Genomic DNA, 57,671 nt, shown 5'->3' with positions numbered 1-57,671 from the left:
GCGCAGAGCGCCCGGACGAATGCCCGGTGCATGATGTGCGGGTCCACCGGGCGGATGCCGGTGGCCAGCAGGGAGATGAGATCGTCTGTCTTCATGATGTGAACAGGCGGGCTTTGGCGGCCAATGCCTTGAGCCCGCGATGAATACCTACCTTGACCGCCGATTCGGACAGCCCCGTCAGCCGGGCGGTCTCCGCCACCGACAGGCCCTCCAGTTTCACGTGCAGGATCGGTAGCCGCTGCTTGTCCGGCAGTTGCTCGAGCAGGCCGCTCAGGTCGAGTCGTGCATCGTGCGCCGGCGCGTCGTCGCTATGGCAGAGGATGTCCGCGACATCGTCCAGCGACTCCGTCGCCCCGTGACGGGAACGGCTACGCAGGAAATCCAGCAGCTTGTAGCGGGCAATCGCGTAGACCCACGCCGTCAGCGGTTCCTCGGCGCGGTAGGTGTGCCGGGCGTTGTGCACCGCCAGAAGCGTTTCCTGGACGATGTCCTCGACTTCATCCTGCAACTGATAGAGCCGCCGCCGGACAAAGGCGCGCAGCCGGCCGGTCAGTTCGGTCAGGAATGCATGATAGGCGGCCTGATCGCCACCCAGGCCGGCCAGGAGCAGCGCACGCAGGCGCTGCTCCACCGCATCCATCGCCTCCATGCCGGCGCGCTCGGGAGCGGGCTTCATGCAGGCGACGACTGCGCGGAGATTTGATCGATCAACATCGTCACGAGGTTCAGGGGTGATCGCTTCGAAATGATATGTGAGTGCACCCATGGCGACAATCCGCGTGCATGTGCTTCTCCGTTATTCGTCGGCGGGCGCCATCCGGTTACAGCGGACCACAAAAAAATATTCTCCCGGGCGGCTGTAACCGGTGACGGATCCCCCGCGAATTGACAGTCAGATCATCCGACCACCGAGCCCAACAACCTTGCGTCGCAAGGCAGGCCGGGCGGGACCACGGATATCTGACTTCCCTTCACATTGATCCGCTCTCAAGGAGTATCGCCATGAACACCATCAAGCTCGCCGCCGCCGTGACCCTGGCCGCCCTGACTTCGGGCGTCGCCCTGGCGCAGAACAGCACCATGCAGCCGTCCAAGGACAAGCCCGCCATGGAGAAGTGCTACGGCGTGGCCATGGCCGGCCAGAACGATTGCAAGGCGGGGGCGGGCACGACGTGCGCCGGTACCCAGAAGACCGATTACGAGCGCGACCACTTCAAGTCCGTGCCCGTTGGTACCTGCGCGACGATCAAGACGCCGCACGGCATGGGCACGCTGAAGCCGATGTAAGCCGGATAGCAGCCCGTTGGAGACGTCTACCATGACAGCGACACCACGCGCGGGGCTTGGACTCAAGCCGCAACACTTCGAGCAGGCGCTGCAATGCGCCGAGCCGGGCCTGTGGTTCGAGGTCCACCCGGAGAACTACCTGATGGCCGGCGGTCCGCGCCTGGCGTGGCTGACGGCCATCAGGGAGCGCCATCCGGTGGCACTGCACGGCGTGTCGCTGTCATTGGCGGGCGATGCCCCGCCGGACGAGGCGCATCTCGATCGGCTTCACGCACTGTTGCGGCGGATCGAGCCGGTGCTGGTTTCCGAGCATCTGGCGTGGTCGACGCTGGACGGGCGCTACGTGCCGGATCTATTGCCGGTGGCGCGGACCACGGCAAGACTGGCGAAAGTGGCGGCCAATATCTCCCGCGTTCAGGACCGCCTTGGATGTGCCATCGCGCTGGAGAACCCGTCGCACTACCTGCGCATGGACGAGCACGACTGGAGCGAGACCGATTTTCTGGCCGAACTGGTGCGGCGCACCGGTTGCGGGCTGCTGCTGGACATTAACAACGTTTACGTCAGCGCCCGAAACATGGGTTACGACGCGTGGGACTACCTGACCCGCGTGCCGGCCGAAGCCGTGCGGGAGATTCATCTGGCCGGACACAGCTTCGACGACGAGTTCGGCGCGTCACTGCTGATCGACTCGCACGATGCGCCGGTGGCGGAGGCCGTCTGGTCGCTATATCGCCGCTTCGTGGCGCGGGTAGGTGAGCGTCCGACGCTGATCGAACGGGACGACAACATTCCCGAATTCGCCGACTTGCTTGACGAGCGGGATCGCGCACAGTCCATCCTGGACGCGGAGGTCGCCACATCATGAACGCCAACGGACATCACTTTCAGGACGATTTCCTGCGCGCCATTCTGGCGCCGCCGGGCATCGCGCCGCCGTGGACCCCAATCACGCCGCTGACGCAGCAGCCCGGCTTCAAGGTCTATCGCAACACCGTGCTCAAGGGCTGTGTGGATGCGCTGGCCGCGAATTTCCCGACGGTCCTGCGGCTGGTAGGAGAGGACTGGTTTCGCGCGGCGGCGCTGATCCACGTCTGCGCGGAGCCCCCGCGCAGCGTCTGCCTGATTGAGTATGGGCAGGAATTCGCGGATTTCCTGTCGGGATTCGAGCCTGCCGCGGCACTGCCATACCTGCCGGACGTGGCACGTCTGGATCGCCTCTGGACCGAGTCCCACCTGGCCGCCGATGACGAGGCGCTGGACGCGGCGGCACTGGCCACGCTGAACGGGGGCGATCTCCTTGGCGCGGCGCTACGGCCATGCGCCAGCGTGCGCTGGCGCTGGTTCGAAACGCCTGCCTTCACGATCTGGCGGGCAAATCGGGAGCAGCGTGACCTTGATGGCGAACTCGAATGGATCGGGGAGGGCGCCTTGCTGACGCGGCCAGAAGGTGCCGTGGTCTGGCAACACGCCACGCAGGGCATGTGCGCCTTTCTGGATGCCTGCGCCGCAGGCGCCAACCTTCAGATCGCCAGCCAGTCCGCCATGGTTGCCGAGCCCGGCATCGACATCGCCCGCCTGCTGGCCACGCTGCTTGGCGCGCGGGTTTTCGCAGACATTCACGGCGCAGACATTCACTGAGCCTATCCAGCTTGCCGAGGTAGCCATGTCAAACGTATCTCATACCGATTCCCCAGTGCGGGCCGATACCACGCTCTGGTCGAACCTTACAACGCGGGCCTCGCGGCTGATCAGCGACTCGTTTCTGGCATTGCTGGCACGGCTGGCAATTGCCTCGGTGTTCTTCCTGTCGGGCCGCACCAAGGTCACCGGGCTGCTGACGATCAAGGACAGCACCTATTCGCTGTTCGAGCAGGAGTACAACTTGCCGCTGATCCCGCCCGAACTCGCGGCCCATCTGGCCGCGTACGCCGAGCACCTGTTTCCGGTGCTGCTGGTGCTCGGCCTGTTCACGCGATTTTCGGCGTTCGCGCTGCTGGGGATGACGCTGGTCATCGAGATCTTTGTCTATCCCGATGCCTGGCCCACGCACCTGACCTGGGCCGCGTTGCAACTCTTCCTGATTGGCCGGGGTGCCGGCGCCTTTTCGCTCGACCGCCGATTCGGCATCAAGTAGCCCTCAAGTGGACCTCAACCTGGCCCGAGAAACCTCTCGCGTCTTCTCCTTCCGCCCCGGCACGCTCGTTGGCCGGGGCATTCTCCTTTCTGCATGGCGGTTCTGTGCGGATATCGGCCAGATCTAGGCCGTCCGTCCGCACGTCAATGCTGCACTGCGCAATCCGATTGCTGGCGTATTTACAAGGCCAGAAGCCCTGGGTCACGCAGAGCATGTCGCGCTGCAATGCAGCATCGGATAGTTGTGACTTTCGCACTAATTAAGCAATTCATTAACTTGACTTTGCGCATTCGGACTCTTACGCTCCCGATCTTCATACAAGACGTTCGCATGTAGAACGCTAGTTCGATATGCGTTCATTTCGGATTTCGTAGGAGACAGATCTTGAGTAAGGTCGCCGGGTTCTTTACTGAACTGATGCGCCGGTATTTGCCGGACCCCTTTGTATTCGCCATCGGCCTGACGTTGCTGACGATGGTCATGGCAATGCTGGTAGAAGGACAGGCCGCCCAGGCGGTCATCACGAACTGGGGCAAGGGGTTCTGGAACCTGCTCTCGTTCACCACCCAGATGGCGGTGATTCTGGCGATGGGCTACGTGCTGGCCACCGCGCCGCTGGTCGACCGCTTCCTCAATGCCATCGTCGCCCGCGTGCAGACGCCGCGCGGCGCCATCATCGTGGCCACACTGGTCGGCGGTATCGGCAGCTACCTGAACTGGGGCTTCGGCCTGGTGATCGGCGGCATCATCGCCCGCAAGCTGGCGCTGAAGGTCAAGGGCGTGCATTACCCCCTGATCATCGCCTCGGCCTACAGCGGCTTCACGATGTATGGCCTGGGCCTGTCTGCCAGCATCCCGGTACTGATCTCCACCCCGGGCCACCCGATGGAAAAGCTGATGGGCGTGATCGGTCTCAAGGAGACGATCTTCTCCACACCGATGCTGCTGACGAGCCTTGCCGTCATCGTCACGCTGCCGCTGCTCAACGCGATGCTGCACCCGCGTGACGCCAAGGAAGTGGTGGAAATCCGCGAGGAGAACAGCTCCGAGGACCGCGCCGCCGGGCACGGCCACAGCATGGGCATCGAGAACACGCTTGCCACGCGCATGAACAACAGCCGCCTGCTGAGCCTGATCATCGGCCTGTGCGGGCTGGCCTACGCGGGTCTGCATTTCTCGCAGGGTGGTTCGCTGGACCTGAACCTGATCAACTTCCTGATCCTGTTTATCGGCGTGCTGTTGCTGGGCACCCCGGCCAACTACGTGGCCAAGCTGAACGAAGGCATCAAGACGATCTCCGGCATCATCCTGCAGTATCCGTTCTACGCAGGCATCATGGCGGTCATGGCCGGCTCCGGGCTGGTGGACAGCATCTCGCGCGTGTTCGTCGATATCGCCACGCCGCAGACGCTGCCGTTCTGGGGTCTGGTCAGCTCGTTCGTGATCAACTTCTTCGCGCCGTCCGGCGGTGGCCACTGGGTGATCCAGGGTCCGTTCATGATCGACGCGGCCAAGGCCATCAACAGCTCGGTGGCGCAGACGTCGATGTCGGTCATGCTCGGCAACGCCTGGAATGACCTGGTGCAGCCGTTCTGGATTCTGCCGGCGCTGGCGCTGTCGAAGCTGAAGCTCAAGGACGTGATGGGCTACACCGTGATCATGATGTTCTGGGTCGGCGCGATCTATATCGTCGCCATGCTGGCCTGGGGCGCGCAGATCTGACAACCGATACAGGAGACATTCGATGCCGTACCTCATTGAGACCTTCGACAAGCCCGAACACCAGCACGTTCGCCAGGCCAACCGGCCCGCGCACCTGGAGTTCCTGGCGGAGAACAGCAAGCTGCTGCTGGCCTGCGGGGCCAAGCTCAATGATGACGGCAGCGATGGCGGCGGTGGCATCTACATCGTCGACGTGGACACACGCGAGGCCGCGCGGGCACTGATCGAGGCCGATCCGTTCTTCACGGCCGGCCTGTTCGCCGACATCCGGATCGTGCGCTGGCGCAAGGCGTATCTGGATGGCGTCTGCCGTCTCTGAACGCCAGTCCGGAGCGCCAGCGATGAAACGATGGAAGCAACGGCCCGAAGGCGCCAACTGGGGCGATTTCGGCGATGACGACCAACTCGGCCGCCTGAACCTGATTACCGCGGACCGCGTGCTTGCCGCCGCGCGCGAAATTCGCAGCGGCAAGACGTTCTGCCTGTCTCTGCCGCTCGATCTGCCGGGCGGCAATGTTCTCAATCCACGCCGGCATCCGCCGGTGCTGCGTCCCACGTTCCGTGACGACGTGGCGTACGTCAACTTTCCGCTGGCCAAGGTCGACCCAAACGCGCTTGATGTCCTGAGCGACGACCAGGTACTGCTGTCGATGCAGTACTCGACGCAGTGGGATTCCCTGGCGCACGTCGGCGCGCTGTTCGATGCCGACGGCGACGGCGTGGCCGAGCGGGTCTACTACAACGGCTTTCGCCCCAATACCGACATCGTCGGCCCGGTGGACTACGCGGAAGACGATCATTTCTCCGCGCACCCGTGCGGCCATGACCACAGCCACGCCGACGCGCTCGGCATCGAGACCTTCGCCGCGCACGGTATCCAGGCGCGTGGCGTGCTGGTCGACCTGGCCGCGCATTACGGGCGCGAGTGCCGCACGGTCGGATACGACGACCTGATGCGCGTGATCGAGGCCGATGGCATCGTGGTCGAACCCGGCGACATCCTTGTGCTGCGCACCGGGTTTGCCGAGATGGTGATGGAGATGGCCGGGCAACCCGACGCCGAGGTGCTGCACCATAGCTGCTGCGCGCTGGACGGCCGCGACGAACGCCTGCTGCAATGGATCACCGATTCCGGCATCGCCGCAATCGCCGCGGACAACTACGCCGTGGAGCGCTATCCGGCACGGCCGGCGCCGGAGGGAGCAGGGCCAGTGCCGATGCTGCCCCTGCATCATCATTGCCTGTTCAAGCTCGGCCTGCCGCTGGGCGAGCTGTGGTACCTGCGCGATCTCGCCGCATGGCTGCGTGCCGAGGGTCGTCATCACTTTTTCCTGTCGGCGCCGCCGCTGCGGCTGCCGGGTGCGATGGGGTCGCCGGTGACGCCCGTCGCCACCGTCTGATTTCGCCGGATTCACAAGGAGCCCCCACATGCTGTTCATGGTGGAAATGACCGTCCGTATCCCCCAATCGCTCGACCCGGAAGTGGCCGATGCGATCAAGGCCAAGGAAAAAGCCTATTCACAGCAACTGCAGCGCGACGGCAAGTGGCGCCATCTGTGGCGCGTGGCTGGCCTTTACGCCAACGTCAGCATCTTCGACGTGAAGGATGCCGACGAACTGCACACGCTGCTGACCGGCCTGCCGCTGTATCCGTACATGGAAATGAAGGTCACCGCACTGGCGCAGCACGGCTCGGCCATCGCGCAGAACTGAGCCACGGGAGCCGTCATGCCTTTTGCCGATCTCTCCGACGTCCGCATCCATTACCGCCTGGATGGCGCCGAGCACCTGCCGGTGCTGGTGCTGTCCAACTCGCTCGGCACCACCCTCGACATGTGGCAGCCGCAGATCGCCGCGCTGTCCCAACACTTCCGCGTGCTGCGCTATGACACGCGCGGCCATGGCGAGTCGGGCGTGACGCCCGGCCCGTACAGCATCGCGCAGCTTGGCGGCGATGTGATCGGGCTGCTCGACCATCTGGGTCTGCAGCGCGTGCATTTCTGCGGGTTGTCGATGGGCGGCATCACCGGCATGTGGCTGGCGCTGCATCACGCCGATCGCCTGAACCGCCTCGTACTGTGCAACACCGCGGCCTATATCGGCCCGCCCGAGAACTGGACCAATCGCGCCGCGCTGGTGGAACGCGAGGGCATGGCTGCGATCACGGCGGCCGTGGTCGACAAATGGCTGACGCCGGACTTCAGCGCGCAGCAGCCGGAACTGGTGCAGCGTCTGCAGACCATGCTTGGGGCCACCAGTCCGAGCGGCTATGCCGCCAACTGCCTGGCCGTGCGCGATTCCGATCTGCGCGCGGAGATCCAGCGCATCCAGACGCCGACGCTGGTGATCGCCGGCTCGGGCGATATCCCCACGCCGCCCGCCGACGGCCGCTATCTGGCCGACACGATCCCCGGCGCCCGCTACACGGAGTTGTATGCCGCCCACCTGTCGAATCTGCAGCAGGTGGAGGGCTTCACCCAGGCCGTGCTGACGTTTCTCGGCAGCTGATTCGAGCGGTCATTTGCCCGCCGCCACGCGGTGCGGGTAGCATTGCCCGCCTGACGACAACTTCTCGGGCGGGTGATGATCGACAAGCAGTACGGCGGCAAGCCTGCATGGCGACTGGCCATGGCTGTGGTGGGAGCCTTGCTGGCGGGCGACGGCATCGCCCTGATGCTGATGGGCGTGTTCAACTTCGGTATCGTGCTGCCGTTTTCGCTGGGTGTCGCCCTGATGGGCCTGGCCTGGCGCTGGGCCGCCATCGCCCGGTGGCGCGCGGCGGCGCCCTGGCGGCAATGGCTCTGGCGCGCCGGCTGGGCCGGGTTGATCGTGTGGCTGGTCAGCGTCGCCATGTTCTTCCAGCACATGCGTCACGGCATCGCCGACCTGGCGCCGAACGCTTCGGCGGCGGGCGCCCCCGTGGCGATCGTCATTCTGGGTTCCGGCTCACCCAACTGCGAGGTATCGCCCACGCTTGCGGCCCGGCTCGATGAAGGGCTGCAACAGGCCAGCCGTTTCCCGGCGGCATCGGTGGTCGTCAGCGGTGGGCAGGATTTTGGCCGGTTGCCCTGCACCGAGGCCGGCATCATGGGGGATTACCTGCTGGCCCATGGCCTGGTCCCGGAGCGCCTGATCCGCGAGGACCGCAGCACCAGCACCGCGGAAAACATGCAGTTCAGCCGCGAGGTACTGGCCCGACACGGCGTCCGCGCTACCGATCCCGTGCTGGTGGTGACCAGCGACTTCCATCTGCTGCGCGCCGAGCGGATCGCCCGCAAAGCGGGCTTTACGACACTTTCCGGCGCGGCTGCCGCCACGCCGCTCTATATCCGCTACAACGCCTGGCTGCGCGAGTATTTCGCCTATATCAGCGGCTGGGTGCTTGGAGAGTACTAAAAGACATTTTGGACGGCGTCCGCAAGTCCGATAAGCAGAGCCGCCGGCCGTGCATATCCCCAGAATTAGCGATGTGCAACGGCAGGCGATCCGGTCATCATGCCGCCACAGGCGTTTGCCGCGACTCGCCTGCTACCACTTCCAGCCCTCATTCCTCCCGGCCTGAGGGCTTTTTCTTTGCTTCTTCGCGATTGACGCGGGGTGTCGGAAAACGACCCATGGCGGTCATCCAAAGCTCATCACCCCGATGGCCGCTACTGTCCGCGCGCTGCCTAGGAAATGGCTCGCTGCTTAGGCAAACGCTCATGGCCGAGGTCAAGAATACCTAGGGCACGCGCAATCGTTGCACGCGTGGCTATGACGTCAGATGACTCCCCCATCGCGTACTTTGCCGTTTGAACTGGCAGAGCCCCGTAAAGGTGCTCCTTACCAAGTTCGATGATGGTATCCCGAGGATCGAGCAAGCTCATGCGAGAGCGAACCCATCTAAAAGGCATCGGATCAATCGACGTTCTTTTGAGAAGCAGCCCGAGAAACCTGACTTCTCGGAGGATCGATTTCGGGTCGCACGAAAAGATGTACTGCTTCTTTACGCACAGTCGAGCAGTTGGGATGGCTAGTAATAGCGCAAGCAACGCAACTGCCCATGGGGCTGCGACCGGGTTCAGCGTGTACAGCCTGAAACTAGCGGCGGAGGCCAGCGCGAAATAGGCCGCTGCTGGCCAAATCCGAGCACGTCTCCAGCAAGGAACCACCACCAAAGTCGGCATATCGTCCCCAGGTTGGACGCCTTCGTTTGAGGAGCAAGCAGGCTATTACCACATGGACATGCGCCGCAGAAATCGCTGGGCCGTCCAGGCATTCTAGCTTTGCCGGAGCTAGGTCATCTCAACTTCTCCTTGGCAGCCCAGGGTCAGGAATGTCGCCTCATGGCCGGCAAGAGCCTGATCGACCAGGATATCTTCCGCGCTTGCCGCCGTCGGCTGGAGTCGACCCATTTGCGCCCTTCGGCAGTTCCTTCACAAGTGACCGGCGCTGATGCCTCAGCAGTCGTTCGCGCCCTCCCGCAAGTTGAGAGCGCTGTCCAGAAGGTTTTGCCGCACTAGTTAAGCCGCCGAGTCCTTACAGGGAGCGGCTTTCCAGTCACGAGCACGATGAAAATATAGCCTCTACTACGCGGTTCATTGACAGGTGTGAATCGGCAAAATACTTGAGCCATGTTCTGGATGCATGCAAGCTCGTTATGTTCCCTAAAGCTCGGAGGGAAATAGGTCTGGATCTCTTTCGCTGTACTGTTCCTGTACTCACAGCCAGGATCGCAGGATACGGCTTTCCAGTCTTTGCCTGGCAGTTTGCCGAAAGCCACCCATTTGTTACCGGAACGGCTGAATCGGTATAGGACTCCCATCGGAGTTCGATCTTCCTTTAGCCACTCATAGGTACCTGCATCCGATTCCGACAACTCGGCCGCCCATGCGAGAGGGTGCAGCGCAGTGAATGTCAGTAGCAAAAGCAAACGAATCCGGTCCATTGCCGCATCCTTTTACATGAGAATCTGGGCTCGAAGCGCCCAGCGAAGGCTCCAGCGTATCGATAAACGGAGATGACTTTCGTGGGTATCCGCACTCAAAGGTTAGCCAACTTTCAATGCCGGCTCTCTCGACCCAAAGCCGTCATTGGCACAAGCGCTGGCGGATGGCCGCTCATGGCCGGTCTCGGCCTTCGGTCCACTTAGGAGGGGGCTCGGCGGCGCCAGAGGCGACTCCCGACCCACCTCAGCCGTTCCACTATTCCTGCCGTAACGGCGGCCCTCAAGTGTAAAGCGATCGATCAACAAAAGCCGTGGCTGCCACGCGTGGGAGTGAGGGCTCTGGCACGAAAGAAAGCTTTGACGAGCAGGTCGCCGGCCCGCTGCGCGAAAGCGTCTTGCTCTGCTCCTGCCCTCGATTGCCGACACGCCTTGGTATTTCAACGAACATGGCACTACTATGTGATGCATATGATCATGGCATTGCAATGCGAGGCTCCATGGAACTCAAGACGGCCCGGCTCACGATCCTGATCGACCCGAATAAAAAGGCCGCCTTCGAGGCCCTGTGCGCGCAGCAGGACCGGACTGCCTCACAGGTGATACGCCAACTCATTCGCGACTACCTGACTCAGCACGGCGTTGACTACGTACCCAGCGGCTTGAATCTGGACGAGACGGTTGAGGGCAAACCGGCCACCGCTAAAAAGCCTGCCAGGAAGAAGTCATCGCAGCGCGATACGACTTCGCCCGCCAGGCGGCGCACGGTTCGCCGCGGAGCCTGAGTCGTGGACGGCGTGCCTGCGGTCGGACAGTGGTTGTTGCTCGACTGGATGCTCGTTGTCACGGCCGCGTGGCTGATGATCGGGGCAACCGGTGTGCTCGCACTGCATCGTCTGGCACTGGTGTCGCGCCTGCTCTTCCCTCTGGGCGCTCTGCTCGGGCTGGTGCTCAGCGCGCTGGCTCTTGCGGCGGTGGGTAACAGCCCCGAAGTGGCAGTGCTTTCCATCGGGCTGCCGCGTCTGCCTTTCCATCTCCGGCTGGATAGCCTGTCCGCCTATTTCCTGATGGTAATCGGTGCCGCAGCGGCCGGAATCTCCGTGTTCGCGGCGGGTTACTTCCGCCAAGGCGAGGGCACGCCCCCCGGCTTGCTATGCCTGGAGTATCACCTGTTCCTGGCCAGCATGGCTGGCGTTGTGCTGGCCGACGACGCCTACGCGTTCATGGTGATGTGGGAGACCATGGCGTTGTCATCGTTCTTCCTGGCGACCGCCAACCACCGCATCGCGGAGGTTCGCAGCGCCGGCTACCTGTACATCACCATGGCACACATCGGGGCGATCGCGGTCCTGTTGTGCTTTGGCGTCCTGCAGGCCAATACCGGCGACTACACCTTCGCGAACATGCGCGCCCAAACGCTGACGCCGTTCTGGGCGTCGGTCGCGTTCCTGCTTGCAATGTTCGGCTTCGGCGCCAAGGCCGGTCTGCTTCCACTGCATGTGTGGCTGCCCGAAGCGCACCCGGCTGCGCCATCGCCGGTGTCGGCAATGATGAGTGGCGTCATGCTCAACACCGCCATTTATGGCCTCTTGCGTGTGGTTCTGGACCTGGCACAGATACATCTGTGGTGGTGGGGCGGGCTACTGTTGGCCTCCGGCCTGGCCACCGCGCTGTATGGCGTGGTGTTCGCCGCAGTGCAAACCGACATGAAGCGGTTGCTGGCCTACTCATCGATTGAGAACATGGGCCTGCTGTTCGTTGCTATTGGCCTCGCTTTGATCTTCTCGGCCTACGGCATGAAACCGTTGGCCGCTCTGGCACTGACCGCAGCGCTATATCACGTGGCCAGCCATGCCTTCTTCAAGAGCCTGCTTTTCCTTGGTACTGGCAGCGTGCTGCATGCTACTGCCGAGCGCAGCCTCGGCAAGCTGGGAGGTTTGATACGCCAGATGCCGTGGGTGGGCTGGCTCACGCTGGTGGGCGTGCTGACCAGCGCGGGTCTGCCACCGCTTGGTGGGTTCGTCTCGGAGTGGTTGCTCCTGCAGAGCTTTCTGTTTACGACCGGATTGCCGGTGCCGCTCCTGACCATGCTTATCCCCGTGGTGGCGGCGCTGATTGCGCTGGTAGCGGCCCTGGCCGGCTACACGATGGTGAAGTTCTTCGGTGTGATCTTTCTCGGCCTTCCGCGCGAGCCCAGACTCAACGACGCGCAGGACGCTGGCGGCTGGGAGCGCGCCGGCATGCTATGGCTGGCACTGGGAAGCATCGCGCTTGGACTATTGCCATCTCCTTTCATCGGCCTGATCGATGCAGTGACGCAGCAATTGGTCGGCAGCGGCCTCGGCGCACGTGTCGCGACCAGCGGCTGGCTGCTTGCGCCGATCAGTCCGGAGCAGGCCAGCTACGGGCCGGTCATCTTCCTGCTAGGTATCCTTGCCAGTTTCGCGCTTGCCTATCTTCTTGTGCGCGGTCTCTACCATGGCAGGCTGCGTCGCAGCGTGGCCTGGGCCTGCGGCTTTCCGTGGGGCACCCCGCGCATGCAAGATACCGCCGAGGGTTTCGGCCAGCCGATTCGGCAGATCTTCGAGCCCTTTTTTCAGATTAGGCGTGACCTGCCCACCCCGTTCGACGAACACCCGCAATATCGGGTGATAGTGTCAGATCCGTTCTGGCGCTGGCTGTACTTGCCCGTGGTCCGCCTGGTCGCGGTTATGGCACGCGCGGTCGGTGCAATTCAGCAGGGGCGCATTTCAGCGTATCTGCTGTTCAGCTTTCTGACGTTGATTGCCGTGCTGCTGGCGGTCATGCGGTGAGGCCATACCCATGAGCGCAACCGGCGTGCTGGCACAACTGCTCGAGATAGTGATCTCGATTGTCCTGGCGCCGTTGCTTTCCGGCTGGGTCAATGTGTGGCGTGCCTGGCTGCAGAACAAGTCCGCGCCGAGCTTCTGGCAGCCCTATCGCATGCTGCACAAGCTCCTCAACAAGGAATCGGTGGTGGCTGACAATGCCTCGCCGCTATTCCGCGTCACCCCCTATGTGGTGTTTGGCTGCATGACACTGGCGTGTTCCATCATCCCCACATTGTCTACCGACCTGCCGCTGGCGCCCGCCGCCGATGCCATCGCCCTGGTTAGCTTGTTCGCGCTGGCACGGGTGTTCATCTCGCTGGCTGCCATGGATGTTGGCACGGCCTTTGGCACGATGGGTGCGCGCCGAGAGATGCTGATCGGCTTCTTGGCGGAGCCGGCGTTGCTGATGGTGCTGTTCTCGGCCTCGCTTATCTCTCACTCGACCTCGCTCGCCACGATTGTCGAGACGCTGGCCCATCGTGAGCTGACCATCTATCCCGGCATGGCCTTCGCCGGTGTCGCATTCACCATGGTGTCACTGGCCGAAAACGCGCGCGTGCCGGTGGACAATCCCGCTACTCACCTGGAGCTGACCATGATCCATGAAGCGTTGATCCTGGAATACTCGGGGCGGCATCTGGCGCTGCTGGAGTGGGCGGCCAGTCTCAAATTGTTCGCATACTCCTGTATCGGGCTGGCGCTGTTTATTCCCTGGGGCGTGGGCGAGGCCAATGCACCGCTCTCGGTGTTGCTGGCATTGCCGGCACTGATGTTAAAACTGCTGTTGGGCGGGTTCCTGCTGGCGCTGCTGGAGACCGTCAACGCCAAGATGCGGATATTCCGTGTACCCGAGTTCCTCGCCACCGCTTTCCTGCTGGCGGTCATCGGCCTGCTTGTGCATCTGCTCCTGGTCCACTGATATGAGCATGCTACTCGCCCAGTTTGTCAACCTGCTCGGCGCGGTCCTGCTGATACTCGCGTTTGCGATGATTTCGCAGCGCCGCATCCTGTCACTGATTCATCTGTTTACGCTGCAGGGCATGACATTGGCGCTGGCGACAGCGGTGGTTGGCTATGTCACAACCCAGCCGCACCTGTACCTGTCGGCCGCGCTGACGCTGGTGCTCAAGGCCCTGTTGATTCCCTATCTGCTGCACCGGATCATCGATCGGTTGCAGATTCGTTGGGACATAGAAAGGCTGATCAATATTCCCACCACCATGCTGATCGGCATTCTCGTGGTGATATTCGCCTTCAACCTGGCCATGCCGATCTCGCAAATGTCGCTCAAGCTGGCCAGCGGCACGCTCGGCATTGCGCTGGCGTGCGTGCTGCTGTCCTTCCTGATGATGATCACACGCTCCAAGGCGGTGCCACAGGTGATCGGCTTTCTGTCGATGGAAAACGGGCTGTTCTTTGCAGCCACCGCAGCCACCTACGGCATGCCGATGGTGGTTGAGCTGGGCATTGCGCTGGATGTGCTGATCGGGGTGCTGATCCTGGGCGTGTTCATGTTCCAGATCCGGGCGCAGTTCGACAGTCTGGACATCCGGAATCTGGAGCAATTGAAGGAGGATTGACGTGGCGGCGCTCGCATTCCTGCTCGCAATTCCGCTCGCCGGCGGCCTGGTGCTGGCACTGGCAGGGCATCGCGAACATGCGCGCGACATCAATGTTGCGTTCAGCCTGGGCACCTTTGCTGCGGCCTGCGTGCTCGCGGCGATTGTTGTCTCCGATGGCCCCTTGCTCGCGTGGCAGTACGAGTTCTACGTCGACTCTCTGAACGTCTTCCTGGTCGCGCTGACCGCCCTCGTGGGGCTGACTACTTCGCTCTTTTCGCGGCCATATATGCGGATCGAACGTGACCACGGCAAGATGACACCGCCCCGTCTGCGGCTGTACCACAGCATGTATCAGTTGTTCATGTTCACCATGTTGCTGGCGCTGACCACAAACAATCTCGGCATCGTGTGGGTCGCAATGGAAGCCGCAACGCTGACAACAGTGCTATTGGTCAGCGTCTACCGCACCGCGGCCAGCCTGGAGGCAGCGTGGAAATATTTCATTCTGTGCGGTGTGGGTATCGCTCAGGCGCTGTTTGGCACGGTGCTGCTCTACATGGCGGCGGAGAAGGTGGTCGGTGCCGAGGGCGGCGCTCTGCTATGGACCAACCTCAACGCGGTAAAGGAACACCTGGACCCCAATATCATCACACTGGCCTTCGCCTTTCTCTTCATCGGCTATGGCACCAAGGTGGGGCTGGTGCCACTGCACAACTGGCTACCCGATGCGCACGCAGAGGGGCCGACGCCGGTGTCAGCCGTGCTGTCCGGCCTGCTGCTTAATGTGGCCCTCTACGCGGTGCTGCGTTGCAAGATGCTGACGGACGCGGCGGTGGGCAGCCATCTCACCGGCTATCTCATGATGGGCTTCGGTCTGCTCTCAGTGGTGGCGGCCGTGTTTTTCCTGATGCGTCAGCGCGACGTAAAGCGCATGTTTGCGTACTCGTCGATCGAGCATATGGGCCTGATCACCTTTGCCTTTGGCATGGGCGGTCCGATCGCCAGCTATGCCGGGCTGCTGCACATGACGATGCATTCGCTGGTCAAGTCAGCCATCTTTTTCGCCGTCGGCCATGCCGCGCAGAAAGCAGGCACGCAGATCATGGATGACATCCGCGGGCTGATCCGCGTCAGTCCCACGGTTGGTTGGGGCTTGATGCTGGGCGCGCTGGCCATCCTCGGCATGCCACCGTTCGGCGTCTTTGCCAGCGAGTTCCTGATTGTCACGACCGCCATGCGCGAGCATGCATGGGCGACGCCGTTTCTGTTGATCGCGCTCGGCGTGGCCTTCGCATCGATCTTCAGCCGTGTTCAGCCGATGGTGTTCGGTGACACCGAACTCAAGCCGCTGGCGCATCCACCGGCCTTGGTCCCCGTGTTCCTGCATCTTGCGCTTGGGCTGGTTGCAGGACTTTACATTCCGCCATATCTCGATGTCTGGTACCGGCAGGCAGCCGCGATGCTGGGAGGCTAAGCGCATGACGCAACCCGACCTTGGTGTAGAGCTGGAGCGCCTGGTGGCGCCATTGCCGATGTGGCACGGGCGCCTTGGTCAAGATGCCTGGCAGGCGATTGCGTGTGTCGTTGCGAACGCGGGCGGACGCCTTGTTGCTGTGTGGGGCGCCGAGCGCGATCCAGATGCGATGGCGACGGCTTGCGTTGCCTATGCGATGCCGCATGGACTGGTCTGGCTCGAACTTCAGCTCGACGGCGCCCGGGCGATACCGGATCTGGCTGGCGTCTTTCCCTGTGCCAGCCGGATGCAACGAGCTATGACCGACCTCTCTGGAGTTTCCGTGGAAGGCGCCCACGATACTCGTCCGTGGCTTGATCATGGCCTGTGGCCGCCTGGCGCGCGTCCTCTGCAGTCAAGTGGGCCGGGGTTCGCCGTCGCAGCAGGGATGTTGCCGGCGGACTACGCCTTCTTGCGCGTTGAGGGTGATGGCGTACACGAGGTCGCGGTAGGGCCGGTACACGCCGGCATCATCGAGCCCGGACACTTCCGCTTCTCGGTGGTTGGCGAAAAAGTATTGCGGCTCGAGGAACGGCTGGGCTATACGCACAAGGGAATCGAGCGTCGGTTTACTGAGCTTGCGCCAGAGGAGGGCTATCGGTTGGCGGGCCGGGTCTCGGGCGATTCCACGGTGGCTTACGCCTGGGCCTACTGCATGGCGCTCGAATCCGCATGCCGCATGACGCTGCCTGCGCGCGCGGCCTGCTTACGTGCGCTGATGCTCGAGCGCGAACGGGTGGCCAATCACCTGGGCGATCTTGGCGCACTGGGCAATGATGCGGGGCTGGCATTCGGATTAGCGCAGTTCTCGCGCTTGCGCGAAGACTGGCAGCGACTGTCGGGGCAAGTGTTTGGCCATCGACTGATGATGGATGTGGTGGTGCCAGGCGGGGTGGCGATCGACACGTCTGCGCCCGCGCTGGAGCGGCTGGGGCGGCAGTGTGACGAAATTGAGCGCGAACTGCACGTGCTGCGTGCCATCTACGATGAGCATGCCGGTTTGCAGGACCGCTTTCGGGGTACCGGGCAGATAACCCCGCAGCTCGCGGCCCGGCTCGGACTCACCGGACTGGCAGGTCGTGCGAGCGGCCAGGCCGTGGATCTGCGCTGCGACGTCGCATGGCTGTCCTATGAAACCCTGGCGGTCAGAATGGCCACGCAGAACGTTGGCGATGTGGCGGCGCGCGTGGCGGTGCGCTTTGACGAGGTGATTGAATCGCTGCGACTTATTCGTGCCCTCTGCACCGGGCTGCCAGAGGGGGAAATTCGCGGCGAACTGCGGTTACCGAGCGTGAGGGCGATCGGAGCAGGGTGGGTGGAAGGGTGGCGCGGCGAGGTCCTCGTCGCGCTCGAACTCGGGGCCGACGACCGTGTTCTGCGTTGTCATTGTCATGACCCTTCATGGCAGAACTGGCCGGCGCTCGAGCATGCCATTATCGGCAACATCGTTCCGGACTTTCCGCTGATCAACAAGTCCTTCAACCTCAGCTATGCGGGGCACGACCTCTGATGTGGCAAATACTGAAGCAGATCGCGCGTACCGGCATTCTCACGGAGCCTGCGCCGCAAGGTAGTGCCGACGACACCGCGATCGAGCGTATCCACAAGGACCTGCTCGATATCCTCGGCCGCGCACTGACCATCCGGCAGGTCGACGCCGGCTCCTGCAACGGCTGTGAGCTTGAGATCCACGCGCTCGGCAACCCCTACTACAACATCGAAGGACTGGGCGTCAGGTTCGTGGCTAGCCCGCGGCATGCCGACATGCTGCTCGTCACCGGGCCGGTCTCACGCCATATGGAGGAAGCATTGCGGCGTACCTACGAGGCAACGCCCGAGCCAAAACTGGTGGTCGCCGTGGGAGATTGCGGGTGCACCAGTGGCATCTTCGGCGAAAGCTACGCGAGCTGCGGCCGTGTCTCCAATGTCATTCCAGTCGATGTGAGCGTCCCGGGTTGCCCACCGCCACCCATCGACATCCTGCGAGGCATCCTTGGCGCCGTTCTGCGCGATCGCGTTGGTTAGCGGGTACAAATTGTCCTGTTGCGTCAGGACGGGTCCCCGACCTTCGGGCGGGTCGCATAGTCAACGCCGTGTCGATTCAGGTACTCGCGGATGAGTTGGCGCACCACTTGCGACGGCGTCTGGTCTTGCGCCGCGCACAGTGATTCGAAGGCGTTTTTCTTCACCGGGTCGATCAAGACAGTGAGTCGGGCGGTCTTGGATTCCATGTGTGTTGGAGTTGTATTGTATGATAATGAAATTATCATAATACACAACTCGACTGTGGCGTGTGGATCTCACAAGGTGTTTGGGGGAATTTGACCCAGATGTCTCGGCTCAGGTTTGCCGCGCGACTGGTTCGGGGGCGGCTAGCTTGAGGGAGCGGTGGTAGAAAAATCGATTGTGGTGACCAGCAGTATTGGACTGCAAGGCCGGGGCTCGGCACGGCTCGCGCATGCGGCGAATCAGTTTGAGAGCGATTTGCTTCTAGTCAACGACGTCTGCATTGTGAATGCCAAAGACGTCATGCAGGTGCTGCGGTTTTCCGCGCGTGCGGGTAGCAGGGTACGGGTTCAGGCGAGTGGCTCGGATGAGGCCGCCGCCGTGAAGCGGTTGGTGGCGTTACTGACAGCCTGAACCACCCACAAGTACTGACCGAGTATCAGATGAATTCCCAACGCGCCTCTTTGAGAGAGTACCTACGGTTTCTAGCTACAGTCACCAACGATGGGAAGCCTGTAGTACTGGAGACGGAGCAGGCACTTTCGCTCCATTTCGACATACACGCGACGCAGAGCCTCATGTCTGTGCGCGACCCCAACAAGCTCGTGCTCGGCTATACACGCACGATGATGAGTTTTCTGCTGCTGCAGCCGACGCCGTCACGTATCTCCATGATCGGCCTAGGTGGGGGATCCCTTGCCAAATACTGCTACCACCATCTTCCCAGTGCGAAGGTGGTGGCAATTGAGATTGACCCGGCAGTGATTGCCTTGCGCGACAAGTTCCAGATTCCGCAGGATGACGACCGGTTCGAAGTCATCTGCGCGGATGGCGCGGAGTATGTCAAGGGACAGGATGCTCGACCCGATGTCATTCTGGTGGACGGGTTTCTGGCGCACGGCATGCCTGCACAACTCGGAACAATCGCCTTCTACTCGGCCTGCCATGCGCGGCTTGCCGACGATGGCGTCCTCGTCGCCAATTTCTTGGAGAACGACAGGGACATCCCCTTCTATCTCGAAGAGATTCGCTCCGTATTCGGTGATTCGTTTTCCGTGTCGCTGACCGAAGATAGCTGTAATTACACGTTGATCGCGTGGAAGGGAACATGGGAGCTCCCTTCGCTGGATACGCTGGTCACGCGTGCGCGCCAGCTCGAGACCTCGCACCCCTTGAACCTGCGCTCGGCCGCCAGCCGTCTGAAGCGTGGCAGACACCTCGCGTCTGACCATACGTACTGGCAGAGGCTGACAAGATAGGCGGCGCCAGCCCACGATGCCCCCACATTTGCCCAAGCGCCTTTCCAAGTAAGGGGAGCATGCTGATCCCATACCTGCGCCGACTGACGGGGAAGGACCGCAGTCCCGAAGCGAACCTCCAATTGGCTCGGTATCTTGCGTTCGTTGCTGGAGCAACCAACGCGGGTGGATTCCTAGCCGTGCAGCAGTACACGTCACACATGTCCGGTATTCTGTCCGCTATGGCCGATAACCTGGCACTGGGTAGCCTGGGACTTGTACTCGATGGCCTTGGAGCCTTGATAGCGTTTCTGTCAGGTGCCGCTTGCTCGGCTGTGCTCATCAACTGGGGACGAAGGGAGCAACTGCAAAGTACCTTTGCCTTACCGCTGATGGTGGAGGCTGGGCTTCTGGTTTCCTTCGGGCTGCTCGGCGGCAACCTCGAACATCACGAATGGCTATTTGTTCCCGCGACAGTTCTGGTTTTGTGCTTCATCATGGGCTTGCAAAACGCCATGGTGACAAAGGTATCGAATGCTGAGATCCGCACTACGCATGTGACGGGTATGGTGACCGATATTGGCATCGAACTCGGCAAACTCTTTTACTGGAATCTGTCCAGGGCCGACTCTGGCAAGCCCGTGGTGCTAGCCAACAGGCAAAAGCTGCGTGTCTTGGCCACTCTGGTTGGTCTCTTCTTCGTCGGTGGCGTGGTCGGTGCACTGGGATTCAAGCATATCGGGTTCAGTGCCACCCTACCGTTGGCAATCCTGCTGCTCGCCCTCGCGGCAGTCCCGGTGGTCGACGATGTGCGCTTGCGCATGTGGCGCCAGGATTTTCTATCCCGCATTGCTGCGCGGGCACGTCGGTGGGCCCGCACGGTCAAGACGGACATCCACGCGATCTGGCTGGCCGCACGGGACCCCCGAACTCCTTGGTATGCAAAGGTTCTTGCCGCGGTTGTTGCGGGCTACGCGCTATCCCCGATCGATCTCATTCCGGATTTCATCCCGGTGATTGGGTATCTGGACGATGTTGTGCTGGTTCCCTTGGGCATTCTGGTCGTAATCCGGCTGATCCCGGAAGAAGTCATGAAGGAGCATCGGGCTGCGGCCAGCAGCGCCGAGCGCCGGCCCGCAAGCAAGATGGCGGCGGCAGCAATTATCGTGATCTGGACACTTTCCGCTTTCGCAATCGCGCATGCGCTCCCGCGCTTGCTGGCAAGCTTTTTTCATCCATGAATAACACCCACCCCGAGTCCTTGGTCGCGCTGGTTGCTTTAGGCAGCGAGCGGGGATTCCTGACGCACGGCGAGATCAGCGACGCCCTTCCTGACAGTGACTTTGGGCAGATCCAACGCGTGTTGGAGGAGCTGGGCGTCCAGATCGTTGAACGGACGTTGGCGAACGAACCCATCAGACTGGAGGAGCACGCGGACGCTCTGGTCGTGGATGAGGCGGTCATCGAGGAAGCGGCAGCGGCAGTCATGCAGGCCGATGGGCGTGAGGCACGAACTACCGACCCTGTGCAACTGTATCTGCGTGAAATTGGGACGATTCCTTTGTTGACGCGAGAGGACGAGGTCGCGATTGCCAGGAGACATGAAATCGCGGTGACCGAAATGGTTGCCGAAATGGTCTCGTGTCCGCTCGTGGTTTATGAACTGCTCACGATGGCAGACGAAATCGAGCGAGGCGAGATGGCTGTCGACGACCTTATCGACCATTGGGATGAGGTGCCTGCCGCCGCAGTCAATGTACCAGCTATCGAGATGAGTGAGGCGGTCCAGGATGATGATCCAGCGCCTGGCGCTGCGGGTGTGGACCTCGAAGAGACGGATCCGGTCTCCACCGGCGCCTCGACGGCCCGATCATCGGCCGCATTGGAGAGTGAGGTGATAGCGCGACTTGCGATCGTTCGAGCCCGGTTCCTTGACTGGTCACGCCAATCCAGGCAGCAGGCAGCCACATCGGACGCCTTCGTTGCATTGAATGCGATTCGGGCCGAGTTGGCGGTCTATCACTTCAGTGCCGCTGCAGTCGCCCGTCTCGGCCAGGTGCTGTCCACTCACATCGCTGCAATTCAACAGGCCGAACGCCGTATCGCGGGGATCGTCATTGATAGATGCGGTATCGCAAGAGAGCAATTCCTTCAGACGTTTCCGGGGCATGAAATCGATCTTGGCTGGTCGGAGGCGCTGGCGGCAGAGCGCATCAGTGGTGCTGCGGACGCGCTTGTGCGAGCCATCCCGGAAATTCAGGCAATTCAGCGGGAAATGAGGGTGCTTGAGAACCGCGCGGCCATGTCACTTGGCGATCTGAAAAACCTCGGCCAGCGCGTTGCCAAAGCACGCGCGAGGGCTCAGGCCGCCAGGGACGAAATGATCAGGTCCAATCTCCGTCTCGTCGTTTCAAATGCCAAGAAGTATCTTCACCGCGGGATGCCTCTGCTGGATCTTATTCAGGAGGGCAATCTCGGGCTGATGCGAGCCGTAGACCGATTCGATTACCGCCGGGGCTACAAGTTCTCGACCTATGCCACGTGGTGGATTCGTCAGGGCATTACCCGCGCTATCGCGGACAAGGGGCCGACTATCCGGATTCCGATTCATCTGGTGGAGGTTGTGGGAAAGGTCAATCGTGCGTCACGGGAACTCTTTCATGAAACGGGAGAGGCCCCTGCACCGGAAGCTTTGGCCGCGCGTCTTTCCCTTTCCGTAAAAAAGGTCAAGGCGATTCTTGATCTGGTCAAAGAACCACTGTCGCTGGAAATGTCGGTTGGCGAAAGCGGAGATGCCTTGCTATGGGATACGCTCACCGACGAATGTTCAGCTTCACCGGATGAATCCGCAATGCGCGTGTCGCTCAGAAAGGATCTGGATGAGGCGTTGGCAACCCTGAAACCAAGGGAAGCGAAGATTGTAAAGATGCGGTACGGCGTTGATGCCGGCACAGACTACACACTCGAAGAAATAGGCCAGCAGTATGGTCTTTCGCGTGAGCGAGTCCGCCAGCTCGAACGTCAGGCCCTGCGCAAGCTACGCAATCCCGATCGCGCACCTCGCTTGCAGGCGCATCGAGATATCCATTAGGGTGCACGTTTACCTCTCGCCGGCAAAAATGGGGCCATGGAAAATGCTCGCCCAAGCTTGCAATAGGTGGTCCAAGCTCTTTCGGTTCCACGTGGGCACCGAAAGAGTGGCTAGCGCACGAAGGTATCTCGTCTGGGTCACGTACTCATTTAGGCTGGTACCGTCGATTGACCGTTGCGGACTGCGGATTCAACCGGTCGATACCTGCCACTTGACCGACGCTTCTGAAACATCCGCCTAGCATTGAGGTGAACGACTGCATTGGCTAGACGCGGAAGTTCGCCAGATACCCCATTTCGGCTACTGACTTATGCCCCTCGAAGGAAGGGGTACATCTCACTCCGATTGGGTCGACAACTACATGTTGATCTTTGAGGAGGAATGGGTCGGTACTCTTTGGAAGTACGGGCGCCAGCCAGACTTCATGTGTGTGTCCGTGCGAAGCCTTTACTAGTTGCGTGACTACCCTCCCGAGAATCGCGGTGTTGCTGACCTCGTATTGAGCCCATCCTTCGGCATGAAACCCAACTCCTCCCTTCTGTTCGCTCCAACTATTGACGCGTATCGGAAGCGCCTGACCCTGTTAGTCGGCTTCCTGTTCGTTCTCTACGGGATACTGTGGCTCAAGGACACCAGAGCTGATATCGGGCTCGCGAACTATCTGCCATTGCACCTTGCGATGGAAACCGCAGCCATCGTTGCGGCGACGCTGGTCTTCGGCATTGCCTGGAATGCCCACGCGGAATCTCGTCCGGGCAGTGTCATTCTTCTTGGCGTGGTGCTGTTGGGTTCGGCGCTACTAGACTTCGCGCACATGCTGGGGTCCGGCGGCATGCCAGATTTCGTGACCCCTGCAAGCCCTCAGAAAGCCATCACATTCTGGTTCGCCGCACGATTTCTGGTAGCCATTGGATTGCTCATTATTTCTCTCCGCCCCTGGCAGCCGGTGCTGAATCGGCGAGGGCGATATCTCGCTCTCATGCTGGTTTTAGCTTACGTTGGGGCGATCTACATTAGTGAACTGTGACCTTGCCCCTGTTCCACGAATCCCATAACCGAGGGAATTAGGCAGCCCGGTGTTGCTGAGCTGCGGACCAGTTTTTCTCGAACGTCATGGGGCTGACGTAGCCCAGCGTCGAGTGGAGTCGGCTGGCATTATAAAAGCCAAGCCAGTCAATTACCTCGTCCATTGCGGCGCGGCGGGTAGCGAACTGGCGACCGTGCAGGCGAGCGACCTTCAACGACCCCCACAGACTCTCAGTCGGCGCGTTGTCCCAGCAATCGCCCCTGCGGCTCATTGACGAGCGCATGCCATACGCCTTCAGGGCGTCTTGAAACAGATGGCTGCAATACTGGCTTCCCCGGTCGGTGTGCACAATCACACCGGCTTCCGGGCGGCGCCGGAACCAGGCCATGCGCAGCGCGTCCGTGACCAATTCGGCCTTCATGTGTGGTTGCATCGACCAGCCAACCACCTGCCGGCTGAACAGGTCGATGATGACCACCAGGTAGAGCCAGCCTTCGGCGGTCGCCACATAGGTTATGTCGCTCGTCCAGACTTGATTGGGTGCTGCTGGGCTAAAGTCGCGTTGCAGCAGATTGGGGGCCACCGGCAAATCGTGGTTCGAGTTGGTTGTCGCGATGTACTTGCGCTTGTGGCGGGCACGGATGCCGTGCAGCGCCATCAGCTTGCGAACACGCTCCTTGCCCACCCGCACCCCACGCGCCAGCAGTTCCTTCCACATGCGCGGCCAGCCGTACTCCCCCTTGACCCCGGCGTGAATCGCCTTGATGTGGGCCAACAAGGCATCGTCACTGAGTCGGCCTCTATCTGGCCTGTCGGTGCTTACTGTGCGTTGCTTGCGCTGGTGATAGCCGCTGGGGCTGACCCCTAACAGCTCACACAGGACCGAGACCGGCCAGTAACGTCGGTTTCGCTCGATGAACGCATACCTCACACCGACTCCTTCGCAAAGTATGCTGCGGCTTTTTTTAAAATATCGCGCTCCATCTTCAAGCGCGCCACCTCCGCCCGAAGCCGGGCCAGCTCCATCTGCTCCGGGCTGACCGGCTTCATACCCGCACCAGTCAGCTTGCCTTCCCGCTCCGCCTTGACCCAGTTATGCAGCGTCTGCGCTCTGATGCCCAGGGTCGCGCTAACCACTGCCATGCTCTGCCCGCTCTTCACCAGCCGTACCGCTTCCAGCTTGAATTCCAGCGTGTACTGCGCCCGCTTTGTCTTGCTTGTCATCACATCTCTCCTTGCTTCAGTTTAACCTCAGCAAGGGATTCGTTTTGCGGGGGCAAGCTCACTGTTCTTTCCGGTGGATGCGCCGCATTTCTTCATTCCGGGCAGTGGCATGACCCCGTTGAAGATCCGGATAGAGTATTCGCTGGTTCTGATGTACGGTATTGCCGCTGTTGCCCTCTATCGCAAGGCTTGCCTGGAAGCCGGTTTCAATCGGGCTGACTTGTTCGCCGCCGCTTCCATCACGTGCCTGTCAGAGTTATGCGCCACGCTTTACGGATCAGTCAGTGATACGTTCAATATTGCGTGCCACGTATTCAAGATCATTTCTTTTTTGCTGATCTTCCGTGCCGTTTTTGTCGATAGCGTGCGTCAGCCGTTCCGCGATCTCAATGGGGCGCTGCTGAAGGAGAGGCAGTATGCGGCGGAACAGCATTCGCTGGTGCGGACCCTGGACATGCTGGAGGAGGGCGTGGTGGAGCTTAGCCCGGATGGCGTCGTTATGCATGCCAATACAGGGTGGTGGAGGCTGGCCGATACGCGTTCTACCAACGGCACTCTGGATGAATTGATCCACCCCCAAGACCGCCCTGCATTTCTGGCGTGTCTTGGACATTTGCAATCCGGGCAAAAGGATGAATTCCACGGACGCTTCCGCTTCGTCGCCGGCGCCAGCCACGAACGCTGGATGGACTGTCGCTTTCTTGCAGAACGAAACGACCGGAGTCTGATCATCGGTATTCGGGGCGTTCTGCGCGACATCACCAAGACTTATCTTCAAGAGCGCCACATTGCTCATATGGCGCACCACGATGCACTTACCGGGCTGCCCAATCGGATATTGCTGGAAGACCGCATTAGTAAGGCCATCCAATCCGCCAAGCGCCACAACGAGATCGTCGCGGTATGCTTTGTCGATCTTGATCATTTCAAGAATATCAACGACGCTTACGGGCATAAGACGGGCGATGGCCTACTACGAGAGGTCTCCAGCGCACTGGTAACCTGTCTCGAGGAAGGCGACACGGTGGCACGCTGGGGGGGTGATGAATTTGTTGTACTGTTCCCGTGCATCACGGACCTCGACGCTGCGCGCGAGGCAGCAGGCAGGCTGATCAACGTCATGGGCCAGTCCTTTGAGTCGAATGGACAATGTGTCAATGCGACGTTCAGCGTGGGCGTTTCCCTCTACCCCATCGACGGAGACAATGTCGATACGTTGCTGACTCATGCCGATCGGGCAATGTTTTACGCAAAATCTCAGGGGCGCAACAACTTCCAGTTCTTTTCTGACATGACTGAAAGAGGGTTCGGGAAGAAGGAGCTTTACATCCAGGCGCGTCTAGCGCAGGCCCTCCGAGACGAGTGCATTACTGTCTGGTTCCAGCCGCTGGTGAGCACTCGCAGCGTAGCCTCCGGCGAACGTTATCATCTGACGGGGGTGGAAGCCTTGGCACGCTGGAAAGACGACGAATTCGGCTGGATTCCTCCTGGCAGCTTTATCCCGATGGCTGAGAACCTCGGCCTGATCGGTGAGCTTGGCCGCCTGGTGCGAAGGAAATCGCTGGCCCAGTTCCGGGAATGGATGCCAGGCCGTCCGGACCTGCATCTTTCCCTGAATATTTCCAAACGCCAGTTGGTTGCGCCGGATTTTTGCAGCTCAATGGTCGAAGACTGTGTGACTTTTGGGGTTCCGACCGGCAGGCTGGTTCTGGAGGTCACGGAATCGATCGCTTTGATGGAAGTGGAGGGCGCCGCCGACCAACTACAGCGACTCGCCGACGCCGGCTTCACGCTTTCCATCGATGATTTCGGAACTGGCTACGCCTCCCTATCGCAATTGCATGCACTGCCCGTCGGAGAGCTGAAGATCGATATCTCCTTCGTGCGGCGCGCTCATACGCCGGATGGCCTGCGGATACTGCAGGCCATTGTGCAACTGGCCAAGGCTTTGTCTTTCCGCACGGTAGCAGAGGGCGTCGAGGATGAAGCGACAAGCGCCTTACTTGACGAATTGAATGTCGACATCCAGCAAGGCTACTACTTTGGTCGCCCATGCGCGGGCGAGGAGTTTGAAGAGCACGCACTTTATCTTTGCGGCGAGCTCCGACCCTGTCTCTGACATGAGGTACGGCAAGACACCTATCGATTGAGCTGCGGATCTCCGTGTGGCGACACGCTGCCCGTTTACGAATGACCGTTTCGGAGATCTGTAGCCAGTCGAGACACAATGGGCTGACGACGGTTCCTGGCCGGTCTCGGCCTTCCGTCTATCCAGGCAAGGGCTTCCTGGCGCAGAAGATCGCTACCGACCCAAAGCCGCCGTACGATTCGTTCCAAAGCGGTCGCTAAAGAGGGCAGCGCAACTGTCCCCGTTTGAAGCCAGCCCGTGCGGTGGTTGGCAAACTGGCCTTAACGAAGACGGTGGCGGTTGCCTCTAGCGAGTTGTTAACCCCTGGCCGCCAATCGGCGTTGTCTCAAACCGTTCGCCGAAACCCGCGATGAGTGGTTTTCCGCGCACGATGGCTTGTTGCACTGACGGCAAAGACAGGGAGGCTCGATGGCTATCTTGGCTGTCCCAGACCTCGGTGATCCAGATCGCATCAGCATCATTCGGATCATGCGCGACGATGTAGCTCAAGCAGCCAGGCATTCCGCTAACGCCCTCAAGGAGGATCGAGGCTAGTGCCTCGCGTTGTCCAGGAATGACCTTCATCTTTCCAATCAGTCCGTACATCCTTGTTTCCTCATCACAGAAAAGCTCAACTTGCGTCATCTTGAGCCAATGATGGTCGAGCGTGGTGTCTTCGTCGATCACTCGCTGGCTTCACCACGCGGCCGTTGTCGCGACAGAACCGCAGCGGGCATCGGCGCCTACTTCAGCAACTTCTCGAAATCACGGTCGAGTCGGCCCAGCGAGCCATCGATCGCCGCCCGCCGCGCGCGGATCCACGCATCCTGTTGTGCCAGTTGTCCCTCGGACGCCTTCAGCATGCGTTCCATCTCTGCTGGCTGCGGTCCGCCCACCGTCACGCGACGCTTGACGATGGCCACCGGATCGAGCGCCGCGCGAAACTCCGCCTCGCTCATCGGAAACTCCCCACCACCGTAGTCGCGCACGGCTTCGGCATAGATGCGCTTCGCCTCGGCATAGGGGAAGGCGCTTGGCTTTATGTCGTGCGCCTTCGCATAGTCCACCAGGTTCGACGCGAAGTGATGGCCGACGCGGAACGGCAGCTTGTACTTGCGCATCAATTCGTCGGCCAGTTCCTGTGATGCCGTCCAGTCGCTGTCCAGTTCATCCAGCGCGCGCGGCCGATCGATCACCAGGGCTGTCATGATGCGGTCCAGCCCCTTCAATGTCGTGATCGCGCTCTGCACCATCTGGCCATTGGTAACGGCATCCTTGGCATCAGACATGCCCGGCGGCAGGTTGTGCGCACGAATCACCGGCCCCATGGCCAACGTGATCGCTGTGGAGGCCTTCTCGCGCGTGGAGTTGAGCAGCCCCGGATTGCGCTTCTGCGGCATCGCACTGGACACATAGGTATTGCCGCCGCCCTCCTGCAGCAGGATCCAGGGGCGCGGCTGCGCATACTGCGTCATCACATCCTCGATGAAGCTCCCGGTGTGCAGGGCGATGCTGGTCACGATCGCGCCCACTTCCACCGGCAGGTCCACGGCGCTGATCTGCGACGCATCATAAGCGTTATCCACCAGCGCGGAGAATCCGAGGTAGCTCGCCATTCGCGTGCGGTTCAGCGGCCAGCCCGTGCCGTTCAGCACCGTCGTTCCCATCGGCGAGCGATCGATGCGCTGATAGGCTTCCCGCAGGCGCTGGGCATCGCGTTCCAGACCCGCATTGATGCCGAGCAGGTAGTGGCCATAACTATTGGGCTGCGCAGCAACGCCGTTCGTGTAGTTCGGCACGATGGTTTCGGCATGCTGCCGCGCCAGCTTGACGATGGTGGCGGAGGTCTTGTTGAGCTGGTCGGCCAGCGACAAGACTTCGTCGCGCAACATCGCCGCGCGCACCGTCGCAAGCATGTCCTGGCTCGAGCGGCCGGCATGGATCAGCGTGACTTCCTGACCTGCGGCCTGAATCATCAGCGGCTCGAAAGTAATCACCGTCGACGGTCGTTGGCCGCCGGGCTTGTCGCCATTGGCCAGCACCGTGGCAATGCCGCCCGCCACTCGCGGCGCCTGCGAGCGATCCAGCAATCCCTCGTCGGTATTGATGACCGTCGACGCCTTGTTGATCTCCCCTAGCCAGAAAAAGGCATCGTGGTTAGCGCCGCCCGCCGCGAATGCGGCTTGGGGGCCGACCGACATCATCAGCATGGCTAGTGCGGTCAGCCTGGCCAGTGATTTGACTCGGCTGTGCAGTCGGGGGGTAGGCATGTAGTCTCCAGAGGTGTTTGCTTGTTCGGACAGGACTCCGGATTCTAGGGTGGAATCGCCGAGTTGTGGCACACGTGACATTCTGCCTGTGGTGCGCATTGCTGCTGTGCTTCGTGATAAGCAGGCAACGCCGGATGTATCGAAATGGTGTCTCGGTGCTCGATCTCTCGGCCAGGGACGCCGGGGGCCTTGCAGCGTCGGGCGACGGGCTTGGTGTGCTGCGACATGGGCGTGCCGTGCGCAACGCCGTTCGACGTTTAAGAGGCAAAGAAAAAAGCCCGCTCTCGTGAAGAGAGCGGGCTTTTTCCCATGCAACGGCTATCACGCCATCACGGCGCAATCATGACTCGGTTCAGCGCTGTGCCGACTGCTCACCCTTCGCATACACGCGCTCGCCGGCTACCCACGTTTCCAGTACCTGGATCTTCCAGATATCGGCCGGGGCTACCTTGAACAGGTCGCGGTCCACCACGATGAAATCGGCCCACTTGCCGGTCTCCAGCGAACCCAGCGTCTTTTCCTGATGCTCGGCGTAGGCGGCGTCCAGCGTGAACGCGCGGAATGCCTGCGGCAGGGTCATTGCTTCCTCGGGGTGCCAGCCGTGGATCGGTCGGCCTTCATGGTCGGTACGCGTCACCGCCGCGTGCAGGCCGTAGAACGGGTTGGCCGATTCCACCGGGAAATCCGAGCCGCCGGCAATCACGGTGCCTTGCTTCAGGAAGGTTTGCCAGGCATAGGCGCCCTTGATGCGTTCCTTGCCGATACGGTCTTCCGCCATGTTCATGTCGCTGGTGGCGTGCGTCGGCTGCATCGACGCGATCAGGTCCAGCTTCTTGAAGCGCGGAATATCAGGCAGCGAGACCACCTGCGCGTGTTCGATCCGGTTGCGCAGGTCGCGGCCACCCACTTCCTTGTAGGCCACTTCCATGGCGTCGAGCACCTGATGATTGGTCTTGTCGCCGATGGCGTGCACATTGACCTGGTAACCAGCCTTGAGGGCGGTCTTCACGGCGGTCTGCATCGCGGCATCGCTCATGAACAGCAGGCCGCTATGGGCGTGGTCGTCGGTGTAGGGCTCCATCAGCGCGGCGCCACGGCTGCCCAGCGCGCCATCGCCGTAGAGCTTCACGGCACGCAGGTAATAGCGGTCATTACCGTAGCCGATCAGCGGCCCCTTGGCGGAAAGGGCCTTGAAGTCGTCGCCCGTATCGCGAATCATCCCGTAGATGCGGGTGTTCAGCTTGCCCTGGTCGGCGAACTCGCGATAGATGCGGTCGTCGGCCACGGTCACGCCGGCATCGCCCACGGCGGTCAGGCCCAGCGCGTTCATATGCGCGACGGCGGCGGCCAGCGCGGCACGGCGATCGTTGTCGGTGTAGGGCGGAATCACATCGTTGACCAGCGCCATGGCCTTGTCGACCAGCACGCCGGTCGGGTTGCCCTCCGCGTCGCGCTCGATACGGCCACCGGCCGGGTCCTTGGTGTCACGTGTGATGCCGGCCGCCTGCATGGCCTTGGTGTTCAGCCACGCGGCATGGCCATCCACCCGAACCAGTCGCACCGGGCGGTCCGACACCGCGGCATCGAGCTCGGCGGCGGTCGGGAAGCGGCCCAGCTTCCAGTTCACCTGATTCCAGCCGTAGCCGAGCAGCCACTGGCGTTGGGGGTTCTTCTGACCGTAGGCACGGATCAGGCCTTGCGCTTCTTGCAGGTCGCGCGTGCCGGAGAGCGAAATCTCGGTCGTCTTGAAGCCCAGGCGGAACACGTGGCCGTGGGCGTCGATCAGGCCCGGCAACAACGTCTTGCCCTGACCGTCGATACGCTTGGCATCGGGGTATTTCGCGCGCAGGGCGGCGGCGTCACCGGTGGCCACGACCTTGCCCTGGTCGAACACGAGACCGCTGAACTGCACGATCTGATCGTGCTGCAGCGTGTAGCCCTGCACCGACTCCACCAGCGTTGGGGCTGCGTGGGCGTGCATCATGGTCATGGCGGCTGCCAACGCTACCAGACTGGTACGGATGACTTTCTTCAAGAATCTCTCCTTCTCGTTGTGCTTTGTTTTTTAGTGTTCTGGCCGGCGATGGTGAGACCGGCCCACCTTCTTTGTATGTACTTGACCGGACATTGCAGACATTGGTCTGGCCCAAATCGGACGGCGCACGGGTAGTACAGTGCGCCGCATCATAAGAGAAAAAAGAAGGGGGCGATAGGCGGGGAAATGCCGAAACAAGGCCGTTCGGCGTGACCGTTACCAATGGACGTTCGATAGCCGCTCAATAGAAGCTCAATAGAAGCTCAATGGACGGTCGATGGACGGTCGATGGACGGTCAATCGACATTCCGCCGGCGTTCAATGGGCATCCGCAGACGGCGCGCTCGGGGGCGCAACCTTTCGCATTAGCACGACCATTGGAACCGCGATGACAAAACACACAAAGATCGCGAGGAACGCATCGGCGTAGGTCAGCGTGTGGGCCTCGCGCATCGTCAGCGCCCAGAGTTGCTTCAGGGCGGCCGCGTTGCCATCACTGATCTCGTTGTTCATCGTCACCGCGTGCGTGGTTGCCTCGTTGAGGAAAGCGGCCATGGACTCGTTGCGAATGTTCAGGTGTTCCGCCAGACGCAGGAAGTGCAGGTTGGTCCGGTCGTTGAGGATCGTCGCGCAGGCGGCAATACCGATGGCCCCGCCCAGGTTGCGCATCAGGTTGAATAGCCCGGATGCCAGCTTGAGCCGTGCCGGCGGTAAGCCGCCAAGCGTCAGCGTAACGGTGGGCGCCACGGCGAACTGCTGCGCCATACCCCGCAACGCCTGCGGAAACAGCAGTTCCGCGCCGCCCCAGTCGTGCGTGATTGGCGCGAAATTCCACATCGATAGCGCAAACAGGGCGAGGCCGAACATCAGCAGCCAGCGTAGATCCACGCGGTTCGCCAGGTAGGCATAGAACGGTATCGATAGCACCTGGAACAGGCCCGTCGAGAAGATCGCCAGCCCGATCTGCAGGGCGCTGAATCCGCGTACCTGACCCAGGAACAGCGGCGTCAGATATATCGTCGCGAAAATTCCGATGCCGACCACAAACGAGAAGAAACATCCGAGCGCGAAGTTGATGTCCTTCAGCGCGCGTAGATCTACCACCGGGTTCTTGTACGTGAGCGAACGCCACAGGAAACCAATGCCGGCCAGCCCGGAGATCCAGGCCGTGGTCAGGATCGTCCGGTCGCCCAGCCAGTCCCAGCGGGGGCCTTCCTCCAGGGTGTACTCGAGACAGCCAAGAAACAGCGCCATCAGTACGATGCCGAGGTAGTCCGCCCCCTTGAGCAGCGACCAGTCGGGCTCGTCGATCTTGACCAGCGCCGGCACCGCGATCGTCACGAAGATCCCCGGCACCAGGTTGATGAAAAACAGCCAGTGCCACGAAAAATTGTCGGTGATCCAGCCGCCGATGGTTGGGCCAAGGGTGGGGGCCAGCGACGCCAGACCACCGATGATCGCGGCGGCGGCCACACGCTGACGTCCCTGGAAGAACGCGAAGACGGTGGTGAAGACCATCGGGATCATCGATCCGCCCAGAAAGCCCTGCGCCGCGCGGAAGGCGATCATGCTCTGGATATTCCACGCGATGCCGCAGAGCAGGCTGGTAGCCGTGAATCCGGCGGCTGATGCGGCAAACAGCCAGCGCGTGGACATGACGCGCGCGAGCCAGCCTGATAGGGGGATGACGATGATCTCGGCGATCAGGTAGGCGGTCTGGACCCACACCGTCTCGTCCGCGCCAGCGGACAGCCCACCGCCAATATCACGCAGCGACGCGGAGACGATCTGGATGTCCAGCAGGGCGATAAACATGCCCACGCACATCGAGGCAAAGGCGAACACCCGCGCTCCCATCGGCAGTTCGCCGGGCGAGTGTATCGGGGAGACGGGTGGCGCTACGGGTGGAACCGATGACGCCTGCGCGGCGGAAGGCGTGCTGACGTCGGCGCTCATGACTTGCTCGCTGCGGTGTCTGCCGTCACCACCTTTGCGGCCTTCGTATCGACTTCCGCCACCACCGACAGGCCCGGGCGCAGGGTGCCGAGCCTGGCATCTTCGTCATCCAGCACGATCCGCACCGGCACGCGCTGCACGATCTTCGTGAAGTTGCCGGTGGCGTTCTCCGGAGGCAGCACGCTGAACTGCGCGCCCGTGGCCGGTGCCAGGCTTTCGACGCGGCCGTGGAAGACCTTGCCGGGCATCACGTCGGCCACGATCGTGGCACGCATGCCGGGCCGCATATGTGCAAGCTGGCCCTCCTTGAAATTGGCATCGACCCAGAGTCCGCGTGCCGGCACGATCGACAGCAACTGGCCGCCGTTAGGCGCGTAGACGCCGACGCGCGCGCGGCGGTTGCCCACGGTGCCGTCGACTGGCGCGCGAAGTTCGGTGTAGCCAAGATTGAGTCGGGCGATGTCGCGCTCGGCAATCGCCTGGGTCAGCGATGCCTGCGCCTGCTGCCTTTGCGTGGCGATCACATCGAGTTGGCGCAGGGCGGCTTCCGCGCTGGCCTTCGCTTTCTGGCCGTTGGCGACCGATTGCTTGTAGTCGGCATCGGCCTTCTGAGAGCTTTGGATCGAGACCGCCGATTTCTCGACCAGACTGGCATAGCGCGCCTGGTCGTCGCGCGCCCGCTTGGTTTCCGCATCCACCGCCGCCACACCGGCGCGGGCCTCGGCGATCACCGCCTGCTGCAGTTTTTCCCGTGCATCGAGATTGGCGATCAGCGCCTGCTCGGACGCGACTGCGCCCTCCGCCTTGGCCAGCGCTGCGCGATAGTCGCGGTCGTCGATGCGTGCCAGCAGATCTCCCGCGTGCACCTGCTGATTGTCGGTCACCAGAACCTCCGCGACATAGCCCGGCACCTTCGCGGCAATCAGCGTCACGTCACCGCCTACGTAGGCGTCGTCGGTCTCTTCGGTGAAGCGTGAATCAGTCCACCAGTGATAGCCGTATCCCGCGGCTGTCACGACGAGCAAGGCGCCCGCGCCGCGTATCAGCAACGCCCGCCGGTTGGTGCCACGCCTGGCCGGGGCTGCCGTGGATGGAGCGGCCTCGGCGGGGGCGCGGCTCGCGGTGGTGGTGCTTGTCATGACTGTGCTCCGTGGTTCCATGGTTAGCACGCGCCCATCGTGGGCGCGGTGGTATTCGAATCGGATTGCTGATGCTGAGCGGCGCGTTCCAGGCGCGCGCGCAGGCCCGGACCCGCGGCGGGGCCCGGCGCGAGGTAGTGATCGGATGCGGTGATGGGGGTGCCGGTGGCCGTATCCACCAGCGCGAATTCCACCGGGTGGCCGGTGCGGCGATCCATGAGACGTACCAGTTCGCCCTCCTGTGAGAAGTGGCGACTCCCCCATGCCAGCAGGGCCAGCAGCACGGGACGGAAATCGCGCCCGAGATCGGTCAGCAGGTATTCGTCGCGGGGCGGGTGGGCGCTGTACTGGCGTCGGGTCAGCAGCCCGTCGTCCACCAGACTGTTCAGTCGTCGCGTCAGCATGTTCGGCGCGATGCCAAGCACTTTCTGGAACTCGTCGAAGCGGGTCGTGCCGTAGAACGCCTCACGCAGGATCAGGAAGGTCCAGGGGTCTCCGACACGTTCGATGCCACGTGCCATTGGGCAGGGCGCATTGCGATGTGACTTTCTGAACATGGCAGTCCGTCCTCGAAAAAAGACGTTGCTATCAATATGAAAGTTAGTCTAGGCTAGCAACTATCATCATGCAAGAAACAGTTTCGAGAACCGCTGCATGAGAACTGACGAAAGGAATCGAGATGGCATCGAAAGCACTTCCCGGCACCCATGCCCAAGGACTGGTTAAACGTACCGCGCGCGCCGTGGCCCTGGCCGCCGCCACACTCGCTGCACTGGGCATGGCCGCCTGCGCGGTCGGCCCTGACTACCGCACGCCGGATAGCGAGATGCCGACGCAGTACCAGCACGCCGCCGACGTGGCAGCGATCAACGACGCGCGCGAACCGGTGGCGCTGGATACGTGGTGGGCCGGCTTCCAGGACCCGGTGCTGACAAAGATCGTCGAGCGGGCCCTTGAACAGAATCTCGACATGGCGGCGTCAATTGCCCGCGTGGCGCAGGCCCGTGCCGCCGCCAACTTCGCTGGGGCCGAGTTGCTTCCGCAAGGCAATGCCTATAGCGACGTGACCAAGCTGCATCAATCCGTACAAAGCCCGCTGGGCAAGATCGGCAGCACATTCCCCGGATATGACCGCAACCAGACGCTCTATTCGGTGGGCGCTGCGGCCACGTGGGAAATCGACATCGCTGGCGGGCTGCGGCGCGGTGCCGAGGCGGCCAATGCCGAACTGCAGGCGGCAGAGGCGAACCACATGGGCGTTCGGATTCTCGTGGCAGCGGAGGCGGCGGACGCCTACTTCCGTGTGCGGGGGGCTCAGGCTCGCATCGCCATCGCGCAGCAACAGGTCGAGACCAACCAGCGCCTGCTTGATCTCGTGCGTTTGCGGTTGGCCGATGGCATCGGGGCGGAGCGCGAGCAGGCGCAGGCCGAGGCCCAACTCTCGCAGACGCGCGTCACGATTCCGCCGCTGCAGATCGAACTGGAAACGCAGCTTAATCGCCTCGACGTCCTGATGGGCGCGCAACCGGGCACCTACGCAGCCGAGTTGCGCGATTCGAAGCACGAAACGCAGGCGGTGCCACAAGTCGCCTTGGCACAGGGTCCGGCAAACCTGCTGGAACGTCGCCCAGACGTCATTGCCGCCGAACGCAGGCTTGCGGCGTCGAGTGCGCGCATTGGCGTGGCCACGGCGGAGTACTACCCGAAGGTTTCGCTATCGGCATTGCTTGGATTCGAAAGCCTGTCCGCCGGCAAGCTGTTCACCGCGCAGGCCTTCCAGCCTGCGGCGGCGGCTGGGCTGCGCTGGCGGCTGTTCGATTTCGGCCGGGTCAATGCGGAAGTCGCGCAGGCCAAGGGCGCCAATGCCGAAGCGTTGGCCAGCTATCGCAAGTCGATGCTGCAGGCCACCGAGGACGTCGAAAACGCATTGATCTCGCTGGCGCAGCTCGAATCGCAAAACCGCGAACTGGCCGTAGAGATCCGTGCGCATGAGCGCGCGCGAAACGCATCCGAGGATGCCTACAAGGGCGGGGTGGTCAGCCTCTATGAAGTGCTGGACGAAGACCGGCAATTGCTGGCTGCACGCGACCAGCAGGCAAGGGTGCAGGCGGATAATGCACGGGCGGCGGTGTCGGCGTTCCGGGCGCTGGGAGGTGGATGGTCCTGAGCCCTGGGACGCGCCTCGCCTTCATGCTCAAAAAGCGGATCAATAGACATTTTGATGCCTCATCCAGACGATTTGCGGGGAATGACAGCAATATTCACCGCAACTTGTGCGGCGAATATCTTGTCCATGCGGTGAATGCCGGCCATAATCCCCGCATGAATCGCGGCGAATATACCTATATCTGGCAAGCCCCCGACTGGCCCAACTGGCGCTACGACCTCGGCGCGCTAGCCTCCCAGATGGCCGAGGTCAGTCGCGCCCAAGGCATGTTGATGGGGAGACTGGCAGACCTCGGCATGGGGCTGCGGGACCAGGCGTGCCTGGCGGCGCTGACCGACGACGTAGTCAAGACCAGTGAAATCGAGGGCGAGCATCTCAGCGTGCATTCGGTGCGCTCGTCCATCGCACGACGGCTCGGTGTTGAAATCGGCGCGCTGGCGCCCGTCGATCGACATGTCGATGGCGTCGTCGAAATGGTGCTGGACGCCACCACCAACAGCCAGGCGCCGGTGACCCAGGCGCGGCTGTTCGGCTGGCACGCGGCGCTGTTTCCAACCGGCTACTCGGGCCTGTCGCGGATCAACGTCGCCCACTGGCGCGACGACTCGGCGGGGCCCATGCAGGTGGTTTCCGGCCCGATCGGCCGACAGCGCGTGCATTTCGAAGCGCCGCCCGCCGAACGTCTGCCAGCGGAGACAGACCGTTTCCTGGCGTGGATCAACGCCCCGTCTGGTGAAGCCCCGTTGATCCGCGCCGGCCTTGCTCACCTGTGGTTCGTGACACTGCACCCGTTCGACGATGGCAATGGCCGTATCGCGCGCGCCATCGGCGATCTGATGCTGGCGCGGGCCGACGGCAGCACGCAACGCTTCTACAGCCTGTCGGCCCAGATCCAGCGCGAACGCAACGCGTACTACGACATCCTCGAACGGACGCAGAAGGACGCGATGGACGTCACGCCGTGGTTGTCATGGTTCCTTGAAACGTTGCACCGCGCGGTGGATCAAGCGCAGGTCACGCTCGACGACGTCCTGGCCAAGTCGCGCTTCTGGCAGCACTGGGGCACGCAGGCGCTCAACGCCCGGCAGATCAAGGTGTTGAACCGGTTGCTGGACGGATTCGACGGCAAGCTCACGAGCAGCAAATGGGCGGCCATCGCCAAATGCTCCAGCGATACCGCGCTGCGGGACCTTAACGATCTGGTCGAGCGGGGGATGCTGCGCAAGGCGGCGGCGGGCGGCCGAAGCACCAGCTACGAGTTGAACGATGTGCCAGGCGCTCCTGCCACGCGCGGCGACGGCAATCGCTGAATTCGCGGACTGACATTCCGGGCGTACTGGGCACGCTACCGCCCCGGACGCACCGGTGCGCACGATTCTCCCAACATAAGATCCATCGGTATCACCACGCGCCGCGCCTCGCCAGCGTAGTGGCCTTCGAGCCGGTCGAGCATCAGGTTCGCCGCGGTCTTTGCCGAAAGCGCTGTGTTGAAGCGGAGCATCGTCGGGGGCGGATACATCAGTTCAAGCGTTTCCGGCGTGCCAAGCGCGATGACGGACAGATCGTGCGGCACTTCCAGCCCGGCCTTGCGCGCCTCATAGAGCGCCCCTGAAAGCAGGCGCGTGCCCAGCGCGATCACCGCCGTCGGCGGTTGCTTCAGCGCCAGCATCTGCTTCATCGCGGCGCGCGAGGAGTCCATCGAGGGCAGGGTGCACGCCAGCGCGGGATCGAATAAAAGCCCGACCTCGGCCAGTCCTTCCTGATAGCCGAGCAGCTTCTCACGGCCCGGACGGATGCTCTCCTTTGGCCCGAAGAACGCAATGCGCCGATGGCCGAGTTGCTTCAGGTAGCGCACCGCCAGGCTCAGTCCGGTTCGATGGTCGATCAGCACGCAATCCCTGGGCGATGCCGTTTCGCGATCCATGATGACGATTGGCAGGTCCGCCTTGGCGAACAGGTCTTCGGCCGGGTCCGAACTCTCCATGCTCAGTGACGCGATGATGCCCTCAAGCCGGCGCGTCTCGAACAGTTCGACCAGCAGGCGGTCGCGGTGGTGCTGGTTCCGCGTGGTGCCGATCAGCATCGAATAGCCCGCGGCGTGCATGTGCTGCTCGACTTCGCTGAAATGGGCCGCCAGCAGCGGATTGCTGATATCGGTTGTCAGATAGCCGACCGTTCGACTGCGCCCGGTACGCAGATGGCGCGCGGCGAAGCTCGGCTCATAGTCGAGTGCTTTCACCGCGGCCAGCACGCGGCCGCGCAGTTCCTGGCTCGCATAGCCGTTGCCGTTCAGGACGCGCGACACACTACCGACCGATACCCCCGCCGCCTGCGCCACATCGCGCACAGAAGCCTTTCCCGTCATGGTCTTCCCTAATGAAAACGTTCCACAGTTGGACGCCGATTTCCTTGCTGGGTAAATTAATACCACACGGAAAACGATTCCACATCTGGAACTACAACGGAGACAACATGACCACGACACGCCCGATCCATCCGGAAGTGCAATGTTTTGACGAGGCGCTGGGACAAACCCCGCCCGCTGGCGGCCGACTGGCGGGGCGTCGCATTCTCGTCGTCGGGGCCGGACAGCGCGTCATCGATGATCCGGACCCGCCCGTCGGCAACGGCCGCGCGATCTCGCTGCTGTTTGCGCGGGAAGGCGCCACGCTGACCTGCGTCGATATTTCCGAACCCGCCGTGGCGGAGACCTGCAGGCAGGCGAAGGACCTGGGTGCGACCGTCTTTGCCGAGGTGGCCGATGTCGAACGCGCCGAGACCATCGCACCGCTAGTCGAGCGCGCAGCTCGTCAGATGGGAGGTCTCGACGGCCTGGTCATGGTGGTGGGCATCTCCAGCGCCTTGCCGATCGATAAGCAGGACGCCAATACGTGGGACCGCGAGTACGCCGTCAACGTGCGCAGCAACATGCTGTTCGCGCAGCAGGCCATGCGCCATATGGAGCCGGGTAGTTCCATCGTGCTGATGTCCTCGCTGGCTGCCTTGCGCAACAGCAGCGGCAACCCGGCCTATGAGTCGTCGAAGGCCGCCCAGGTGGCGCTGGCGCGTTCCATTGCGATGGCCGGGCAGAAGCAGGGCATCCGCTGCAACAGCCTGTTGCCGGGACTCATGGACACGCCGATGGGCCGTGCCGCCACCGCGCGACGGCCCGCGCGCGTCGGTGGGGCGCTGCCGTTCGGCCGGCAGGGCACCGGCTGGGAGGTGGCGTATGCGTGCCTGTTCCTGATGTCGCACGAATCGTCGTACGTCAACGCGCACGCGTTGCAGGTGGACGGCGGACTGGCCGCCGGTGTGGCCCTGACGGCCTGAGGAGCGCTGCATGGATGCATCTCTTGTTCATGCGCGGCCGCGCCGGTTGCGCCCGTTACGACCACTACGCCCGTTGCCTGCCCTGTTGCCGACGGCCTTGTCCATCGCGACGGTATGCCTGGCAGCCGTGACGCCCGTGCCGGGCCAGGCGGCTTCGGACTATCCGAGCCGGCCCATCAAGCTGGTGCTCGGCTTTCCCCCCGGTGGCAGTACCGATGTGGGCGCCCGCCGGGTGGCTGACCAGCTCGGCAAACGGCTCGGCCAGCCGGTGGTGGTGGAGAATCGTCCGGGCGCGTCGGGCAATATCGCGGCCGCCTATGTCGCCAAGACGCCGCCGGATGGCTACACGCTGTTCTACGGCACCAACACCACGCACGCGATGAACGTCAGCCTGTATCCGAAACTGGGCTACGACCCGGTGAAGGATTTCGTCCCGATCGTGCTGATGGGCAAGGTCTGGAACGTGCTGAGCGTGAATCCGTCGTACAAGGCCACCTCGCTGGCAGAGCTGATCGCGATGGCCAAGGCCGCGCCGGGACAGATCGACGTCGCGACACCGGGAAACTCGACCAGTCCGCATATGTCGCTCGTGCTGTTGGAATCCAGAGCGGGCATCAAGATCACGCATGTGCCGTACAAGGGCAGCGCCGCGGCGCTGAATGACGTAATGGGCGGCCAGACGTCCGTGCTCTTCGACAACCTGCCGGCCTCGCTGCCCTATATCAAGGCAGGCAAGCTGCGCGCGCTGGCGGTTTCATCGCCCAAACGGCTGTCCGTCCTGCCTGACGTTCCGACCTTCGACGAACTCGGCATCAAGGGCTACGAAGTTGCAGGGTGGGGCGCGCTGTGGGCGCCGGCCGGGACACCGCAGGCCATCGTGGACCGGCTCAATCGCGAGACCAATGCAGTCCTGAAGGATCCCACCATGATCGCGCAAATGGAGGCGCTGGCATCTGACCCTCAGGGCGGTACGGCGAAGTCGCTGGCAGCCTTTGCCGCAACCGAAACGCAGCGCTGGGGCGAGGTTATCCGCGCCGCCGGACTCAAACTCGACTAGACAACGCAGGAGACAATCATGGCAAGACTTCCATACTTCGATCTGGAACAGGCATCGCCGACGTACAAGAAGATGATCGGCGCGCGTCCGCCGCTGAACCTTTACAGGATGCTGCCCCATGGCGGCGCCGTGGGGGAGGGATTCCTGGCGCTCGGTGGCGCGATCCTGCGCGAATCGGAACTGGACCCGACGTTGCGCGAACTGGTGATCCTGCGTGTAGGGGCGCTATCGGGGGCATCCTATGAAATCCATCAGCATCGGCGCGTCGCCCGGAAGGCAGGGGTGCCTGAGAACAAGATCGAAAGCGTGCTCGACCACGGCGCCGCCGAGCCTGACCCGAACGTGTTCTCCGACCTCGAGATCCGGCTGATCCGCTTCACAGATGCGGTCGTCCGGGACGTCAAGGCGCCGGCCCCGCTATACGAGGCCGTCGCATCGGTGCTGTCCAACAAGCAGCTGATCGAGGTGCTGATGACGATCGGCTTCTACATGCTGGTCAGCCGCTTCCTGGAAAATCTCGAGATCGATATCGAGAATCCACCTGTGGTCTGACGGCGCGACGCCCGCCCGCGTGTTTTTTCTAGTAGGGCCCCGGGACGCGGTTGTGCCAAGGCAACGAGGTCTGTACGATGCCGGCACCATGGCTGGCACGGCGGCGAAAGCACGCTCGCCGCCCGGCCCGACTTCGGACCACCCACGCCCGCGGGGCGGGCGTCTCAGGAAAACACATGCAAAAAACCCGGGTTCTGCTGATTGCCGCCTTGGCGGCCCCTTTGCTTGCGGCCTGCGCGGGCGGCGGTAATACCCCCGACTACATCCAGTCGCAAGAACCCAAGCGCATCCACTCGAATGCCAGCGTAGGCGACCTGGTCCAGTGCCTGAAGAGCAAGCTGCAGGAAGAAGCGACCATCGTCCCCTATGCGGAACCGGGCAAGGTCGATATCCGCATCGGCCACGCGTCCGCCTCCGAGATGCGCTACTTCTACCTGATCTACCTCCGCGCCGCCGCCCAGGGCTCGGACGTGGAAATCCGCAGCGCGGGCGAGTGGCACCCAATCCTGCGACAAGGCCGTATCGAAGGCATCGTGGAAGACTGCAAGCCCGGCGCCGCCAGCGCGCGCGGGTAATCTCAGGCCGCCGGCCAACTCACCATGTCGTACCGAATCGCCCGGGCGTTACGTAACACGTAACACCGGCGCGACAGCGACGTTCGCCACCAACGGCCTTGCACCGGCCGTCTGAAACGCCCGTAAGTCATTGAAACGATTGATTTTCAAGGTGCTCGACCGAGCGAATCCGACGAGGGCGAATTGAGCCGTGCCAGGGCTGGCACGCGGGTTGCGAATATGGAAGCGTCAAGGCTCAGGCCAAGGCTCAAGCAGTGGAGCCCCAGGCAGATCCCCGACCTACCACCCCAGGCTGATACCTGCACAGCCTGGGGTCTTTTTTTGGGGGGGCTGGGTTTGGCCAGAAGCCGCCGGTCGACACACTCGCCTCGATTGCACACAATCCGAAGGCAACGCCCGCGATCGCTTGGGGGCGGCAATGCTAGCCCCGTACGAAGATTGCTTTCTCCGGTGTTGTGATCAAGTTGGCAAGTGCGGATGGAACCCTCCGTTTGGGGCATGCGAGGTTACAGGCCTCTCGCCATAATCGCCGGTCGGGCCTCCGGGCACCGATATCGCTAGCTAATGCGGCGCACAGAGCAAGAATATCGAGGAGGCATATGAAGGCATTATTCGGCCTAGCGTTGTTCATGGCGCTCGTCTTTATCGTGCTGGGCGCGATGAAGACGAAGCGCGGCGGGGACAGGTCTTCGAAGCGCTATCAGTTTTCCCGAAAGGCACCGTTCATGCGCGACGACGAAATCCATCTCTATGAGCGGTTAGTGGTTGGCCTTCGAAACGCGCATGTGTTTCCGCAGGTAGCCATGTCGTCTTTCGTGCAGCACAAGGGGAAGGAGTACGGTGCCCGGAGTCTGTTTTCGCAGAAATATGTCGATTATCTCGTGTGTGAACGCGGGACAATGAGACCGCTGTATGTGATCGAGCTTGACGGCGCTTCGCATGGCAGCGTGCGGGCGAAAAAGCGGGATGAGCAAAAGAATCAGGTGCTGGAATCGGCGGGGATTCCGATCAAGCGGTACACGTCGAAGGACGTCGATTTCAAGGTCATTTTGTTGGATTTCGCATCGGTGGTTAGACCGGCAGAATCGGTTATGGATCCCGTTAGTAGGAGCGTGGTAAACCTTATGTAATGAAAGGACGAGCTCGGGACGAGCGGATTCGGCCAGGAATGGTCGTCCGCCGCCGTCGCCAAATTGTGAACAATTTTCGCGACCATAGGGTGGGTGGCCCTCCACCCACACATCGCAGAGGACGGAAACGCGCCTGTCGCCGCCATGCAGGAGCCGCTCAGCGGGTTCAATAGTTCAAGAGGCGACATAAATCACAAGGAGCAGAAGCCAGAAATGAAGATCCAAACCGTTCGCATCCGAAACTTTCGCACGTTGAAAGACGTAACGATTCCGTTCGATTCCGTCACGACCTTCATCGGGCCGAACGGTGCTGGCAAATCAACGGTGCTTCGTGCGCTTGACTGGTTCTTCAACGGCAAGCCCGGCTCGCTGACCGAGGAGGATTGCTCTTTTGGGGCGACCGACGAAGACATCGAGGTTCAGATCACCTTCGCAGACCTCACCGAAAAGGATCGTGAGGCACTTGGCAAGTACGCGCCGGAGGGAGTTGGCACGTTCACCGCATGGAAGCGCCGATCTCCTGATGGCGCCGATGTGCTCTCCGCCAATGCAAAGGGATTTCCGGACTTCAATGGCATCAAGGCGGCAGGGGGTGCGACTGCGAAGAGAGAGCTGTACGCCAGTCTCCGGCGCGATCGCCCGGAGCTTGATCTTCCCGCGGCGAATACTGGTCCTGCCGTCGAGCAGTCGATGACGACTTGGGAGGCGGCTCACACTGATCAACTTCTCGATGCGCCCGAGGCTCTACAAACTAACTTCTTCGGTTTCAACAGCGGCGGCAAGATGAGTGGGCTCTTCGACTTCGTCCTCGTTACGGCCGACCTTCGGGCGAGTGAAGAGTCCATCGACGGCAAGGCAAGCATCATTGGGCGAATCCTTGAGCGCTCGATTGACCGAACTGCCGCTGATGAGGCAATCGCAGAAATCGTTGCGGAGTCACGGGCAAAGCAGCAACAGGTCTATGAAGAGAAGTTCAAGGAGCAGCTTGGGGCCATCACGACGCAGCTCAACGAGGTCGTCACAACCTATGCGCCTGGCCGTGCAATCACGGTTTCGCCGGCTGAAGTGGAACTCAAGGCGCCTCGCACGACGTTCGACGTGGCTGTGCTTGATGGCACCACCGAGACTGCGGTGGAGCGGCAAGGACACGGTTTTCAGCGCACGCTGCTGATCTCAGCACTACAACTCTTGGCCCAGTCAGGTGCAGCCTCGGCCGAGGGAATAATTTGCCTGGCGATCGAGGAGCCAGAACTTTTCCAGCATCCGATTCAGGCGCAGGCCTTTGCGAAGGTGCTTAGATCGCTCGCCGAAGACGCTAGCAAACGCATTCAGGTGACCTATGCGACGCATAGTCCCTACTTCCTGGAGGCCCGACATTTCCATCAAATCAGACGGCTGACGAGATCGGCTGACGAAGTCCCGGTAGTTACGGTCCACTGTGCCACTGTTGAGATTGTGAAGGCCAAGCTGAATGGAACAGTGGATGGCGATGTGGTCGATCGCAGGCTCGACCATAACGTGGCTGACCAGCTTGCCATAGCACTCTTCGCGAATCGCGCTTTTCTTGTGGAGGGCACAACCGAATCTGCTGTGTTCTACGGTATTGGAGATAGAACTTCCCCCGGCGCACTTGAAGCGGCAGGAATTTCGATCGTTCCTGTGGGCAGCAAGACATCGATACCCCTCGCGCATGCGATTCTGGAATCTATTGGCGTGCCAGTCTACGCACTGTTTGATGCGGACGGTGGATTTGAAACGCGAGCCAAAGCCAAAAACAAAAAGCAAGAGGAAATAGATCGGGAGCGCAACAATCATGCACTGGAGAACCGCAGGTTAATGCGGTACTTCGGCTTGCCTGAAGAGGATTTTCCACCTACTACTATTTCGGACGTCGCGGCCATATTGGATGATCACCTTGAATCGTTTCTGTCTGCGAACTGGAGTGAATGGATAACTACCTGCAATAGCGTCGAGCAGGATGCTGGAATAAATCTCTCGAAAAACCAATTGGCATACCGGACTGCAACACTCCGGTCGGGAGGAGTGGTGCCAGTAATGCTTACACAGATTCTTGTCAAGGTGGAGGGTAAGTAACCTGACATTGACCTCCTGGCCTAGCTGCACGTTTTGAAGCAGATGCGGCCGTTGCATCGATGGTGGACTAGCCGCGCTGAGCCCAGTCTTCATGCTGACTCGAAACATTCACGGCGCGCGCACTTTTCTTTTCAAGCATGACGATCAGAACCCTGAACGAAGCTGAGATTGTATTGATCAGGCATATGCTGCGGGGAACAGTGCAGGAGATTGCAATCGCTAACTCCCTCCCGACGTGCCTCGTCGAAGAAATGACCGATGATGGAATTGGGAGTCTCCGCTTCGATTCCAATATTCAAGCCCGGCTTCTCTGCAGGGATATCTGCAAGATGGAGTTCCCAGACTTCAATGCTGTGCGCAACTTCGTAACGTTGTTGCTGGACAATTACGACGAGTTGTTCGATCTCAACGTTTGGAACGCAGATTTCTCTCCTCTCAAACAATTCCCGCAGATTCGTCCGGCATCGGGCTCACGCACGCTGCCCCCTCAAGATTGCGTTAGACACTCCAACGTCCGCTTTCGGGAAAATGAACGTCCGCTTCGGGTCGATCAGAGACAGCCATCGCCCTGGCTGTTGGCAGCCGACTCGATCGGGCTCTTCCCAGCCAGATGGAGACAGTCGCGACGCAACCTATATGGCCACGCCAATCGCAACAGCCAGGCCTATTCACGCACCGGATCGTGGCAGCAAACGCAGATCTTATTTCCCTCGGGATCCCGGAAATAGGCGCCGTAATAGTCAGGATGGTATTCAGGTCTTAAACCCGGAGCGCCCTCGCAAGATCCTCCGGTGGCCAAGGCGCTGGCGTAGGCCTTGTCGACCGACTTGCGATCCGGCGCAAGTAACGCAACCATTTGACCGTTACCGCACCTGGCAGGGTTGCCGTCGTATGGTCCGCCAATCAGGAAGAGGGGCCGTGGCATGCCTTCCGCCATCCAGCCGGCCCAAGGCTTGTCAGGCTCGCTGAACTTCAGTTTGTGCCCGAGATCGCCCATGATCACCGAATAGAATCTGAAAGCCCGGGCAAAATCGGTAACGCCGACAAAAACGTGCGAAATCATCTGGTTCTTCCCCGAAGCAGGCATTAGCGCTGTCTGACGATAGCATGGCAGCAGCGCGTATGGCGCCTGCGGCAGGCTCTGCTCCTATCCAAAGCGAACACAATAAATCGGTGGCAAATGGGCTGAAATCAGATGCCAGTTTTCGCCGCCGTTCTCGGACGCCCAAAGCGCGCCGGTGGTCGATCCCATCGCCAGGCGCGTGCCGGAGTCATCCACCGCGAGGCCGTGCCGATACACCAGGTCATAGGCCGGTGCGGACGGCAGACCTGCCGAGAAACGCTCGAACGTGCGCCCGCCATCGCGGGTGCGCGTGACGATGAACTGGCCATCCACCGGGATCCGGCACTGGTCCTTCACGGCGGGCACGAACCACGCGGTGTCTGGCTCGTGCGGATGCACGGCAACCGCGAAGCCGAAGCTCGATGGCTGCGCTTCAATCCGGTGCCACTGCATCGCCCCGTCGGTCGAGCGGAAGATGGCGCAATGATGCTGTGTCCACAGGACGTCCGGGTTGGCCGCGCATTGCACGACGCGGTGCGGGTCCTGCGTGTTGGCGTCGCCGCGCTGTTCCGGTGGCATGTAGTCGGCCTCCATGCCATCGGCAGTCAATTGCCAGGTCGCGCCTCCGTCGCTGGTTTGCCAGACGCCACCGCACGACACACCGATCGTCACGTGCCGGCTGTCGCGCGGGTCCACCATCACGGAATGGATGCCCGGCGCATCGTAGCCGCCTCCAAACCATCCGCGACGCTCCGGACGATCCCATAGCGCGCGGTTGAGTACCCATGTGTCGCCGCCATCGTCGGAGCGGAAGAGCCCGCCGGGAATCGTGCCGGCCCACAAGACGCCCGGCTCGTCCCCGCCGCCTGTCTCGAGCGACCAGATTTGCTGAAGCGACCACGGAGGAGAGGGTGGGCTGGGGGCAGTCGCGCTTGCATCATTCGCGCCGCCAGCGGTTTGCTCGTCGGCTGGCTGTGGCGGGTAGACAGGCACCGCGCATTCTTCCCAATCGTCCATGCCAGCGCGCCGGCGATGCAGTTTCACACCGAAATGGCCGAGATTGAGCGCCGCATACAGCGATCCGTCTCGCCGGTCAGCCAGCACCATGTTCACGGGCTCACCGATGAAGTGGGGCTCGCCGAGCGTCCAGCCGCCTTTACCGTCGGCCTGCAACACAAACAATCCCTTGCGAGTTGCAACAAGCAACCTGTCGCTCATGTCTAGTGCCTCCTCGCGTGTGAGTGGACTCCCGCTATCCGCCCGACAGCGCCTGTATGACGTGCACCTGGCTTTTCTCGCCGAGCGCATCGGACAAATGTTGCCGATCGAGCACCCGCTGGCCGTCCACAAACACGGCAAGATGCCTTCGAAGCGCCCCCTGATCGTCGAGGATATAGCCGCGTAGTTGGGGGCGATCCGCGAAGACAGCCTCGAGCGCTTCGCCAAGCGTGCGCGCGTCGACCTCGCGCTCAGGCGTTGGAATATGGCGCTGAATCGAAGCGGCGAAGAAAATGTGCGCCATGAAGGGGGCTGCGCTGGAACGGGGCCTGACTGTTGGTTTTGTAGTTTAGGCGATCCGGAATGGGCTTTGAGGCATCTCGAGATGCTACTGACACACCAGACACAGCGGCGTGTGGCGATGGTTTTGGACTTGAACGCTCGCCGCTCAATGCCCAACCCAGACCACCTTATGGCCTCCATTTGCTTGTGCGTGCACAGCACTCCAGCACGCCGCCATACGCTAGACTCCCGACACCGCCCAACTGACAATTCGCCCCCCGGAGACCCCATGCCCCCCTGGTTCGCCAAGCTCGCCGGCACACTCGGTTGCGCCCTGATGCTTCTGACCGGCCCAGCCGGAGCCGCAGGCGCAGCCGACCCCGCCACACTGACCATCGTGTCCGGCCCGCAGGAGCGAAGCTGGACACGCCAGGAACTGCTCAAGGATCGCCGTCTTGTGTCGGTAACCGTGGACGATGACAACCTCAAGCGGCGCCTGACCTTCAAGGCCATCCCGCTGGCGGCGCTGTTGCACGGCTTGCCGGTTGCCGCCGATGCCACAGCCACGACCGCTGCCAGCGACGGGTATATTTCCCACCTGCCGGTGCGGCTGCTGATTGCCGATGGCGCAGATACCCCGCGCGCGTGGCTCGCTGTGGAAAATCCGGCTGCGCCGTGGCCGAAGCTCAAAGGGCAGGACATCGGGCCGTTCCGGCTGATCTGGACCGTGCCAAAGGGGCACGCCCATAACAAGATCAGCGAGAGCAGCGAGATCAACGAAAGTCTCTGGACCTACAGCATCGTCCGGATCGACGTGACCGTATCGCCGGCCGAGCGCTTCGCCGCCATCCGGCCGGCGGCGGACCTGCCAGCCGACAGCCCGGTGGTGCGTGGCTTCGCCACCTTCCAGCGAGTCTGTTTTTCCTGCCACTCGATGAACCGAATGGGCGACGCCACGCTGGGGCCGGACCTGAACGTGCCGAACAGCGCCGTGGAGTACCTGGGCGACGAAAAGTTGAGCGCGCTGATCCGCGACCCGCAATCGCTACGCTGGTGGCCGGGCTCGCGCATGTCGTCGATCGACCAGAGAACCCTGTCCGATGCCGACCTGAAGGACCTGCTGGCCTATCTGCATCACATGGCCGGGCGAAAGGCGCCATGAGGATGGAAAAAAGAGGGGCCTGACTTGCCGGGCGCATGGGGCTACCATGCGTCAGATACGCACCCGCGGGAAAAACAACAAAGGGAATCGTGACCACGACCGATTCGACGCACCCGACCGACAGCGCGCGCGACGGCAGCCGCCTGCGCGACCTGGTTGCCGGCTGTTCGATAGCCGGCCTGCTGCTACCCGAAGCGGTGGCGTACGCCGGCATCGCCAATTTGCCACCGCAGGCCGGCCTGATCGGCCTGCTGGTGGGCCTGGTGGTCTACGGTCTCGCAGGCACCAGCCGGTTCGCGGTGGTTTCGGCCACGTCGTCCTCCGCAGCGGTGCTGGCCGCCATCACGCTTTCCATGTCCGGCGCGGACCCCGCACAGCGGCTGTTACTGGCGGCGGGGCTGGTGATCCTGAGCGGCTTCTTCCTGATGCTGGCCGGGCTGGCCAAGCTGGGCGGCATCACCGAATTCATTGCCAAGCCGGTGCTGCGCGGATTTACGTTCGGCCTGGCCATCACCATCATCCTCAAGCAACTGGCCAGCGTGGTGGGCGTGCACCCCGCGCACAACGATCTGCCGCGCTTCACCTACGAAATGCTGGGGCAGCTCTCGGCCTGGAACGTGAATGCGCTCATCGTCGCGCTGGTTGCGCTGGCGTTGCTGTTCGGCATGTCGCGCTGGAAGAACGTCCCCGGCCCGCTGGTGGTAATCGTGCTCGGCATTGCCGCCTCGCATGGGGTGGACCTGCATCACTTCGGGATCGGGCAGGTCGGCACGATCGATCTGGCGGATCTGTCGTTCTCGATTCCCGACCTGTCGCGCAGCCAGTGGCTCAGGCTCGGCGAACTGGCCTTCGCGCTGGTGCTGATCCTCTATGCGGAATCCTACAGTTCGATCCGGAGTTTCGCGCTCAAGCACGGCGACAGCACGTCGGCGGACCGCGACCTGCTCGCGCTCGGCTTCGCGAACCTCGGCTCCGGGCTGTTGCATGGTATGCCGGTGGGCGCCGGTTACTCGGCCACTTCGGCCAACGAAGCGGCCGGGGCAACGTCCCGGCTGGCGGGATGGTGCGCGGCCGTGGTCGTCGCCGTGATCGTCGCGCTGTTGCTGCCGCAGCTGGCGCTGACCCCGGAACCGGTGCTGGCCGCCATCGTGGCCTACGCAGTCAGCCATACGCTGCGACTGAGCGTGTTCCGGCCCTATTGGTCATGGCAGCGCGACCGCCTGCTGGTGGTGGCGGCGTGTGTGGCGGTGTTGCTGCTTGGCGTGCTGGATGGCCTGCTGGCCGGCATCGTGGTAAGCCTGCTGCTCACGCTCCGCAATTTTTCCGAACCTCGGGTCAGCCAGTTGGGCCGACTGGGCACGAGCCACAACTACGTGGATGTCTCCAAGCATCCCGAAGCCACGATTCCTCCCGGCTTGCTGATCGCGCGGCCCGAAGCGCCGCTGTTCTTCGCCAATGTGGAACGCATTCTGCTGCGCGTGCGGCACCTGGCCGAGGCGGAGCAGGGCGCCGTGCACACCGTGATCATCAGCCTGGAGGAAACGCCTGACCTGGATGGTTCGACGATCGAGGCCTTGCGTACGTTCGCCGCGGGGGTAGCCAGCCGTGGCCGCCGACTGTTGCTGGTCCGTCTGAAACCGCCTGCGCTGGACGTATTGACGCGCTCGGCGGACGATACGCTGCCGCTCGGCGCCCTGCATGAACTCAGCGTGGATGAGGCGGTGCAGTCGCTGGCCCTGGAATCCATCGGCGCCGATGCGCCGGCAACATGAACGCGGTGACGATCGGACGATCAGGCCATGATGTGTCGTAGCTGAGCCCACCACCGCAGCAAGGTGTGCATGATCCGCTCAAAATCCTGCGCGATGGGCTGAATCAGCGATCTGAGCGCCTGGCCAAGATCCTCGCCCTCGCGCTTCGGCTCGCGCTTCGGCTCACGGTTGCCACGTGTGGTCGATTCCGCCCGCAACTCCGGCGCAGTGGCAGTCGTGTTTTCACCGGGCATCAGGCCCGGTAGGAATTCGATGCCGGTACGTTTCACCAGTTCGTGATAGCTGATCGGCTTCGAAGGGCGAGCCTCGTTGGTGTTCGCAATCCAGTGCGCCCAGGCGCGATTCGTGGTGGGGTCGTAGACCAGCTTGAAGTAGTAGCTGGGCACCCAGACGCGGCCCGCGCCGATGGTTTGGGGGCGATCGGAGAATACGGGGCCAGAGATCACGTAGACATCGCCCTTGGCCCGCATGGCGTACTTGCGCGTAGCCGATTCGATCGAACTCCACGCCTCGCGGTTGTTCTTTGGCGCCTGTGGCGTCATGTTGGCCAGGCTGAACGATTGCGCCATGGCCTGCGCAGTGGGCTGATCGCCTGCCGGCGCCAGGTGACCACGATCCCATCCGCTGCCGCGGTAGTCGTCCAGCTCGGCGCGTTCGGCTCGCGGTAATCGCGCGTCGGCGAAGAACTGGTTGGTCCGCTTTTCATCGCGGGCATCGACAAGCTGGGATCTCGATAATCGCTCTGCGACGTAGACCGGCGTCTTGCTGCGGCCCGAGTGCATGACCGCGAATGCGTCATAGCAGAGCGGCCGTAACTTCAGGTCGGACGTGGCGGTGACTCTCGGTGGCGCGCTGTGGGCAAAGAACTGGCGGCATTGGGAAAAGTCCGCCATACCTGCGGCGCCAGCAAGCACGGGCGCCATCCCCAGGATCAGGGAAATCACTAACTTCTTCATTGTTCTGGTGTCACGAGTGGGACCAGATTGACTGCGCAAGCGTCAATACGTTCACTCGAAAAAATCAAAATCCGACAGTCTTCACATTCCGGGCCTTGCACAGACGCCGCGCGCGGGCGATTGGCATGGTCCGCCAAGTCATGGCGCGATGGGTCAAGCAGCAGGCATCGCGGTTGGCCACAATCATTTCCAGACGGCGCGCGGGTGTTTCCGGATTGCCCGCACCACGGCTTCTGACGTGGCCGCCCTCAATCCACAACGCCCAAGGAATGAAATCATGCAAGTCAATCCCCTCACATGCTCGATCGGCGCCGAACTGGCGGGTGTGAGTATCGCCGATGTTGCGCGCGACGATACGCTCTTCGCTGAAATCAAGGCGCTCCTGCTCAAACACCGCGTGCTGTTCTTCCGCGATCAGGACATCTCGCGGGCCGACCACGTGGCGTTCGCCAAGCGCTTTGGCGATCTGGAAGATCACCCGGTCGCGAACTCGGTGCCCGAGCATCCTGGCCTGATCGAGATCTACAAGAGCGAGAAGCGGGACCACTTCGAGAACACGTACCACACCGATGCCTCGTGGCGCGCCTGTCCACCCAAAGGTGCGGTGCTGCGCTGCATTTCCTGCCCCGATGTCGGTGGCGACACCATATGGGTCAACATGGTAGAGGCCTACAAGCACCTGCCCGAGGACATCAAGGTAAAGATCGCCGGCCTGCGAGCCAAGCATGGTATCGAGCATTCCTTTGGCGCGATCATGACGACCGAAGAGCGCGAGGAACTGGTGCGAAAGAACCCGCTGGTGGACCACCCCGTGGTCCGGACGCACCCCGAAACCGGCGAGAAGATCCTGTACGTCGGGCCGTTCTCAACGCACTTCATTAACTACCACACCCCGGAAAACGTGCGCTTCGGGCAGGACAAGACCCCAGGTGCGAGCCTGCTGCTCAACTACCTCATCAGCCAGGCGGCGATTCCCGAGTATCAGGTCCGCTTCCGCTGGAAGCCGAACAGCGTGGCGCTGTGGGACAACGTCTCCACGCAGCACTATGCCGTGAGCGACTACTGGCCTGCGCCACGCCGGATGGAGCGAGCCACAATCAAGGGCGATCGTCCGTTCTGATCCGCGCCCAACCGAGCCCAACCGAACAGCGCAGGGCCGGCCGCTCACGCGGGCTGGCCCGCCCTCCAGCGTGTCGGGGACACACCGAACTGCGCGGCGAACCAGCGCGAGAACGTGCTGACCTCGGAGAAACCGAGCAACGTGGCCACCTGCGACACCGGGTACCGCTGGTCTCCCAGATAGCGGTTGGCCAGCCCCCTGCGCACCTCGCCGAGCAGCGTGGAGAACTCGACGCCTTCCTGCTCCAGCCGCCGCTGTAGCGTGCGCGAACTCATGCCGAGTTGCTGGCCGACCTGTTCGATGCCACTGCGCCCACGCGGCAGCAGCAACTGAATGGCCCGGCGCACGTTGGATGCCGTGGACGCCTGCTTGCCATGCGGACGCTCGTCGAGAAACTCCTTGGCATAGCGGGCCAGATTGACGTCGCCGAGCGGATTGGGCCGATCGAGGTCATGCCGGTCGATCGTGATGCCATCGAAGTCGCAGCCGAACTCAACCCGCGTGCCGAACAGGCGCTGGTGCACATGCAGGCTCGCCGGCGCGGCATGAGAGAAATGAACGCTACGCGGCTTCCAGTGACCACCGAGCATCGACTTCATCAGGCTCTGCAACGCGCCGACCGACAGTTCCACCGGCTGACGGCCAGGATTAGGCCGCTCGGTAATGACCTGCTGGTGGACGATGGCGATATCGTCGAACTCCTCCACATGGACCGCGACGGATTCGCTGAGCAGATGACGGTAGGTCTCTAGCTGGCCCAGTGCGTGGCGCAGCGTGGGCTGATGCTGCAGTAGCAGACTGATCGGGCCGAAATCCGACATCCGCCAGGTTTCCGCCATCAGCAAGCCGATCGACGCCGATGCGCCTTGGCCGGCCTGCTCGCTGCTTTCCAGCATCCGGGCGAGCCACGGTTCCGGCACGTGCAGATCCGGCGAGAACATGCAGGATCTGTCGCCACCGACATGCTGGATCAGCCGGTCGGCGTCGATGCCAACGGTGCGGGACACTTCGGAGAATTTGACGAGGAGGGCACTGCGAATCAGAGTACTCATGGCATCACGGGGGCGGAGAAGCGGCAAGTGTTATCTGATGATTCGGGGAACCGGACAAGACGGGATTGCCCTGATCCGGCTCCAGCCCCTTTGCCGGGGCTTCACTCGGTCGACGCGGGAAACAGTGACCGGCTCAGGCCGCTCAGGCCGTTTTGCGCAGGAAGCCCTGGTTTCCGCCGTTGCGGTTGGGGGCAAAACCGTTGGCCTGCAGCGATTCCTCGACGGTATCGTAGAACTCGCCAATGCGGCTGATCTGGCGCGCCTGCTTGGCCGTGGCGATCTCGCGGCCAAATTCGCGCGAGATCCGCACGAGTTGTTCGATCTGCTTTACGGTGCTCATTTTCTCGGTGCGCGACTGGTTCCACAGGCAGTCCTCGGTGCCGCAGCGCACGTGCAGGCCCATGGAAATGCCCATCATGTTGACCGGCAGCACGTTGCGCACGTTGCTCTCCACCGTCACCACCGCGCCATCAGGCACGGCACGGATGAAATTGGCCAGGCTGTAGACGCTCGGCGTGTCCATGCCACCGGCGATAGCCACCCAGTTCATGACCAGCGGCCCCTTGTAGAAGCCCCGGCGCATCAATCGCTCCACGGACTCGAAGCTGTTGAGGTTGTAGCACTGGAAGGCGCTCTGGATGCCCTTGGCGGTCAGGCGGCGCACGTGTTCTTCCACCCAGCCCGGCTGCGCGGGCACCGTCATCTCCTTGTACGCGTTGAAGATGGCGGCCCGCTCGCGCGACGTGCCCTTGAAATCGGCGTCTTCAGCCTGGTCGGTGACGTTCATCTGCGACGTGTTCACCGTCACCGTAACCTGATCCGGCGTGGGTTCGAGATCGGCCAGCATGTGGCGCGTGTCGTCTGAGAGCCATTTTGCGGCCTGACCTTCGTCCTCTGGCGCGAACGAGATCGATCCGCCGACCTGGATGATCATTTCCGGCACCGCCTTGCGCACGCCGGCAATCAGCTCGTTGAACTTGGACAGGCGCTTGCTGCCCTTGCCGTCCAGTTCGCGCACGTGCAGATGCAGCACCGTGGCGCCCGCGTTGTAGCAATCCACCGCCTTCTGAATCTGCGCTTCCATGCTGACCGGGATCTCCTCGGGGAAGTCCTCGGGCAGCCAGCCCGGCGCGTAGGGCGCGGCGGTGATGATCAGGGGCGGCTGATTCTCGGGGAAGAGGTGACCGTCGAGGAAGTTCATGGTGTGTCTCCAGGGTGTTGGTTTTTGGTGGGGATGATTGCCGCGGTGGCTTTGCAAGCCTGCCCTTTGAGTATCTGGAGCATTCCCGGCCGCCGCTTGCTTATCTGGGACAGACATTTGCTTTTGTGGGACATGCGCGGGACATACCCAGGCCTGGCATGGCGACCGGTTCCGGCGCGACCGCCCCGACGTGCCAGTGGCGCGATCGGCATGACTCTGTCGCGCATTGCCAAGCACCCGGGGGAGTGACGCCACAGAATCCGTCCCAAGGCTGGCACGGGCTGCCCCGTGGCATCGAAGAATGCGATCCCGCCAACAACTCCACCCGACGCTTTCATCCATCCGGAGCGAGACATGCGCAACCCAGGCCCCCACCTGCCTGCACCGAATCGTGCAGGCACGACTCACGCCACCACCACGCCACCTGCAATCCGCCGCCGGCTAGTCATCGCGAGCCTCGCGATGGTGCTGGCGCCGATGCTGTCTGCCCAGACGGCCCACGCGGCCCAGGCGGGCGAATGGCCTACCAAGCCCGTGCGCATCCTGGTAGGCGCGCCGCCCGGAGGCACGGCCGACATCCTGGCGCGCCTGTTCGCGCAGGAGCTGCAGAAGCCGCTCGGCCAGCCTGTCATCGTCGACTACAAGTCGGGCGCGGCCGGCACCATCGCCGTCCAGGGCATGCTGTCTTCGCCACGCGACGGCTACACGTTCCTGCTGATCCAGAAAGGTATTGCCGCCGAAGTACCGCAGGCCATCAAGGTGTCCTACGATCCGTTCAAGGACATCGTGCCGATAGCGCAGTTGTCGCGGCAGGGCCTGATCCTGGTCGGCAATCCGAGCCTGCCCGCGAAAAATCTCGGCGAACTGGTCACGTACATCAAGGCCAACCCGGGCAAGGTCGACTACGCGAACTTCGGTATCGGCCTGCGCGGCCAGACCATCGGCGTGCAGTTCAATCGCCTGGCCGGGCTGCAGACGGGCACCGTGAGCTACAAGGGATCGCCGCCAGCGCTGCAGGACGTAATGGGCGGCCACGTGCCACTGATGTTCGATGCCCCGGCCACGTCTCTGCCGTTCATCCGGGCGGGCAAGCTGCGGGCCTTCGCCATTGCCTACCCACGCCGGATCAACGCGTTGCCCGACGTGCCCACGTTCGCCGAACTGGGCTATCCGGACCTGCAGGAAGTCGGCTGGATGGGCCTCTGGTCCGCGCCGGGCGTGCCGGCGGCCGTGACGACAAAGCTCCGCGACGCCACGCTCAAGGCGTTGCAATCGCCCACGCTGCGCAAGAAGATCGAGGAACTCGGCATGGAACCCGGCTCGCAGGCGTCGATGGAGGAGCTTGCCAGCGACGTGCGCGAATCGTATGAACGGCAGGGCAAGCTGCTGCATTCGATTCACTTCGTGCCGGAGTAAGACGGACGGCGCGAAGGGGCAGGGCGGCCCTTTCGCGCGCTGGGGTACGTCAGGCGCGCATCAGACGCGCGAAGGCGCCCGTCGGCCGGTTGCGGCAGCGGACTGCCCGGATTTCCCTGACTTCCCGGGCTGCGCGGATTGGACCCTGCGCCAGTCTGTGGCACTGCACCCGAATACGGTCTGGAACCAGTGGCTGAAGCTGCTCTGTGCCGAGAATCCTAGCAGGCCCGCCACTTCCCCCATCGGCAGATCGCTTTCCAGCAGGTGGCGCATGACCAGTTCGGACCGCACCTCGTGGAGCAGGGTCGAAAACGTCAGGCCTTCGGCGCTCAGGTAGCGGTGCAAGGTGCGGCGATCGACACCCAGATGACGTGCCACCTGATCGGCGGTACAGCGCCCGCCGGGAAGCAGCGCCTGGACCAGTTCGCGGCAGGAGTCTCGGATGCCGATCTCGCGGTGCCGCAGCGCCGCCTCCAGGTAATCGCGCGCGAAGCGTGCCACGCCGGGGTCATCGGGCATCCGTGACATGCTCAGGTCGGCCGCCGCGCAGACCATGCCGTTGAACGGTTGGTTGAACATCGGGTTGCGCCCGAAGAACGCACGGTATGGGGACAGATCGGCCGGCGGACGGTGCATGAAGCAGACCTGCTGCGGGCGCCACCGGGGGCCAATCAGCTCGCGCAACATGCGGAAGGTCACGCCCATCGCCAGTTCCAGCGCCTGACGAGACGACAGCCCGGGGGTGGGCAGCAGATCCTCGCGGATGATCACCGCGTCGCCAACGTCCTCCACGCGCGTGATCAGCGCGGCGCTAAGCAACTTCAGATAGCGGCAGAGCGTGTCCAGCGCCTCACGCGGCGTGGCGGCTTCCTTGAGCACCAGGCTGATTGGCCCGAGGTTGGAGAACGTGCGCCGCGCCGCCAGGCGCAATGCAAAGTCTTCCACGCCGGTGACCTGCGCGGTGACTTCGAGCAATTCGCGCACGGCGGGGCTGGGGATCAATGTCTCGGGATTCTCGAGCAGCCGGGCCGACAGCCCCACGCCCCGCAGGAACGCGCGCGGATCGTACCCGAGCGACTTCACCAGTTCGATGTAGCCGTTCAGGCTGGCGCTGCGGACGAGTCTGAATTGCTGGATGGAGGGGGCTGTCATTGTTTGCATCCTGACCAGACAGGAAGGCTCGGGCATCCTGC

General features: G+C 62.3%; 54 protein-coding genes (1 of these 54 running past the window's edge). 36 read left to right on the top strand and 18 right to left on the bottom strand.

Annotated elements, in window-relative coordinates; translation table 11 throughout:
- On the bottom strand, positions 1-95 hold the 5' end (the start) of the coding sequence (locus RMET_RS24100; protein WP_011519121.1) for a DUF1109 domain-containing protein. It extends 547 nt beyond the left edge of the window; only the first 95 of its 642 coding nucleotides appear in the window; it begins with the start codon at positions 93-95; the stop codon falls past the left edge of the window.
- Complete coding sequence (locus RMET_RS24095; RefSeq protein WP_049799845.1) at positions 92-676, bottom strand: sigma-70 family RNA polymerase sigma factor; 585 nt, start codon at positions 674-676, stop codon at positions 92-94. Before RMET_RS24095 ends, RMET_RS24100 begins: the two co-directional genes overlap by 4 nt.
- A gap of 326 nt (positions 677-1,002) precedes the next feature.
- Between RMET_RS24095 and RMET_RS24090 the strand changes: the two genes are divergently transcribed.
- From RMET_RS24090 to RMET_RS24000, 17 genes are all read left to right on the top strand, one after another.
- Positions 1,003-1,287: a BufA1 family periplasmic bufferin-type metallophore gene (locus RMET_RS24090; protein ID WP_011519119.1), complete on the top strand. Its 285-nt coding sequence runs from the start codon at positions 1,003-1,005 to the stop codon at positions 1,285-1,287.
- Between the two features lie 31 nt (positions 1,288-1,318).
- Positions 1,319-2,155, top strand: a complete 837-nt coding sequence (gene bufB / locus RMET_RS24085; RefSeq protein WP_011519118.1) for an MNIO family bufferin maturase — start codon at positions 1,319-1,321, stop codon at positions 2,153-2,155.
- On the top strand, positions 2,152-2,928 hold the full coding sequence (locus tag RMET_RS24080; RefSeq protein ID WP_011519117.1) for an HvfC/BufC N-terminal domain-containing protein: 777 nt from the start codon (positions 2,152-2,154) through the stop codon (positions 2,926-2,928). The genes bufB and RMET_RS24080 overlap by 4 nt, the downstream gene beginning before the upstream one ends.
- A gap of 25 nt (positions 2,929-2,953) precedes the next feature.
- Positions 2,954-3,424, top strand: coding sequence for a DoxX family protein (locus RMET_RS24075; protein WP_011519116.1), 471 nt, complete (start codon positions 2,954-2,956; stop codon positions 3,422-3,424).
- A gap of 384 nt (positions 3,425-3,808) precedes the next feature.
- On the top strand, positions 3,809-5,146 hold the full coding sequence (locus tag RMET_RS24065) for a short-chain fatty acid transporter (RefSeq protein ID WP_011519114.1): 1,338 nt from the start codon (positions 3,809-3,811) through the stop codon (positions 5,144-5,146).
- Between the two features lie 22 nt (positions 5,147-5,168).
- Positions 5,169-5,465 carry a YciI family protein gene (locus tag RMET_RS24060; protein ID WP_011519113.1) on the top strand — a complete coding sequence of 99 codons (297 nt, stop codon included), beginning with the start codon at positions 5,169-5,171 and terminating at the stop codon, positions 5,463-5,465.
- Positions 5,466-5,487: 22 nt separating this feature from the next.
- On the top strand, positions 5,488-6,546 hold the full coding sequence (locus RMET_RS24055; RefSeq protein WP_011519112.1) for a cyclase family protein: 1,059 nt from the start codon (positions 5,488-5,490) through the stop codon (positions 6,544-6,546).
- Between the two features lie 28 nt (positions 6,547-6,574).
- Positions 6,575-6,859: a muconolactone Delta-isomerase gene (gene catC / locus RMET_RS24050; protein ID WP_008646082.1), complete on the top strand. Its 285-nt coding sequence runs from the start codon at positions 6,575-6,577 to the stop codon at positions 6,857-6,859.
- Between the two features lie 15 nt (positions 6,860-6,874).
- Positions 6,875-7,654, top strand: coding sequence for a 3-oxoadipate enol-lactonase (gene pcaD, locus RMET_RS24045; RefSeq protein ID WP_011519111.1), 780 nt, complete (start codon positions 6,875-6,877; stop codon positions 7,652-7,654).
- Between the two features lie 75 nt (positions 7,655-7,729).
- Positions 7,730-8,542 (top strand): YdcF family protein, encoded by an 813-nt coding sequence (locus tag RMET_RS24040; protein WP_011519110.1) that lies wholly within the window; start codon positions 7,730-7,732, stop codon positions 8,540-8,542.
- 2,028 nt (positions 8,543-10,570) lie between these two features.
- A complete protein-coding gene (locus RMET_RS34560) occupies positions 10,571-10,855 on the top strand; it encodes a ribbon-helix-helix protein, CopG family (RefSeq protein WP_011519105.1) in 285 nt (94 codons plus the stop codon).
- Positions 10,856-10,858: 3 nt separating this feature from the next.
- Complete coding sequence (gene hyfB, locus RMET_RS24025) at positions 10,859-12,883, top strand: hydrogenase 4 subunit B (protein ID WP_011519104.1); 2,025 nt, start codon at positions 10,859-10,861, stop codon at positions 12,881-12,883.
- A gap of 10 nt (positions 12,884-12,893) precedes the next feature.
- A complete protein-coding gene (locus RMET_RS24020) occupies positions 12,894-13,841 on the top strand; it encodes a respiratory chain complex I subunit 1 family protein (RefSeq protein ID WP_011519103.1) in 948 nt (315 codons plus the stop codon).
- Between the two features lies 1 nt (position 13,842).
- Positions 13,843-14,502 (top strand): formate hydrogenlyase, encoded by a 660-nt coding sequence (locus RMET_RS24015; protein ID WP_011519102.1) that lies wholly within the window; start codon positions 13,843-13,845, stop codon positions 14,500-14,502.
- 1 nt (position 14,503) lies between these two features.
- Positions 14,504-15,958, top strand: coding sequence for a hydrogenase 4 subunit F (locus RMET_RS24010; protein WP_011519101.1), 1,455 nt, complete (start codon positions 14,504-14,506; stop codon positions 15,956-15,958).
- Positions 15,959-15,962: 4 nt separating this feature from the next.
- Positions 15,963-17,507, top strand: coding sequence for a hydrogenase large subunit (locus RMET_RS24005; protein ID WP_011519100.1), 1,545 nt, complete (start codon positions 15,963-15,965; stop codon positions 17,505-17,507).
- Positions 17,507-18,022, top strand: a complete 516-nt coding sequence (locus RMET_RS24000) for an NADH-quinone oxidoreductase subunit B family protein (RefSeq protein ID WP_011519099.1) — start codon at positions 17,507-17,509, stop codon at positions 18,020-18,022. The genes RMET_RS24005 and RMET_RS24000 overlap by 1 nt, the downstream gene beginning before the upstream one ends.
- Positions 18,023-18,045: 23 nt before the next feature.
- Here RMET_RS24000 and RMET_RS23995 read toward each other — a convergent pair whose 3' ends face one another.
- Entirely contained in the window at positions 18,046-18,228 is a 183-nt protein-coding gene (locus RMET_RS23995; protein ID WP_029308936.1) for a hypothetical protein, read from the bottom strand.
- A 157-nt stretch (positions 18,229-18,385) separates the two neighbouring features.
- Here RMET_RS23995 and RMET_RS23990 point away from each other — a divergent pair, with 157 nt between their 5' ends.
- The 5 genes from RMET_RS23990 to RMET_RS23970 all read left to right on the top strand — a co-directional run bounded on the left by RMET_RS23990 (position 18,386) and on the right by RMET_RS23970 (position 23,579).
- Positions 18,386-18,637: an HPr family phosphocarrier protein gene (locus RMET_RS23990; protein ID WP_011519097.1), complete on the top strand. Its 252-nt coding sequence runs from the start codon at positions 18,386-18,388 to the stop codon at positions 18,635-18,637.
- 29 nt (positions 18,638-18,666) lie between these two features.
- Positions 18,667-19,482, top strand: coding sequence for a fused MFS/spermidine synthase (locus RMET_RS23985; RefSeq protein ID WP_011519096.1), 816 nt, complete (start codon positions 18,667-18,669; stop codon positions 19,480-19,482).
- A gap of 59 nt (positions 19,483-19,541) precedes the next feature.
- Entirely contained in the window at positions 19,542-20,702 is a 1,161-nt protein-coding gene (locus RMET_RS23980) for a DUF1275 domain-containing transporter (RefSeq protein ID WP_011519095.1), read from the top strand.
- Positions 20,699-22,552, top strand: a complete 1,854-nt coding sequence (gene rpoD / locus RMET_RS23975) for an RNA polymerase sigma factor RpoD (protein ID WP_011519094.1) — start codon at positions 20,699-20,701, stop codon at positions 22,550-22,552. The genes RMET_RS23980 and rpoD overlap by 4 nt, the downstream gene beginning before the upstream one ends.
- Before the next feature lie 517 nt (positions 22,553-23,069).
- Positions 23,070-23,579 (top strand): MASE3 domain-containing protein, encoded by a 510-nt coding sequence (locus tag RMET_RS23970; RefSeq protein WP_029309916.1) that lies wholly within the window; start codon positions 23,070-23,072, stop codon positions 23,577-23,579.
- 37 nt (positions 23,580-23,616) lie between these two features.
- Here the strand turns inward: RMET_RS23970 and RMET_RS23965 are convergent.
- Positions 23,617-24,803 (bottom strand): IS3-like element ISRme13 family transposase gene (locus RMET_RS23965; RefSeq protein WP_085960481.1). Its coding sequence is split into 2 segments (ribosomal slippage): positions 23,617-24,548 and positions 24,548-24,803, totalling 1,188 coding nucleotides; the frame shifts between segments, so codons are not numbered across the junction.
- Positions 24,804-24,840: 37 nt separating this feature from the next.
- On the opposite strand from RMET_RS23965, the gene RMET_RS23955 reads away from it, so the two are divergent.
- Entirely contained in the window at positions 24,841-26,922 is a 2,082-nt protein-coding gene (locus RMET_RS23955; protein ID WP_322790417.1) for a bifunctional diguanylate cyclase/phosphodiesterase, read from the top strand.
- 315 nt (positions 26,923-27,237) lie between these two features.
- Here the strand turns inward: RMET_RS23955 and RMET_RS23950 are convergent, their stop codons facing one another.
- The 6 genes from RMET_RS23950 to RMET_RS23925 form a co-directional block, all read right to left on the bottom strand.
- The gene (locus tag RMET_RS23950) at positions 27,238-27,618 is read right to left on the bottom strand and encodes a putative quinol monooxygenase (protein WP_011519093.1); all 381 of its coding nucleotides are present in this window, start codon (positions 27,616-27,618) and stop codon (positions 27,238-27,240) included.
- Between the two features lie 56 nt (positions 27,619-27,674).
- Positions 27,675-29,201: an argininosuccinate lyase gene (locus RMET_RS23945; protein WP_011519092.1), complete on the bottom strand. Its 1,527-nt coding sequence runs from the start codon at positions 29,199-29,201 to the stop codon at positions 27,675-27,677.
- 352 nt (positions 29,202-29,553) lie between these two features.
- Positions 29,554-31,236, bottom strand: coding sequence for an amidohydrolase (locus tag RMET_RS23940; protein ID WP_011519090.1), 1,683 nt, complete (start codon positions 31,234-31,236; stop codon positions 29,554-29,556).
- Positions 31,237-31,554: 318 nt separating this feature from the next.
- Positions 31,555-33,093 (bottom strand): DHA2 family efflux MFS transporter permease subunit, encoded by a 1,539-nt coding sequence (locus RMET_RS23935; RefSeq protein ID WP_024569721.1) that lies wholly within the window; start codon positions 33,091-33,093, stop codon positions 31,555-31,557.
- 95 nt (positions 33,094-33,188) lie between these two features.
- Positions 33,189-34,331: an HlyD family secretion protein gene (locus RMET_RS23930; protein ID WP_011519088.1), complete on the bottom strand. Its 1,143-nt coding sequence runs from the start codon at positions 34,329-34,331 to the stop codon at positions 33,189-33,191.
- Between the two features lie 23 nt (positions 34,332-34,354).
- Positions 34,355-34,888 carry a winged helix-turn-helix transcriptional regulator gene (locus tag RMET_RS23925; protein WP_011519087.1) on the bottom strand — a complete coding sequence of 178 codons (534 nt, stop codon included), beginning with the start codon at positions 34,886-34,888 and terminating at the stop codon, positions 34,355-34,357.
- Positions 34,889-35,010: 122 nt separating this feature from the next.
- Here RMET_RS23925 and RMET_RS23920 point away from each other — a divergent pair, with 122 nt between their 5' ends.
- Together RMET_RS23920 and RMET_RS23915 are read left to right on the top strand one after the other, a co-directional pair.
- Entirely contained in the window at positions 35,011-36,498 is a 1,488-nt protein-coding gene (locus tag RMET_RS23920) for an efflux transporter outer membrane subunit (RefSeq protein ID WP_011519086.1), read from the top strand.
- Between the two features lie 155 nt (positions 36,499-36,653).
- Positions 36,654-37,808 (top strand): Fic family protein, encoded by a 1,155-nt coding sequence (locus tag RMET_RS23915; RefSeq protein WP_011519085.1) that lies wholly within the window; start codon positions 36,654-36,656, stop codon positions 37,806-37,808.
- A 35-nt stretch (positions 37,809-37,843) separates the two neighbouring features.
- On the opposite strand, the gene RMET_RS23910 is transcribed toward RMET_RS23915, so the two are convergent.
- Entirely contained in the window at positions 37,844-38,863 is a 1,020-nt protein-coding gene (locus RMET_RS23910) for a LacI family DNA-binding transcriptional regulator (RefSeq protein ID WP_011519084.1), read from the bottom strand.
- 107 nt (positions 38,864-38,970) lie between these two features.
- Here RMET_RS23910 and RMET_RS23905 point away from each other — a divergent pair, with 107 nt between their 5' ends.
- From RMET_RS23905 to RMET_RS34555, 7 genes are all read left to right on the top strand, one after another.
- A complete protein-coding gene (locus RMET_RS23905; RefSeq protein WP_035822984.1) occupies positions 38,971-39,828 on the top strand; it encodes an SDR family NAD(P)-dependent oxidoreductase in 858 nt (285 codons plus the stop codon).
- Between the two features lie 10 nt (positions 39,829-39,838).
- Positions 39,839-40,885 carry a Bug family tripartite tricarboxylate transporter substrate binding protein gene (locus RMET_RS23900; protein ID WP_011519082.1) on the top strand — a complete coding sequence of 349 codons (1,047 nt, stop codon included), beginning with the start codon at positions 39,839-39,841 and terminating at the stop codon, positions 40,883-40,885.
- 18 nt (positions 40,886-40,903) lie between these two features.
- Entirely contained in the window at positions 40,904-41,437 is a 534-nt protein-coding gene (locus RMET_RS23895) for a carboxymuconolactone decarboxylase family protein (RefSeq protein ID WP_011519081.1), read from the top strand.
- A gap of 176 nt (positions 41,438-41,613) precedes the next feature.
- Positions 41,614-42,012, top strand: coding sequence for a hypothetical protein (locus RMET_RS23890; RefSeq protein ID WP_024569727.1), 399 nt, complete (start codon positions 41,614-41,616; stop codon positions 42,010-42,012).
- A 599-nt stretch (positions 42,013-42,611) separates the two neighbouring features.
- Positions 42,612-43,142 (top strand): DUF2726 domain-containing protein, encoded by a 531-nt coding sequence (locus RMET_RS23885; RefSeq protein WP_011519079.1) that lies wholly within the window; start codon positions 42,612-42,614, stop codon positions 43,140-43,142.
- 213 nt (positions 43,143-43,355) lie between these two features.
- On the top strand, positions 43,356-45,236 hold the full coding sequence (locus tag RMET_RS23880; RefSeq protein ID WP_011519078.1) for an ATP-dependent nuclease: 1,881 nt from the start codon (positions 43,356-43,358) through the stop codon (positions 45,234-45,236).
- 137 nt (positions 45,237-45,373) lie between these two features.
- Entirely contained in the window at positions 45,374-45,964 is a 591-nt protein-coding gene (locus RMET_RS34555; protein WP_011519076.1) for a DUF6984 family protein, read from the top strand.
- Here the strand turns inward: RMET_RS34555 and RMET_RS32780 are convergent.
- The 3 genes from RMET_RS32780 to RMET_RS23865 all read right to left on the bottom strand — a co-directional run bounded on the left by RMET_RS32780 (position 45,901) and on the right by RMET_RS23865 (position 47,821).
- The gene (locus RMET_RS32780; RefSeq protein WP_011519075.1) at positions 45,901-46,299 is read right to left on the bottom strand and encodes a VOC family protein; all 399 of its coding nucleotides are present in this window, start codon (positions 46,297-46,299) and stop codon (positions 45,901-45,903) included. The two genes, RMET_RS34555 and RMET_RS32780, sit on opposite strands and share 64 nt — an antisense overlap.
- Positions 46,300-46,383: 84 nt before the next feature.
- Complete coding sequence (locus RMET_RS23870; RefSeq protein WP_011519074.1) at positions 46,384-47,517, bottom strand: WD40/YVTN/BNR-like repeat-containing protein; 1,134 nt, start codon at positions 47,515-47,517, stop codon at positions 46,384-46,386.
- A gap of 34 nt (positions 47,518-47,551) precedes the next feature.
- A complete protein-coding gene (locus tag RMET_RS23865) occupies positions 47,552-47,821 on the bottom strand; it encodes a MoaD/ThiS family protein (RefSeq protein WP_011519073.1) in 270 nt (89 codons plus the stop codon).
- 267 nt (positions 47,822-48,088) lie between these two features.
- Between RMET_RS23865 and RMET_RS23860 the strand changes: the two genes are divergently transcribed.
- Positions 48,089-48,961, top strand: a complete 873-nt coding sequence (locus RMET_RS23860) for a c-type cytochrome (RefSeq protein WP_011519072.1) — start codon at positions 48,089-48,091, stop codon at positions 48,959-48,961.
- Positions 48,962-48,996: 35 nt separating this feature from the next.
- Positions 48,997-50,733 carry a SulP family inorganic anion transporter gene (locus tag RMET_RS23855; RefSeq protein WP_011519071.1) on the top strand — a complete coding sequence of 579 codons (1,737 nt, stop codon included), beginning with the start codon at positions 48,997-48,999 and terminating at the stop codon, positions 50,731-50,733.
- Between the two features lie 20 nt (positions 50,734-50,753).
- On the opposite strand, the gene RMET_RS23850 is transcribed toward RMET_RS23855, so the two are convergent.
- Positions 50,754-51,689 carry a DNA/RNA non-specific endonuclease gene (locus tag RMET_RS23850; protein ID WP_029308954.1) on the bottom strand — a complete coding sequence of 312 codons (936 nt, stop codon included), beginning with the start codon at positions 51,687-51,689 and terminating at the stop codon, positions 50,754-50,756.
- Between the two features lie 277 nt (positions 51,690-51,966).
- Here RMET_RS23850 and RMET_RS23845 point away from each other — a divergent pair, with 277 nt between their 5' ends.
- Entirely contained in the window at positions 51,967-52,809 is an 843-nt protein-coding gene (locus RMET_RS23845; RefSeq protein ID WP_008646112.1) for a TauD/TfdA dioxygenase family protein, read from the top strand.
- Positions 52,810-52,853: 44 nt separating this feature from the next.
- Here the strand turns inward: RMET_RS23845 and RMET_RS23840 are convergent, their stop codons facing one another.
- Positions 52,854-53,861, bottom strand: coding sequence for an AraC family transcriptional regulator (locus RMET_RS23840; RefSeq protein ID WP_011519069.1), 1,008 nt, complete (start codon positions 53,859-53,861; stop codon positions 52,854-52,856).
- Positions 53,862-54,003: 142 nt separating this feature from the next.
- A complete protein-coding gene (locus RMET_RS23835; protein WP_008646114.1) occupies positions 54,004-55,062 on the bottom strand; it encodes a beta-keto acid cleavage family enzyme in 1,059 nt (352 codons plus the stop codon).
- Between the two features lie 462 nt (positions 55,063-55,524).
- Between RMET_RS23835 and RMET_RS23830 the strand changes: the two genes are divergently transcribed.
- Entirely contained in the window at positions 55,525-56,478 is a 954-nt protein-coding gene (locus tag RMET_RS23830) for a tripartite tricarboxylate transporter substrate binding protein (protein ID WP_152560275.1), read from the top strand.
- Positions 56,479-56,538: 60 nt separating this feature from the next.
- Here the strand turns inward: RMET_RS23830 and RMET_RS23825 are convergent, their stop codons facing one another.
- The gene (locus tag RMET_RS23825; RefSeq protein WP_011519067.1) at positions 56,539-57,630 is read right to left on the bottom strand and encodes an AraC family transcriptional regulator; all 1,092 of its coding nucleotides are present in this window, start codon (positions 57,628-57,630) and stop codon (positions 56,539-56,541) included.
- Between the last annotated feature and the right edge of the window lie 41 nt (positions 57,631-57,671).

This window comes from Cupriavidus metallidurans CH34, assembly GCF_000196015.1.
Lineage (GTDB): Bacteria > Pseudomonadota > Gammaproteobacteria > Burkholderiales > Burkholderiaceae > Cupriavidus > Cupriavidus metallidurans.
The sequence above is the reverse complement of the archived record's forward strand: the minus strand, read 5'-3'. Positions and strand labels throughout refer to the sequence as shown.

Coding starts and splice junctions, on each gene's coding strand:
- RMET_RS24000 (WP_011519099.1), top strand. CDS start 17,507: ATGTGGCAAATACTGAAGCAGATCGCGCGTACCGGCATTCTCACGGAG.
- RMET_RS23845 (WP_008646112.1), top strand. CDS start 51,967: ATGCAAGTCAATCCCCTCACATGCTCGATCGGCGCCGAACTGGCGGGT.
- RMET_RS24095 (WP_049799845.1), bottom strand. CDS start 676: ATGAAGCCCGCTCCCGAGCGCGCCGGCATGGAGGCGATGGATGCGGTG.
- RMET_RS23945 (WP_011519092.1), bottom strand. CDS start 29,201: ATGCCTACCCCCCGACTGCACAGCCGAGTCAAATCACTGGCCAGGCTG.
- RMET_RS23890 (WP_024569727.1), top strand. CDS start 41,614: ATGCAAAAAACCCGGGTTCTGCTGATTGCCGCCTTGGCGGCCCCTTTG.
- RMET_RS32780 (WP_011519075.1), bottom strand. CDS start 46,299: ATGATTTCGCACGTTTTTGTCGGCGTTACCGATTTTGCCCGGGCTTTC.
- RMET_RS24080 (WP_011519117.1), top strand. CDS start 2,152: ATGAACGCCAACGGACATCACTTTCAGGACGATTTCCTGCGCGCCATT.
- RMET_RS24005 (WP_011519100.1), top strand. CDS start 15,963: ATGACGCAACCCGACCTTGGTGTAGAGCTGGAGCGCCTGGTGGCGCCA.
- RMET_RS23885 (WP_011519079.1), top strand. CDS start 42,612: ATGAAGGCATTATTCGGCCTAGCGTTGTTCATGGCGCTCGTCTTTATC.
- RMET_RS23910 (WP_011519084.1), bottom strand. CDS start 38,863: ATGACGGGAAAGGCTTCTGTGCGCGATGTGGCGCAGGCGGCGGGGGTA.
- RMET_RS23935 (WP_024569721.1), bottom strand. CDS start 33,093: ATGGGAGCGCGGGTGTTCGCCTTTGCCTCGATGTGCGTGGGCATGTTT.
- RMET_RS23860 (WP_011519072.1), top strand. CDS start 48,089: ATGCCCCCCTGGTTCGCCAAGCTCGCCGGCACACTCGGTTGCGCCCTG.
- RMET_RS23985 (WP_011519096.1), top strand. CDS start 18,667: ATGAATTCCCAACGCGCCTCTTTGAGAGAGTACCTACGGTTTCTAGCT.
- RMET_RS23835 (WP_008646114.1), bottom strand. CDS start 55,062: ATGAACTTCCTCGACGGTCACCTCTTCCCCGAGAATCAGCCGCCCCTG.
- RMET_RS23880 (WP_011519078.1), top strand. CDS start 43,356: ATGAAGATCCAAACCGTTCGCATCCGAAACTTTCGCACGTTGAAAGAC.
- bufB (WP_011519118.1), top strand. CDS start 1,319: ATGACAGCGACACCACGCGCGGGGCTTGGACTCAAGCCGCAACACTTC.
- RMET_RS23840 (WP_011519069.1), bottom strand. CDS start 53,861: ATGAGTACTCTGATTCGCAGTGCCCTCCTCGTCAAATTCTCCGAAGTG.
- RMET_RS23920 (WP_011519086.1), top strand. CDS start 35,011: ATGGCATCGAAAGCACTTCCCGGCACCCATGCCCAAGGACTGGTTAAA.
- RMET_RS23980 (WP_011519095.1), top strand. CDS start 19,542: ATGCTGATCCCATACCTGCGCCGACTGACGGGGAAGGACCGCAGTCCC.
- RMET_RS23895 (WP_011519081.1), top strand. CDS start 40,904: ATGGCAAGACTTCCATACTTCGATCTGGAACAGGCATCGCCGACGTAC.
- RMET_RS24040 (WP_011519110.1), top strand. CDS start 7,730: ATGATCGACAAGCAGTACGGCGGCAAGCCTGCATGGCGACTGGCCATG.
- RMET_RS24055 (WP_011519112.1), top strand. CDS start 5,488: ATGAAACGATGGAAGCAACGGCCCGAAGGCGCCAACTGGGGCGATTTC.
- RMET_RS23850 (WP_029308954.1), bottom strand. CDS start 51,689: ATGAAGAAGTTAGTGATTTCCCTGATCCTGGGGATGGCGCCCGTGCTT.
- catC (WP_008646082.1), top strand. CDS start 6,575: ATGCTGTTCATGGTGGAAATGACCGTCCGTATCCCCCAATCGCTCGAC.
- RMET_RS23995 (WP_029308936.1), bottom strand. CDS start 18,228: ATGGAATCCAAGACCGCCCGACTCACTGTCTTGATCGACCCGGTGAAG.
- RMET_RS23830 (WP_152560275.1), top strand. CDS start 55,525: ATGGTGCTGGCGCCGATGCTGTCTGCCCAGACGGCCCACGCGGCCCAG.
- RMET_RS24090 (WP_011519119.1), top strand. CDS start 1,003: ATGAACACCATCAAGCTCGCCGCCGCCGTGACCCTGGCCGCCCTGACT.
- rpoD (WP_011519094.1), top strand. CDS start 20,699: ATGAATAACACCCACCCCGAGTCCTTGGTCGCGCTGGTTGCTTTAGGC.
- RMET_RS24015 (WP_011519102.1), top strand. CDS start 13,843: ATGAGCATGCTACTCGCCCAGTTTGTCAACCTGCTCGGCGCGGTCCTG.
- RMET_RS23925 (WP_011519087.1), bottom strand. CDS start 34,888: ATGTTCAGAAAGTCACATCGCAATGCGCCCTGCCCAATGGCACGTGGC.
- RMET_RS23915 (WP_011519085.1), top strand. CDS start 36,654: ATGAATCGCGGCGAATATACCTATATCTGGCAAGCCCCCGACTGGCCC.
- RMET_RS23930 (WP_011519088.1), bottom strand. CDS start 34,331: ATGACAAGCACCACCACCGCGAGCCGCGCCCCCGCCGAGGCCGCTCCA.
- RMET_RS23870 (WP_011519074.1), bottom strand. CDS start 47,517: ATGAGCGACAGGTTGCTTGTTGCAACTCGCAAGGGATTGTTTGTGTTG.
- RMET_RS24060 (WP_011519113.1), top strand. CDS start 5,169: ATGCCGTACCTCATTGAGACCTTCGACAAGCCCGAACACCAGCACGTT.
- RMET_RS24075 (WP_011519116.1), top strand. CDS start 2,954: ATGTCAAACGTATCTCATACCGATTCCCCAGTGCGGGCCGATACCACG.
- pcaD (WP_011519111.1), top strand. CDS start 6,875: ATGCCTTTTGCCGATCTCTCCGACGTCCGCATCCATTACCGCCTGGAT.
- RMET_RS34560 (WP_011519105.1), top strand. CDS start 10,571: ATGGAACTCAAGACGGCCCGGCTCACGATCCTGATCGACCCGAATAAA.
- RMET_RS23970 (WP_029309916.1), top strand. CDS start 23,070: ATGAAACCCAACTCCTCCCTTCTGTTCGCTCCAACTATTGACGCGTAT.
- RMET_RS23900 (WP_011519082.1), top strand. CDS start 39,839: ATGGATGCATCTCTTGTTCATGCGCGGCCGCGCCGGTTGCGCCCGTTA.
- RMET_RS23825 (WP_011519067.1), bottom strand. CDS start 57,630: ATGACAGCCCCCTCCATCCAGCAATTCAGACTCGTCCGCAGCGCCAGC.
- RMET_RS24020 (WP_011519103.1), top strand. CDS start 12,894: ATGAGCGCAACCGGCGTGCTGGCACAACTGCTCGAGATAGTGATCTCG.
- RMET_RS34555 (WP_011519076.1), top strand. CDS start 45,374: ATGACGATCAGAACCCTGAACGAAGCTGAGATTGTATTGATCAGGCAT.
- RMET_RS23865 (WP_011519073.1), bottom strand. CDS start 47,821: ATGGCGCACATTTTCTTCGCCGCTTCGATTCAGCGCCATATTCCAACG.
- RMET_RS23855 (WP_011519071.1), top strand. CDS start 48,997: ATGGGGCTACCATGCGTCAGATACGCACCCGCGGGAAAAACAACAAAG.
- RMET_RS23905 (WP_035822984.1), top strand. CDS start 38,971: ATGACCACGACACGCCCGATCCATCCGGAAGTGCAATGTTTTGACGAG.